Source organism: Paracoccus onchidii, from assembly GCF_028294535.1.
Lineage (GTDB): Bacteria > Pseudomonadota > Alphaproteobacteria > Rhodobacterales > Rhodobacteraceae > Paracoccus > Paracoccus onchidii.
In genome coordinates, this window is record NZ_JAQBIE010000025.1 from 1 (window position 1) to 53527 (window position 53527).

Annotated in this window: 59 protein-coding genes and 1 pseudogene; 45 read left to right on the plus strand and 15 right to left on the minus strand. The window is 63.4% G+C overall.

Features of this window, described 5'->3' with window-relative positions:
• Nucleotides 1–306 precede the first annotated feature (306 nt).
• Nucleotides 307–747, minus strand: coding sequence for a MerR family transcriptional regulator (locus PAF17_RS16140; RefSeq protein WP_101459769.1), 441 nt, complete (start codon nucleotides 745–747; stop codon nucleotides 307–309).
• Nucleotides 748–835: 88 nt separating this feature from the next.
• On the opposite strand from PAF17_RS16140, the gene PAF17_RS16145 reads away from it, so the two are divergent.
• Both PAF17_RS16145 and PAF17_RS16150 read left to right on the plus strand, forming a co-directional pair.
• On the plus strand, nucleotides 836–3103 hold the full coding sequence (locus tag PAF17_RS16145) for a heavy metal translocating P-type ATPase (protein ID WP_271890139.1): 2268 nt from the start codon (nucleotides 836–838) through the stop codon (nucleotides 3101–3103).
• Nucleotides 3104–3107: 4 nt separating this feature from the next.
• Nucleotides 3108–3716: a methyltransferase family protein gene (locus PAF17_RS16150; RefSeq protein ID WP_271890140.1), complete on the plus strand. Its 609-nt coding sequence runs from the start codon at nucleotides 3108–3110 to the stop codon at nucleotides 3714–3716.
• Nucleotides 3717–3780: 64 nt separating this feature from the next.
• Here the strand turns inward: PAF17_RS16150 and PAF17_RS16155 are convergent, their stop codons facing one another.
• Nucleotides 3781–6144, minus strand: a complete 2364-nt coding sequence (locus PAF17_RS16155) for a heavy metal translocating P-type ATPase (protein WP_271890141.1) — start codon at nucleotides 6142–6144, stop codon at nucleotides 3781–3783.
• Between the two features lie 100 nt (nucleotides 6145–6244).
• Between PAF17_RS16155 and PAF17_RS16160 the strand changes: the two genes are divergently transcribed.
• From PAF17_RS16160 to PAF17_RS16180, 5 genes are all read left to right on the plus strand, one after another.
• Nucleotides 6245–6526 (plus strand): metal-sensitive transcriptional regulator, encoded by a 282-nt coding sequence (locus tag PAF17_RS16160; protein WP_101459771.1) that lies wholly within the window; start codon nucleotides 6245–6247, stop codon nucleotides 6524–6526.
• Nucleotides 6526–6849, plus strand: coding sequence for a hypothetical protein (locus PAF17_RS16165; RefSeq protein ID WP_260278239.1), 324 nt, complete (start codon nucleotides 6526–6528; stop codon nucleotides 6847–6849). Before PAF17_RS16160 ends, PAF17_RS16165 begins: the two co-directional genes overlap by 1 nt.
• A 93-nt stretch (nucleotides 6850–6942) precedes the next feature.
• Nucleotides 6943–7422, plus strand: a complete 480-nt coding sequence (locus PAF17_RS16170) for a DUF411 domain-containing protein (protein WP_260278240.1) — start codon at nucleotides 6943–6945, stop codon at nucleotides 7420–7422.
• A 3-nt stretch (nucleotides 7423–7425) separates the two neighbouring features.
• On the plus strand, nucleotides 7426–7881 hold the full coding sequence (locus PAF17_RS16175; RefSeq protein WP_260278241.1) for a c-type cytochrome: 456 nt from the start codon (nucleotides 7426–7428) through the stop codon (nucleotides 7879–7881).
• Nucleotides 7882–7919: 38 nt separating this feature from the next.
• Nucleotides 7920–8192, plus strand: a complete 273-nt coding sequence (locus PAF17_RS16180) for a hypothetical protein (protein WP_271890142.1) — start codon at nucleotides 7920–7922, stop codon at nucleotides 8190–8192.
• 27 nt (nucleotides 8193–8219) lie between these two features.
• Here the strand turns inward: PAF17_RS16180 and PAF17_RS16185 are convergent, their stop codons facing one another.
• The 4 genes from PAF17_RS16185 to PAF17_RS16200 all read right to left on the minus strand — a co-directional run bounded on the left by PAF17_RS16185 (nucleotide 8220) and on the right by PAF17_RS16200 (nucleotide 11622).
• A complete protein-coding gene (locus PAF17_RS16185; protein ID WP_260278243.1) occupies nucleotides 8220–8870 on the minus strand; it encodes a L,D-transpeptidase in 651 nt (216 codons plus the stop codon).
• An 81-nt stretch (nucleotides 8871–8951) separates the two neighbouring features.
• Nucleotides 8952–9473 carry a DUF305 domain-containing protein gene (locus tag PAF17_RS16190; RefSeq protein ID WP_165455780.1) on the minus strand — a complete coding sequence of 174 codons (522 nt, stop codon included), beginning with the start codon at nucleotides 9471–9473 and terminating at the stop codon, nucleotides 8952–8954.
• Between the two features lie 24 nt (nucleotides 9474–9497).
• Nucleotides 9498–10112, minus strand: coding sequence for a DsbA family protein (locus PAF17_RS16195; protein WP_130991681.1), 615 nt, complete (start codon nucleotides 10110–10112; stop codon nucleotides 9498–9500).
• Between the two features lie 13 nt (nucleotides 10113–10125).
• On the minus strand, nucleotides 10126–11622 hold the full coding sequence (locus tag PAF17_RS16200) for a multicopper oxidase family protein (RefSeq protein WP_271890143.1): 1497 nt from the start codon (nucleotides 11620–11622) through the stop codon (nucleotides 10126–10128).
• A 656-nt stretch (nucleotides 11623–12278) separates the two neighbouring features.
• Between PAF17_RS16200 and PAF17_RS16205 the strand changes: the two genes are divergently transcribed.
• Nucleotides 12279–13550: a tyrosine-type recombinase/integrase gene (locus PAF17_RS16205; RefSeq protein ID WP_271890144.1), complete on the plus strand. Its 1272-nt coding sequence runs from the start codon at nucleotides 12279–12281 to the stop codon at nucleotides 13548–13550.
• 27 nt (nucleotides 13551–13577) lie between these two features.
• Here the strand turns inward: PAF17_RS16205 and PAF17_RS16210 are convergent, their stop codons facing one another.
• Nucleotides 13578–14174: a hypothetical protein gene (locus PAF17_RS16210; RefSeq protein WP_101459780.1), complete on the minus strand. Its 597-nt coding sequence runs from the start codon at nucleotides 14172–14174 to the stop codon at nucleotides 13578–13580.
• A gap of 471 nt (nucleotides 14175–14645) precedes the next feature.
• On the opposite strand from PAF17_RS16210, the gene PAF17_RS16215 reads away from it, so the two are divergent.
• From PAF17_RS16215 to PAF17_RS16250, 8 genes and pseudogenes are all read left to right on the plus strand, one after another.
• Nucleotides 14646–14906, plus strand: coding sequence for a helix-turn-helix transcriptional regulator (locus tag PAF17_RS16215; RefSeq protein WP_101461915.1), 261 nt, complete (start codon nucleotides 14646–14648; stop codon nucleotides 14904–14906).
• A gap of 5 nt (nucleotides 14907–14911) precedes the next feature.
• A complete protein-coding gene (locus PAF17_RS16220) occupies nucleotides 14912–15172 on the plus strand; it encodes a hypothetical protein (protein ID WP_216034472.1) in 261 nt (86 codons plus the stop codon).
• Nucleotides 15169–15567, plus strand: a complete 399-nt coding sequence (locus tag PAF17_RS16225) for a VRR-NUC domain-containing protein (protein ID WP_101459782.1) — start codon at nucleotides 15169–15171, stop codon at nucleotides 15565–15567. The genes PAF17_RS16220 and PAF17_RS16225 overlap by 4 nt, the downstream gene beginning before the upstream one ends.
• Nucleotides 15564–16529, plus strand: coding sequence for a helix-turn-helix domain-containing protein (locus PAF17_RS16230; RefSeq protein ID WP_271890145.1), 966 nt, complete (start codon nucleotides 15564–15566; stop codon nucleotides 16527–16529). The genes PAF17_RS16225 and PAF17_RS16230 overlap by 4 nt, the downstream gene beginning before the upstream one ends.
• Nucleotides 16526–17227: a hypothetical protein gene (locus PAF17_RS16235; RefSeq protein ID WP_271890146.1), complete on the plus strand. Its 702-nt coding sequence runs from the start codon at nucleotides 16526–16528 to the stop codon at nucleotides 17225–17227. Before PAF17_RS16230 ends, PAF17_RS16235 begins: the two co-directional genes overlap by 4 nt.
• A 385-nt stretch (nucleotides 17228–17612) precedes the next feature.
• Nucleotides 17613–18866, plus strand: coding sequence for a site-specific DNA-methyltransferase (locus PAF17_RS16240; RefSeq protein ID WP_271890147.1), 1254 nt, complete (start codon nucleotides 17613–17615; stop codon nucleotides 18864–18866).
• Nucleotides 18867–18870: 4 nt separating this feature from the next.
• Nucleotides 18871–19377 (plus strand): annotated as a pseudogene (locus PAF17_RS16245) (DNA cytosine methyltransferase); the annotation flags it as partial.
• A 205-nt stretch (nucleotides 19378–19582) separates the two neighbouring features.
• Nucleotides 19583–19981 carry a hypothetical protein gene (locus tag PAF17_RS16250; protein ID WP_271890185.1) on the plus strand — a complete coding sequence of 133 codons (399 nt, stop codon included), beginning with the start codon at nucleotides 19583–19585 and terminating at the stop codon, nucleotides 19979–19981.
• 363 nt (nucleotides 19982–20344) lie between these two features.
• Here the strand turns inward: PAF17_RS16250 and PAF17_RS16255 are convergent, their stop codons facing one another.
• On the minus strand, nucleotides 20345–21277 hold the full coding sequence (locus PAF17_RS16255) for an alpha/beta fold hydrolase (RefSeq protein ID WP_271890148.1): 933 nt from the start codon (nucleotides 21275–21277) through the stop codon (nucleotides 20345–20347).
• 192 nt (nucleotides 21278–21469) lie between these two features.
• Here PAF17_RS16255 and PAF17_RS16260 point away from each other — a divergent pair, with 192 nt between their 5' ends.
• Nucleotides 21470–22522, plus strand: a complete 1053-nt coding sequence (locus PAF17_RS16260; RefSeq protein WP_271890149.1) for an AfsR/SARP family transcriptional regulator — start codon at nucleotides 21470–21472, stop codon at nucleotides 22520–22522.
• A 61-nt stretch (nucleotides 22523–22583) separates the two neighbouring features.
• Nucleotides 22584–23057 (plus strand): hypothetical protein, encoded by a 474-nt coding sequence (locus tag PAF17_RS16265; RefSeq protein WP_271890150.1) that lies wholly within the window; start codon nucleotides 22584–22586, stop codon nucleotides 23055–23057.
• A 133-nt stretch (nucleotides 23058–23190) separates the two neighbouring features.
• Here the strand turns inward: PAF17_RS16265 and PAF17_RS16270 are convergent, their stop codons facing one another.
• Both PAF17_RS16270 and PAF17_RS16275 read right to left on the minus strand, forming a co-directional pair.
• Nucleotides 23191–23739, minus strand: a complete 549-nt coding sequence (locus PAF17_RS16270; RefSeq protein WP_271890151.1) for a DUF3489 domain-containing protein — start codon at nucleotides 23737–23739, stop codon at nucleotides 23191–23193.
• A gap of 95 nt (nucleotides 23740–23834) precedes the next feature.
• Nucleotides 23835–24062: a hypothetical protein gene (locus PAF17_RS16275; RefSeq protein WP_271890152.1), complete on the minus strand. Its 228-nt coding sequence runs from the start codon at nucleotides 24060–24062 to the stop codon at nucleotides 23835–23837.
• Between the two features lie 124 nt (nucleotides 24063–24186).
• On the opposite strand from PAF17_RS16275, the gene PAF17_RS16280 reads away from it, so the two are divergent.
• The 9 genes from PAF17_RS16280 to PAF17_RS16320 all read left to right on the plus strand — a co-directional run bounded on the left by PAF17_RS16280 (nucleotide 24187) and on the right by PAF17_RS16320 (nucleotide 32315).
• Complete coding sequence (locus PAF17_RS16280; RefSeq protein WP_271890153.1) at nucleotides 24187–24780, plus strand: hypothetical protein; 594 nt, start codon at nucleotides 24187–24189, stop codon at nucleotides 24778–24780.
• On the plus strand, nucleotides 24728–26773 hold the full coding sequence (locus PAF17_RS16285; protein WP_271890154.1) for a phage terminase large subunit family protein: 2046 nt from the start codon (nucleotides 24728–24730) through the stop codon (nucleotides 26771–26773). The genes PAF17_RS16280 and PAF17_RS16285 overlap by 53 nt, the downstream gene beginning before the upstream one ends.
• Before the next feature lie 3 nt (nucleotides 26774–26776).
• Complete coding sequence (locus tag PAF17_RS16290) at nucleotides 26777–26989, plus strand: phage head-tail joining protein (protein ID WP_271890155.1); 213 nt, start codon at nucleotides 26777–26779, stop codon at nucleotides 26987–26989.
• A gap of 3 nt (nucleotides 26990–26992) precedes the next feature.
• Nucleotides 26993–28495, plus strand: coding sequence for a phage portal protein (locus tag PAF17_RS16295; protein ID WP_271890156.1), 1503 nt, complete (start codon nucleotides 26993–26995; stop codon nucleotides 28493–28495).
• Nucleotides 28495–29871, plus strand: a complete 1377-nt coding sequence (locus PAF17_RS16300; RefSeq protein ID WP_271890157.1) for a S49 family peptidase — start codon at nucleotides 28495–28497, stop codon at nucleotides 29869–29871. Before PAF17_RS16295 ends, PAF17_RS16300 begins: the two co-directional genes overlap by 1 nt.
• Nucleotides 29872–29897: 26 nt before the next feature.
• Nucleotides 29898–30278, plus strand: a complete 381-nt coding sequence (locus tag PAF17_RS16305; protein WP_271890158.1) for a head decoration protein — start codon at nucleotides 29898–29900, stop codon at nucleotides 30276–30278.
• Between the two features lie 64 nt (nucleotides 30279–30342).
• Nucleotides 30343–31365: a major capsid protein gene (locus PAF17_RS16310; protein ID WP_271890159.1), complete on the plus strand. Its 1023-nt coding sequence runs from the start codon at nucleotides 30343–30345 to the stop codon at nucleotides 31363–31365.
• Between the two features lie 6 nt (nucleotides 31366–31371).
• On the plus strand, nucleotides 31372–31686 hold the full coding sequence (locus PAF17_RS16315; RefSeq protein WP_271890160.1) for a head-tail joining protein: 315 nt from the start codon (nucleotides 31372–31374) through the stop codon (nucleotides 31684–31686).
• Nucleotides 31683–32315 (plus strand): DUF6441 family protein, encoded by a 633-nt coding sequence (locus PAF17_RS16320; protein WP_271890161.1) that lies wholly within the window; start codon nucleotides 31683–31685, stop codon nucleotides 32313–32315. The genes PAF17_RS16315 and PAF17_RS16320 overlap by 4 nt, the downstream gene beginning before the upstream one ends.
• A gap of 36 nt (nucleotides 32316–32351) precedes the next feature.
• Here PAF17_RS16320 and PAF17_RS16325 read toward each other — a convergent pair whose 3' ends face one another.
• Nucleotides 32352–33224: a GIY-YIG nuclease family protein gene (locus PAF17_RS16325; protein WP_271890162.1), complete on the minus strand. Its 873-nt coding sequence runs from the start codon at nucleotides 33222–33224 to the stop codon at nucleotides 32352–32354.
• A gap of 75 nt (nucleotides 33225–33299) precedes the next feature.
• On the opposite strand from PAF17_RS16325, the gene PAF17_RS16330 reads away from it, so the two are divergent.
• Genes PAF17_RS16330 through PAF17_RS16350 form a run of 5 tightly spaced genes read left to right on the plus strand, consistent with a single transcriptional unit; the run spans nucleotide 33300 to nucleotide 36291 of the window.
• Complete coding sequence (locus PAF17_RS16330) at nucleotides 33300–33719, plus strand: acyl-CoA transferase (RefSeq protein ID WP_271890163.1); 420 nt, start codon at nucleotides 33300–33302, stop codon at nucleotides 33717–33719.
• Nucleotides 33720–33744: 25 nt separating this feature from the next.
• Nucleotides 33745–34683: a phage tail tube protein gene (locus tag PAF17_RS16335; RefSeq protein ID WP_271890164.1), complete on the plus strand. Its 939-nt coding sequence runs from the start codon at nucleotides 33745–33747 to the stop codon at nucleotides 34681–34683.
• Entirely contained in the window at nucleotides 34683–35132 is a 450-nt protein-coding gene (locus PAF17_RS16340; protein ID WP_271890165.1) for a hypothetical protein, read from the plus strand. Before PAF17_RS16335 ends, PAF17_RS16340 begins: the two co-directional genes overlap by 1 nt.
• A gap of 56 nt (nucleotides 35133–35188) precedes the next feature.
• Nucleotides 35189–35347, plus strand: coding sequence for a DUF7697 family protein (locus PAF17_RS16345; protein ID WP_271890166.1), 159 nt, complete (start codon nucleotides 35189–35191; stop codon nucleotides 35345–35347).
• 47 nt (nucleotides 35348–35394) lie between these two features.
• A complete protein-coding gene (locus PAF17_RS16350) occupies nucleotides 35395–36291 on the plus strand; it encodes a hypothetical protein (RefSeq protein ID WP_271890167.1) in 897 nt (298 codons plus the stop codon).
• Nucleotides 36292–36322: 31 nt separating this feature from the next.
• Here the strand turns inward: PAF17_RS16350 and PAF17_RS16355 are convergent, their stop codons facing one another.
• Both PAF17_RS16355 and PAF17_RS16360 read right to left on the minus strand, forming a co-directional pair.
• Complete coding sequence (locus tag PAF17_RS16355) at nucleotides 36323–36703, minus strand: type II toxin-antitoxin system VapC family toxin (RefSeq protein ID WP_271890168.1); 381 nt, start codon at nucleotides 36701–36703, stop codon at nucleotides 36323–36325.
• The gene (locus PAF17_RS16360; protein ID WP_271890169.1) at nucleotides 36704–36916 is read right to left on the minus strand and encodes an AbrB/MazE/SpoVT family DNA-binding domain-containing protein; all 213 of its coding nucleotides are present in this window, start codon (nucleotides 36914–36916) and stop codon (nucleotides 36704–36706) included. It lies immediately after the preceding gene.
• Nucleotides 36917–36985: 69 nt separating this feature from the next.
• Here PAF17_RS16360 and PAF17_RS16365 point away from each other — a divergent pair, with 69 nt between their 5' ends.
• The 10 genes from PAF17_RS16365 to PAF17_RS16410 all read left to right on the plus strand — a co-directional run bounded on the left by PAF17_RS16365 (nucleotide 36986) and on the right by PAF17_RS16410 (nucleotide 47668).
• A complete protein-coding gene (locus tag PAF17_RS16365) occupies nucleotides 36986–39166 on the plus strand; it encodes a phage tail tape measure C-terminal domain-containing protein (RefSeq protein WP_271890170.1) in 2181 nt (726 codons plus the stop codon).
• 18 nt (nucleotides 39167–39184) lie between these two features.
• The gene (locus tag PAF17_RS16370; RefSeq protein WP_271890171.1) at nucleotides 39185–39811 is read left to right on the plus strand and encodes a DUF2460 domain-containing protein; all 627 of its coding nucleotides are present in this window, start codon (nucleotides 39185–39187) and stop codon (nucleotides 39809–39811) included.
• Entirely contained in the window at nucleotides 39808–40692 is an 885-nt protein-coding gene (locus tag PAF17_RS16375; RefSeq protein ID WP_271890172.1) for a DUF2163 domain-containing protein, read from the plus strand. The genes PAF17_RS16370 and PAF17_RS16375 overlap by 4 nt, the downstream gene beginning before the upstream one ends.
• Nucleotides 40689–41135, plus strand: coding sequence for an NlpC/P60 family protein (locus PAF17_RS16380; protein ID WP_271890173.1), 447 nt, complete (start codon nucleotides 40689–40691; stop codon nucleotides 41133–41135). The genes PAF17_RS16375 and PAF17_RS16380 overlap by 4 nt, the downstream gene beginning before the upstream one ends.
• A gap of 12 nt (nucleotides 41136–41147) precedes the next feature.
• Nucleotides 41148–45113: a baseplate multidomain protein megatron gene (locus tag PAF17_RS16385; protein WP_271890174.1), complete on the plus strand. Its 3966-nt coding sequence runs from the start codon at nucleotides 41148–41150 to the stop codon at nucleotides 45111–45113.
• Nucleotides 45114–45132: 19 nt separating this feature from the next.
• Nucleotides 45133–46209: a DUF2793 domain-containing protein gene (locus tag PAF17_RS16390; protein WP_271890175.1), complete on the plus strand. Its 1077-nt coding sequence runs from the start codon at nucleotides 45133–45135 to the stop codon at nucleotides 46207–46209.
• Nucleotides 46206–46493, plus strand: coding sequence for a DUF6127 family protein (locus tag PAF17_RS16395; protein ID WP_271890176.1), 288 nt, complete (start codon nucleotides 46206–46208; stop codon nucleotides 46491–46493). The genes PAF17_RS16390 and PAF17_RS16395 overlap by 4 nt, the downstream gene beginning before the upstream one ends.
• 89 nt (nucleotides 46494–46582) lie before the next feature.
• Complete coding sequence (locus tag PAF17_RS16400; RefSeq protein ID WP_271890177.1) at nucleotides 46583–47257, plus strand: YcbK family protein; 675 nt, start codon at nucleotides 46583–46585, stop codon at nucleotides 47255–47257.
• 8 nt (nucleotides 47258–47265) lie between these two features.
• Nucleotides 47266–47508 carry a hypothetical protein gene (locus PAF17_RS16405; RefSeq protein ID WP_334223670.1) on the plus strand — a complete coding sequence of 81 codons (243 nt, stop codon included), beginning with the start codon at nucleotides 47266–47268 and terminating at the stop codon, nucleotides 47506–47508.
• A complete protein-coding gene (locus PAF17_RS16410; protein ID WP_271890179.1) occupies nucleotides 47471–47668 on the plus strand; it encodes a hypothetical protein in 198 nt (65 codons plus the stop codon). Before PAF17_RS16405 ends, PAF17_RS16410 begins: the two co-directional genes overlap by 38 nt.
• 9 nt (nucleotides 47669–47677) lie before the next feature.
• On the opposite strand, the gene PAF17_RS16415 is transcribed toward PAF17_RS16410, so the two are convergent.
• The gene (locus PAF17_RS16415) at nucleotides 47678–48640 is read right to left on the minus strand and encodes an SOS response-associated peptidase (RefSeq protein ID WP_271890180.1); all 963 of its coding nucleotides are present in this window, start codon (nucleotides 48638–48640) and stop codon (nucleotides 47678–47680) included.
• A gap of 195 nt (nucleotides 48641–48835) precedes the next feature.
• Here PAF17_RS16415 and PAF17_RS16420 point away from each other — a divergent pair, with 195 nt between their 5' ends.
• The 3 genes from PAF17_RS16420 (at nucleotide 48836) to PAF17_RS16430 (ending at nucleotide 52559) form a co-directional block, all read left to right on the plus strand.
• Nucleotides 48836–50086: a hypothetical protein gene (locus tag PAF17_RS16420; RefSeq protein ID WP_271890181.1), complete on the plus strand. Its 1251-nt coding sequence runs from the start codon at nucleotides 48836–48838 to the stop codon at nucleotides 50084–50086.
• The gene (locus PAF17_RS16425; protein ID WP_271890182.1) at nucleotides 50083–51192 is read left to right on the plus strand and encodes a hypothetical protein; all 1110 of its coding nucleotides are present in this window, start codon (nucleotides 50083–50085) and stop codon (nucleotides 51190–51192) included. The genes PAF17_RS16420 and PAF17_RS16425 overlap by 4 nt, the downstream gene beginning before the upstream one ends.
• Nucleotides 51193–51395: 203 nt before the next feature.
• Nucleotides 51396–52559, plus strand: a complete 1164-nt coding sequence (locus PAF17_RS16430) for a DNA cytosine methyltransferase (RefSeq protein ID WP_271890183.1) — start codon at nucleotides 51396–51398, stop codon at nucleotides 52557–52559.
• On the opposite strand, the gene PAF17_RS16435 is transcribed toward PAF17_RS16430, so the two are convergent.
• The gene (locus tag PAF17_RS16435) at nucleotides 52556–53446 is read right to left on the minus strand and encodes a GIY-YIG nuclease family protein (RefSeq protein ID WP_271890184.1); all 891 of its coding nucleotides are present in this window, start codon (nucleotides 53444–53446) and stop codon (nucleotides 52556–52558) included. The two genes, PAF17_RS16430 and PAF17_RS16435, sit on opposite strands and share 4 nt — an antisense overlap.
• Nucleotides 53447–53527 lie beyond the last annotated feature (81 nt).

The window sequence follows — 53527 nt, forward strand, 5'->3', positions numbered from 1 at the left end:
GACCTTCAGGTTATGAGCCGATCAGAAGGGAACATCGGAAACCTAACGAATTCAGCATCTTACGAAGTAACCGTTTGATTTTTCGCGATTTCCATTCCGGCGTTCGACCGCATTGAGCGGCTTTTGACAGCACAACCTGCACGAAAACTGCAGCCAAAGGTTGATGTGGCGTTGAGGTGAGCAATTTTCAGTACCATCCATTTCGCTATATGATCACGCAGAACGTGATCCCGCACGAACGCAGCGACGAAAGTGCAAGTTTGACTTGACAGAATTTTGTCCGGCTCTCCATCGATTTGGCTAAGATCAGATTGTCGCCCCGAGGTCAGGGTAACGATGATCGGTCGCGCAAAGCGAATGGTCGCCCAATGCTTCGATGACGCGGCAGTTCGCTATTTTGCCTCCCGCGCATTGCGTCAGAATACGTTGCAGTTCGACCTTGAGCGCGCCCAGCCGCGCAAGACGACTTTCAACCTCGGCCAGTTGCGCGATGACGATGGCGTCGGCCGCCGCGCAGGGCTGGTCAGGCTGGTCCGACAGGCTGAGCAGGTCACGGATTGCCTCCAGCGTGAAACCCAGATCGCGCGCGTGGCGGATGAAGGCCAGCCGTTCCAGCGCCTTTTGACTGTAAAGCCGCTGGTTTCCCGCACTGCGTTCAGCCTCGGGCAAAAGACCGATCTGCTCGTAATAACGGATCGTCGGCACCTTCACACCGGCAGACGCACCCAACTTTCCAATCGTCAACATGAGATTCCCCTTGAAGCTCTAGTTACTAGAGACATTAGGTTCTCGAATCGATGAAGGCAACTTCCCGATCCGGGGCGAGGATAACGACATGACAACTACAGATCCCAACAGCGGAACAGCCTGCGACTGGACAGTCTCGGGCATGGATTGTGGATCCTGTGCGACCAAGATCAAGGATGCCGTGACACGCCTGCCGGGCGTCAGCGGCGTTGAAATTGGCATCATGACGGAACGGCTTCGCCTGACGCTGGACGAAACACAGACCGATCGCGACAAGGTCGAAAAGGTGGTGAAATCGCTTGGTTATGGAATCGCGCCGCGCGCGGCAGGGGCGAAGAAGGACTTTGTCATGCCCGCCATGAGCGATGCGCCGGCAGATGGCCATGACCATGACCATGATCGGAATGATGCCGCCGCAGCGGCGCGTGACGACAGCGGTCATGGCAGCCCTGGCCATGTGCATGACGACCCTGCCGACCGCGGCAAGCGATGGTATCAGACCCGCAAGGGTAAGCTGGTAATCTTTACCGCGATCCTTCTGGGTGTCGCTTGGATCATCGAATTGCTGGCGCCGCAGGTCGGCAAATGGGCTTTCGTCGCGGCCTGTCTGATCGGCGTGGCGCCGGTTGCGAAACGCGCCTTTGCAGCTCTGCGTCTGGGTCAGCCCTTTACAATCGAAAGCCTGATGGCGGTCGCGGCCATTGGCGCCTTGTTCATCGATGCTGCGGAAGAGGCGGCATTGGTAGTGTTCCTGTTCGCGGTTGGCGAAGTGCTGGAGGGTGTGGCAGCCGGCAAGGCGCGCGATGGCATCCGCGCGCTTGCCGATCTGGTTCCCAAGACAGCGCTGCTGTTGGTAAACGGGACAACGCAGGAAGTCCCGGCATCAAGCCTTGCTGTCGGGCAAATGGTGCTTGTCCGTCCGGGCGACCGCATCCCCGCAGATGGCGAGATTGCCGAGGGCACCTCGGGCGTAGATGACAGCCCCGTTACCGGCGAAAGTGTTCCTGTCACCAAGGGGCCGGGCGACCCGGTCTTCGCCGGCTCGATCAATACCGAGGCCGCGCTACGCGTGACCGTCACCAAAGCTGCAGAGGATAACACAATCGCCCGCATCATCCGGCTGGTGGAAGAGGCTGAGGTCGCGCGCGCGCCGACTGAACGCTTCATCGACCGCTTCAGCCGCTGGTACATGCCCGCTATCGTTACTGTCGCGGCGCTGGTTGTTCTGGTGCCGCCGCTGGCATTTGGCCAACCTTGGGACACCTGGATCTATCGCGGTCTGGCGCTGCTGCTGATCGGCTGCCCCTGCGCGCTGGTCATCTCGGTTCCGGCCTCAATCGCCTCGGCGCTGTCCACGGGCGCACGGCGCGGGATGCTGATGAAGGGCGGTGCGGTGATCGAGGCGGCGGCCAATGTATCCCGTGTCGCCTTCGACAAGACCGGCACCCTGACTCATGGGCGTCCGGTGGTGACGGATGTTGTCGCTTTCGGCGCGACGACCGAGGCCGAGTTGCTGGCAGTGGCGGCGGGGGTCGAAACCGGCTCCAGCCACCCGCTGGCCGTCGCCATCCTGACCAAGGCCGATGAGGCGGGCATCGAAGCGCTGCCGTCACGCGATGCGAAAGCACTGTTGGGCAAAGGGGTGATCGCCACGGTCGGCGACGCCTCCGCTTGGGTCACCTCGCCGCGGTATGCGCTGGAAAATGGCGGGATCGACCAGTCTGACCTGCAGCTTGCCACGGCATTTGAGGAAGATGGCAAGACCGCTGTCGCCGTCTTCCGCGAAAAGACCCCGCTCGGCCTGATCGCCATGCGCGATGAGCCAAGACAGGACGCAGCCGAAGCGATTCGTCAACTGACAGAGATGGGCGTGACCTCCGTCATCCTGACCGGGGACAATCCGCGCACGGCGGCCGCGATCGCCGGCGGGCTGGGCATGGAGTTTCGGGCCGACATGATGCCTGAAGACAAGCTAACCGCGATCCGTGAAATGGGCGAGCAAGTCGGCGTGATGATGATCGGGGACGGCATCAACGACGCGCCGGCCCTGAAACAGGCAAGCATCGGCGTGGCCATGGGATCAGGCACGGATGTGGCGCTGGAAACCGCAGATGCCGCGATCCTTCGCGACCGGGTCACGGACATCCCCGCGCAGATCCGGCTTGCCCGCACGGCCATGGGAAATATCTGCCAGAACATCACCATCGCGCTGGGGCTTAAGGCGGTGTTTCTTGTGACCTCGGTTCTGGGGATCACCGGGCTGTGGATCGCGATCATGGCCGATACCGGGGCGACGGTTCTGGTTACGCTGAACGCGCTACGGCTGTTGCGCTTCGATCCTGAACGCGAGGCATGACGCCGTGATTTCCGCTTTCGGTTGGGCGGTGCTTGCCCTGCTTGCCGCTTACCTCATGCTTTTCTTTTTCGGCAATGCCATGGCGGCGCGAGCCGCCGGGCGGCCGGTCTGGCTGTTCTCGCGGGCGAAACGGCGCGACTGGTGGGCGGCGCTGGGCTTTCGGGCGGCCTTCGCTTTGGCGCTTCTGGGGCCACTGCTGTGGGGTGCCTTTCCCACGCTGCATAACCTTGACCCCTTCTGGATCGAAGGACAGGCGCAGGCGCTTGGCGGGGTCGGTGTGTTTCTGGCCGGCATCGGCGCGATGGTTGCCTTTGCTGCGCAGATGTCGATGGGCGCTTCATGGCGGGTGGGTGTCGCTGAAGGTGCCACGGGTGCGCTTGTCTCGGGCGGGCTCTATCGGTTCAGCCGCAACCCGGCCTTTTTCGGGCAGTTCATCCTGCTTCTTGGCACAGCCCTTGCCATCCCTTCGCTGCCGACACTTCTCGCGCCGCTGCTGTTTCTGTGGTCGGCCACGGCGCAGGTCCGGTCCGAGGAGGACGTCCTTCGGCAAGCCCTGGGGGCAGAGTATGAGGCATACGCGGCATCTGTTCCGCGCTGGATCGGGCTACCATAATCTCTTCTCGACCAATTACCTGAATCACACGATCAATTATGCCACTTGCGAATGTCCGGACGGATCACAGCTCGACCCGTTTCAGCCGCAGCGCATTGGCGATGACAGAAACCGAGGACAGCGACATGGCCGCTGCAGCGATCATCGGCGACAGCAGCAGGCCAAAGATCGGATAGAGCAGCCCCGCCGCAACCGGGATGCCGGCGGCATTGTAGGCGAATGCGAAGAACAGGTTCTGGCGGATATTGCGCATGGTGGCCACGGCGAGCTTGCGGGCGCGGACAATGCCGGTCAGGTCGCCGCCCAGCAGGGTCAGCCCTGCGCTATCGACCGCCACATCGGCGCCGGTGCCCATGGCGATACCGACATCCGCCGCAGCCAGCGCTGGTGCGTCGTTTACCCCGTCCCCCGCCATGGCGACCTTGTTCCCCTTACCGCGCAGCCCGTCGATCAGATCCTTCTTTCCCTCGGGCAACATCCCGGCGCGGACCTCGTCGATGCCCAAGCGGCTTGCCACGGCCAGCGCCGTGCGCTCATTGTCGCCGGTTGCCATGATCACCTTGATGCCCAGATCGTGCAGGTCACGTATTGCCGCCTTGGCGGTGGATTTGATCGGGTCGGCCACGGCGACCAGACCGGCCAGCCCGCCATCCAGCGCCACGAACATGGCGGTCTTGCCCTCGCCGCGCAGGCGATCGGCGGTCTTCTCGCCCGTGTCGCAGTCGATGCCGAGCGATGTCATCAGCGCATTATTGCCAAGCGCCACATCCCGGCCATCGACCTTGCCGATCACCCCCTTGCCGGTGATGGCCTCGAACTCCTCGCCATTGCCAAGGCTCAACCCACGCGATTTCGCGCCTTCGACAATCGCCTCAGCCAGCGGGTGTTCGGAGGCGCGTTCCAGCGCAGCGGCAGCAGCCAGCAACTCATCCTCGGGCACGTCGCCGAAGCTGGTCACATCGGTCAGGGCCGGCTTGCCTTCGGTCAGCGTGCCGGTCTTGTCGACGATCAGCGTGTCCACATCTGCCATCAGTTCCAGCGCCTCGGCATTCTTGACGAGCACGCCGGCCTGCGCGCCGCGCCCCGCCGCCGTGGTGATGGAAATCGGCGTCGCCAGCCCAAGCGCACAGGGACAAGCGATGATCAGCACCGAAACCGCCGAGGCAATGGCGAATACATAGGACGGGCTGGGGCCGAAGATCAGCCAGAGGATGAAGGCCAGCACCGCGATCACCACCACCGTCGGCACGAAGATCGCTGACACCCGGTCGGCCAGCCCCTGAATCGGCGCCTTGGACCGCCGCGCCCCGGCCACCATCTGGACGATCTGCGACAGCACCGTATCGGCGCCGACATCGGTGGCGCGGATCGCCAGCGTGCCGTTCTTGTTGATCGTGCCGCCGGTCACGCGGTCGCCCTGCACCTTCTCGACCGGCACCGGCTCGCCGGTGATCATGCTTTCGTCGAGGGAAGACCGCCCCTCGACCACCTCGCCATCGACCGGCACGCTATCGCCGGGCCGCACGCGCAAGAGGTCCCCGGCCGTGATGTTTTCCAGCGGCGCGTCATATTCCGTGCCATCGGGCAGGATGCGCCGCGCCGTCTTGGGTGCCAGATCCATGAGTGCCCGGATCGCATCACCGGTGCGTTCCCGCGCCCTGAGTTCCAGCACCTGCCCGACAAAGACCAGGGCGACGATGACGACGGCAGCCTCGTAGTAGGTGCCGACCATGCCGCCCATCCGGTATTCTTCAGGAAAGATACCCGGCAGGAAAGTCGCGAACAGCGAATAGAGATAGGCCGCGCCGACACCCAGTGAGATCAGCGTCCACATGTTCGGTGAGCGGTTTTTGAAGGAATCCAGCCCTCGCTGAAAGAACGGGCGCGCCGCCCAGAGCACGATAGGTGTGGCCAGCAGAAACTCCAGCCAGACGGCGGTGCGGTGTCCGATCCAGTCGCGGACCGGAATGCCCACCATCTCGCCCATCGTCAGGATCAGCAGCGGCACAGCGGCGGCCACGCTGACCCAGAGCCTGCGGGTGAAGTCGGTCAGTTCGTGGCTGGGTTCGTCCGAGGGAATCATTGGCTCCAAGGCCATGCCGCAGATCGGACAGGCGCCGGGTTCGTCGCGGACGATTTCGGGATGCATCGGGCAGGTCCATTGCGTGCCGGCCGGGGCGGATTTTTCAATCTTGGCCGCTGCGCCCGAGGCGTAGAACCACGGATCGCCATCGAATTTCGACTGGCAGCCATCCGAGCAGAAATAGAAGGTCTGTCCCTCATATTCGCGCTGACGTGCCTCTGGCTTGATTGTCACCTGCATGCCACAAACCGGATCGATGGCCTTGCCGGAATCAGCCTGTGCCTGTGCGCCACCGTGTGTCCCGTGATCGTGATGCCCATGCGAATGATCGTGCTTGTGGTCCATGACTCTCTCCCGGCAGATACCTATAGGGGGTATATCAGGCTTGCTCTATACCCCTTGAGGGTATAGCACAAGCCGCGGATGTTGAAGATCGGAGCCCTCCTTGGCGCATGACAAGCAGAACCGAGACGCGATCCTGAAGCGGCTTTCCCGCCTGAACGGTCAGGTGCAGGGCGTCTCGCGCATGGTCGAGGATGGGCGCTATTGCGTCGACATCCTGAACCAGACCGCCGCCATCCGGTCTGCCCTGCGCGGCGTCGAACGCTTGCTGATCGAGGATCACGCGCGAAGCTGCATGGAAGACGCGATCCAATCCGGCGATCAGGACCGTCAGCGGGTGATGTTCCGCGAGGTCGTCGAACTGATGGAAAAGGTGCGCGACTGATGCGGTTCCTGCTGTCGGCACTGCTTGTCGTCATGCTGGCGGTGACGATGCCACTGGCCCTGACCGGCGCCGCCTCGGCGGAGGCATCGTCGATGGCCTCGACGGCCGAAACATCCGCGTCGCCAGTCGCGCATGAATGCTGCACCACGCAGCCGGATTCTCCACATGGCGACTGTGCGGCCTGTGCCGACATCGGCAATGCCGAAATCACGTCCAACGCGGCCCGCTTGTCACGCCGAATCCGACACTTTCCCCCGCTGCAAGATATGAAAACCGCCAGGCCGCGCTTGCCGCGGCCCCCTCCGCGATCCGCTGCTCTCTGACGCCACATGGCCCGAGGGGCCACAAGCCGATCAACTGCGCGACGAGAGGGGCGAATGACCCTACGGCGCGTAATATCCTGAAGGACATCAGAAATGAGCAATCCCAATTTCTCGCGTCGCGGGGCGATCCTTGCGGTCGCAGCGATGCTGTCGACAACCTCTACACTTGCCTTTGCCACCATCGGTTCGGACGAAAAGCCGAACCTGCTGAGCATCACCAAGGACCCCGGCTGCGGCTGCTGCGGCGCCTGGGCCGATCTGGCCATCGAGGCGGGGTTCGAGGTCGAGACGACCGAAACCAGCGATTATGTCGGCATGAAGCGCGACGCCGCTGTGCCCGAAAACCTGTGGTCCTGCCACACGACCCGGATCAGCGGCTATATCGTCGAGGGCCATGTGCCCTTCGCGGCCATAAGGCAGCTTCTGGAAAAGCGCCCCGACATCACCGGGATCGCCGTGCCGGGGATGCCCGCCGGATCGCCGGGAATGGGCGGCGGGGTCGAGGCCACCGCCGAGGTCATCGCCTGGGGCGGCATTGCCGGCGATGGGCGCGCCTTTCCGCTGGACGGGTAGCAGATGACGCGCAACGCACTCATCCTCATCGCAGCGGTCGGGCTGGCCGCTGCGATCCTGATCCTCTGGCGCGGCAGCGCGGCGACTGAGACAGCCGCGCAGGATCAGGCCGTGATCGCGCTTGGCCAGCGGCTCTACGCCGAAAACTGCGCCAGTTGCCACGGCGCCGATCTGGAAGGCCAGCCGGACTGGCAGACCCCGCTGGAAAATGGCCGCTATCCGGCGCCCCCGCATGACGAGACCGGCCACACATGGCATCACGCCGACCCGCTGCTGGAACGGATCATTCGCGACGGCACGGCCGCCGTGGTCGGCGATGGGTATGAAAGCGACATGCCCGGTTTCGGCGATGTCATGAGTGACGCCGAAATCGCCGCAGTTTTGGCCTATATCAAATCGACCTGGCCCGAACGGGAGCGCGCAATCCAGAGCCGCATGACCAGCAACAGCGCGCCTTGACAACCCGGCGTGTCACCAAGATAGCCAAGGAGTTTCCCATGCAGAAAAGAACCGCCGCCATATCCTTGACGCTTCTGGTCCTCGCCGGATGCGCGGCTCAGGCGCCCGACGTCGGAGCCGAGGCCGCGTCCCCCTATCCGATCCCGGACGAAGTCGTCGCCGTCGCCGGCCCCAATCAGGACCTGACGACGGCACGGCTTGACCCGGCGGACGATTGCTACTGGTATTATCACGCCGGGCCGGTCGAAACGACGCTGGTGCCGCTGCGCGCCGCGAACGGCAACCAGATCTGCAACGTGCGCGCGTCCTGACGCCAGGCATTACCGGAAGGCACGCGACTAGCTGACGGCCGACACGCTGCCTACCGGCGAATAGAGATATGCGGTCGCGCCGATCTGGACCCGCGGATACAGTTCGTTGATGTGGGCCATGACCATGCGGACGCAGCCGGAACTGGCGCGGCTGCCGATCGAGGTTGGAAACGGCGTGCCGTGAATGCGCAGATAGGTATCGCGGTCGCCGAGATAGAGATACAGCGCACGCGAACCCAGAGCGTTCCGAGGGCCGGGTTCCATGCCGTCCTCATATTGCGCATAGACCTCGGGTTCGCGCTCGATCATGTTGCGCGTCGGGGTCCAATGCGGCCATTCGGCCTTGCGTTTGATCGTATAGGTGCCCGGCTCGTAAAGATCGCCCCTGCCGATGGCCACGCCGTAACGCATCGCCGTGCCGCCCTCTTCGATGTGATAAAGGTATCGGGCCACCGCATCGACATGAATGTCGCCCGGCACCAGCCCTGCGTTCGCAGTGACTCGCTGCGGCAGGTAACGCGCGTGCAGTCCCCAGGGATTGGGACCACCGGCCTCGACCTCGGCATCCCAAGCGGCCTTTTGCGCCGTGTCGGGCCAGGTTGAGGCCATGACCGGCGTGGCGGCGGCCGCCGAAAACAGCGCCGTCGTCGTGCGGATGAAATGTCTGCGTGTCAGCATGTGATTGCTCCTTGTCCTTTCCTTGTATCTTCAGATGGAAGCGGCAAGCGCAGCGACTTCTGCGATTGCCGTGCCGAATCTTCAGCGCCCATCGACCTCTGGCGTCGCCGCTGGCCCGCCTTCCAGATCGGCGATCAGCGCCTTCATCTCCGCGATTTCCAGAGTCTGCGCCTCGATGATGCTGTCCGCCAGCGCCCGGACGCGAGGATCCGAGATATCCGCACGGGTGGATGTCAGGATCGCAATGGAATGATGCGGAATCATCGCCTTCATCCAGGCGGTATCATCGACCGTTGCCTGACTGCGGACCAGAAACAGGCCAAGCGCAAATGCCAGAATCGAAACGCCCGCGACGATCAAATTGGCACGCGGACTGCGATACATCCCCAGCATGAAGGCCAACATGATCAGCGCCATGGCACCGCCCATGTAGAGCGCCATCCACATCCGGGTCTGGCTGAAAAAGACGTGATCGATCGCCCAGGTGTTCAGATACATCAACCCGAACATGATGACCGTCGAGGTGACGATCATCGCCGCAAAACGGCCATAGCTTCCGCCGCTCAGGCTTCCGTGGCTGTTGTGTTGATCAGAATGATCCATGACGTTGTCCTTTCGTGAAATATGTCAGTTGCGCCGCGCGGCCGCGACAAGTTCGGCCAGTTTCGCTGACGAAATGGCGCCAAAGCGCGAATCCGATCCGGCGATGAAGGTGGGTGTGCCGACAAGCCCCATCGCCTCGGCCAGCGCATTGGACTTCTGGATATGTTGGGCAATCTCCAGGCCGCCCATATCGCGCTGCAACTGCTGAGTGTCTAAACCCATGGATCGCGCGACACGCAGGACGCTGGCCCTTTCGGCCCGGGGTTTCTGACTCAACAGGACGCGATGAAAGTCGGCGTAGCGGCCCTGCTTGCGTGACGCCAGCGCCGCGCGGGCCGCGAAAACCGAACCCTCGCCAAAGACCGGCCATTCCCGCATCACCATCCGCAAGCCGGGATCGGCTCCTAACACGGCATCCACCACTGGCATCATCGCACGGCAGAACTGGCAGTTATAGTCGAAGAACTCGATCAGAGTCGCATCGCCGTCAGGATTGCCGAAGATCGGCGCATTCGCGTCATGTTCAAGCTGCCTGCGGAATTCGGGTGGAAGCGAATGACCAGCCCAAGATAGGCGCGGTGCGATGGCCATCGCCGGGGCGGTAAGGGCCAGGGTCAGGATCATGCGTCGCTGAAACATCATGTCACTCCCGTCACGCCGAGACCGCGAACGTCGTCATCATGCCGCTGGCAAGATGCGGCATGTGGTGACAATGCAGCATCCATTCCGCCGCCTCGCCCGCATCCAGCGCCACCGTGACCATCGACATGGGCGGCACATAGACCGTGTCGCGCAATGCACCGGAAAACCGTCTGCCATTGATCGCGACAACTTGGAAATGATGGCCATGCAGATGCATGGGATGGCCCATCATCGACATGTTGTGGAACATGATCTCGACCCGCTGGCCTGTTTTGGCCGTAACCGGAATCCGATCCTCGAACACGCTGTCGTTGATGGTCCAGCGATAGGGCTGCATCTGCCCGCCCAGCATCACCATGGGTGATGCATCGGCAACTCGTTCCGTCAGCGGAGCAACGGCCCGCAAGGCGGCTTCCTGTGCAAGGTCGATATCGAATGCAGGTGCGGCCTCGTCTGCCATTCCAAGCATGACCGGCACCTTGGCGCCAGCGGTCGCAAGGATAAGGCCGGTGCGCTCCTGCGCGCCTTCGCGCAGAGCAAGGATCGGCCATGCGCCGCCTCCGGTGGGCAGGTCAAGCTCGATATCCAGGCGCTGCCCCATGGCCAGACCAAAGCGCGTTCCTGGCAAGGGCTGCACCGGCTGGCCATCCACCGCAACAAGCCGACCCGGAACCTCGCCGCTGTCGAGCCAGAATACCGTGGCCGCAGCCCCGTTGATGACCCGCAGCAGGACCCGGCCACCCTTTTCTACCCGCACAACTTCCGGGTCGCTCAAGGTGCGGTCATTCACCAGATAGGCATCGAAATCGAAGTCGTTCAGATCCATCTGCATCCCGGTCATGCCGGGCATGGACATGCCGCTCATTTCCGACATCACATTCATGGCCATGCCGCCCCCCATGTCATGACCGGCATGGGGATCGGCTGGTTGCGACATTTCGGCTTCGGCGGCCTCGTCATGCCCCTTTCCCGAGCGGATTTCGTCCAGCACCTCTTCCGGCGGGCGGAAGGAAAAGTCATGCAGGAACATGGTGACCTCTTGCCGATCAGCTCGCAGATCCTCGGGGCGGCGGACGATCAGGGGTGCGGCCAGCAACTGCATCTCCTGAATGGGCACATGGCTGTGCATCCAGTGCGTGCCTGCTGCGGCCTCAAAATCATAGGCACGCGTCTCTCTTGGCTGCAGCAGCGGCATCGGCATATCGGGAACGCCGTCCTGTGCGTTCGGCGGGATCTGTCCATGCCAATGAATGATCGTCGGCTCGGCCAGATCATTGGTCAGATCCAGCAAGAAACGCTGGCCGGGGTCCAGTGTCAGCCCGGGCGTTCCGTTGCCGTTGATCAGCCCGAAAACCGTGGCGGCGCGGCCATCGATGTCAAGCGTGCGCGTCGTTGCCTGCAATGCCAGCGCGGCTGGCTGCGCAAAGCCCGTGCGCGGGACGGCAAAAGCTGCGGCCATGGCAGCGGATGCGGTCAGAAAGCCGCGGCGATTCAGCGTGCATGTCATATGAGTAATCCATCAAACCCCGTGGGGCGAACAATGTTCGGCACCTTGAACAGGTGCGGCAAATCAGGTGTTCAGATGGATTTCGGAGGGCGGTATCCGGGGCCGACCAGACGGCCCTCACGTGTCACCGCTATAGAGTGCCATTTCAGCGAATGCTCGGTCTCAACAGGCGCAAGTTGCGCGGCAGCAAGCCAGGGCGTAGGTGTGCCGACACATACAATCGCACAGGCATCGGTCATATCGTGCCGAGAAGGCTCTCCCGAATAACCGTGCTCATGCCCGGCTGTGTCGCCGGGATGGCTGATCGAAGCGACAACTTGATCGGTCGGCAGTCCGGCTGGGCCAGCACTTTGCCCATGCTGCGTCGCGCCCGCCAACACGAGCAGAACAACAAGCAGAGAACATATCGCGCGGCACATCATGTGGTTGAGTTGGAACCTATGAAACTAGCTTGACAATAAGCAGGACAGGCTCTCGTTGCAATTCACGGAGTAATCAACAGAGGGTGTAGGTTTTTCCCTTCTGAGCCATTGACCGGCAGCCCTCCCCCTAGGTTCTGCCACCTTCCGCCTCCCTGCCGGTCCTGGCGCTGATGTATGACTTGCCATACGCGCGAGGCTGAGCCTCATGTGGGATGCAAGAAGGAGGCGCTTGGCATGGTGAAGCGATTGAGGTTAAACGAGAAAACGGTGCGGGAGGCGGCACCGGAACCGGGCCGGGACTATCAGATTTTTGACAGCGAGGTGCGGGGGTTTGCCATCTGCATCTACCGTTCCGGCAACCGGGCCTTCACGCTGGATTACCGCCATGCCGGACGCCAGCGGCGGATGACGTTGGGGCGCTGGCCGGAATGGTCGACGGCTGCCGCGCGGGAACGGGCCAAGGAGTTGCGCCGCGATATCGATGCCGGGGGCGATCCGCTGGGCGCGAAGAAAGACGGGCGTGAGGCGCCCCGGTTCAAGGATCTGGTTGACCGCTATACCGAGGTGCATCTGCCCAATCTTGCGAAGACCAATGCGTCCGATCAGCGCTCCATGCTGACCAAGCTGGTCGGGCCGGACTGGAACAACAGGCTCGTCACGGAAATCACGCCCTATGATGTCGAAAAGCTGCTGAACCGGATCGCCGAGGGCCGGTGTCGTCCCCATAAGGCAAAGCCGAACAACCGGGCAAGGAAGCTGCAGGGCGCAAAGCCGACGCCGGTGCGCGCCAACCGCGTCGGTGAGGTGCTTCGAAAGATGTTCACCTATGCGCAGGGCTGGGGCTGGCGGGAGGATAACCCGGCCTCTGGCTTCCGCCGCCGGATCGAGAACCCGCGCGAGCGGTTTCTGTCGCAGGACGAAATCCGGAAGCTTGCTACCGCGCTGGACGCGGCCGAGGATCGGCGCGCGGCGGATATCATCCGGCTCTGCATGCTGACCGGCGCGCGGGTCGGCGAGGTCCGGCAGGCGCGGTTCGAGCATTTCAACCTTGAACATCTGAGCTGGTCAAAGCCCGCCAGCATGACCAAGCAGCGCAGGATTCACCGGCTGCCGATCTCGGACGAAGCCGCAGCCATTGTTCGCCAAAGGCAACTGCTGGTGCCGCGCGGCTGCTCATACCTGTTTCCGGGCGATGTGCCCGGCCAGCCTGTGAAGGAAATCCGCCGCTTCTGGCATCAGATCCAGAAGCAGGTGAACATTCCCGATGTCCGCATTCACGACTTGCGCCACACCTTCGCCTCGCTACTGGTCAGTGGCGGTGCGTCACTGGAAATGATCGGAAAGCTCTTGGGTCACAGCCAGACGCAGACCACTGCGCGCTATGCCCATCTGATGGACTCGCCGCTGCGCGCCGGGGTCGATGCCGTGGCCAGCGCCTTCCGGCCAAAGCCGGTGCTGGTGCATGATGCCGGGGCGCAAGATGATCAGGCGCGCAAAAGCGCCTGACCAAACGTCGGCCTCTCGCAACGGGCGCTATGGGGTTTCCCGCAGCGCCCGCCAGATCGGGGTCAGTCGCCTTCGGATCGTACTCTCATCAGGTATCTCGCGACCCGGAGAGGTCTTTGCGAACCAGTCCTGAACTTCCGCAACCCATTCACCCTGCGTTGCAGGCAGGCCATCCTCGTGCAGACGGACCATCTGCGAGATATAAAGACCTTCCCAGTCATAGCGGGATGGCGCACCGCCCGGATCTGCCGCACGCTTGGCGAGACCGTGGGCAATCTCGAACTCGTAAACCTCACTCGCGAGGATCAGCAGGTCGGAGGGTTCGACGGTGATGTGATTTTCGGGATCCGCGATCATCACCCAGTCCTTCTGGCCAATTGGTCGAACCCGCCGGATCACGCGGCGTTGCGGCCCGCTGGCCCAGCGCCGGAACATGCTGAGGATATCGACCACGGGCACCACGACCAGCCCTGACAGAATCGTCCCGTTCTGCTGGATCGGCTCGATCGCCATGACGACCTCGGGCTTTCCGTTGATGGCCCAACCCGCCAGATCGTCGAGGCTGCAATCCCATCTGATCGCAACTTCCTGAACCGTGAAAAACGTGCGTTGCGGCAATCCCATCTTCTTTCGTCTCCCTGCTCGTAGGCGCTGGGCTGCCCTTCTTCCGATCCCAAAGCGCCTTGCCTCAATCCTCTCGCGCGCAGACACAGCTTTCCCGATCACGGGCCTTGCAAAGGCTCGCGTCGCTCGACCGCATCCGGCGTGATTGGCCGACTTCTTCACCACCAGAACGAGACTTGTCCAGACGATTTCACTGGGGACAACCGACTCTTTGTTCTTGACATGTTCCAGCCCGAACAAAGGCTGAATCTGACACCGGCGACCGGCAGAAGGGGTTCTGCCGGTCGCCGGATTTTGCCTCTTGACAGCCTGTCTCGCAGTGCATGCGCATCGCCAAACCCAGCAAAACATGGGGTGGCATAACCTCCGGGAGGTTACGCCACCTTCCGCCTCCCTGCCGGGCCTTTTTATGTGATTGTTCTTCTCCCCGTCAGCGGCCCGGTCCGGGCGATGCAAGATGGAGGCAAGAGCATGACACAACCCATGAGTGCGGAACCGACGGTTGAACCGCGCCTGCTGCGCGGCTGGATCAGCCGCTACGATCTGGCGCAGGAGCTTGGCCTCACGGTCGATACGCTGGGGCGCTGGGAGCGGCGGCGGAAGGGTCCGGCCTGTGTCCGCGCCGGTCGCAAGATCTTTTACCGGATGAGCGTGGTGCAGGACTGGCTGCAGTCGCAGGAGATGCCGCGGGTCACCGACGCGAAACCCGGCAAGGCGCGGGGGCGGAAATGAACGCTATGTCCCAGATTCCCGATGCCGCTATCGATCATAGCTCTACGACCGATACTGCCTGCCCGCCGGACTGGCCCGCCCAGCGCCTCTCTGAGGCCCGGGGCATTGTCGCCGATTTCGTCCATCACCCGGACAGCCTGATCATCCTGGCCTGCCGCGCCATCGCCGCGCACAGCCCCGAAGATCAGGAACGCCGCGAGGCCTTGGCCCTTGCCGGTCTGCTGATCGCCGTGTCGAACCGCAAAGCGAAAGGTGGTGACGCATGACCCGTCGAACACCCGAGGCCGATATCCAACGCGCCATTGTCCACACATTGCGGATCGTCCTGCCCCGCGATGCCATCATCCACCATTCCGCCAATGAGGTCGGGTCGGGTGGCAAGGCCGCACGGCAGCGCCAGGCGATCCTGACCGGCATGGGCGTGTTTCCGGGCTTTGCCGATCTGGTCGTCCTGACTGGCGGGCAGGTGTTGTTTCTGGAGGTCAAAAGCCCGTCCGGCCGCCTCAGTCCGGCCCAGAGAGCGTTCCGCGACATGGTGAAGGCCCAAGGGTTCGGCTGGGCGCTGGTCCGCTCCGTCGAGGACGCGCTGGGCGCGCTCGCCGATCACGGCATCACGACGCGCGCCCAAGCGCTAAACCCGCGACGGAGGGCCTGCGCATGAGCCACTACGCGACCAACTGGGCCATCCAGCAGCGCGGGCTGAAGCCCGCCACCAAGATCGTGCTCTGGCATCTCTGCGACCGTCACAATCCTGACTTCGGCTGTTTTCCGACCCAGGTGCGATTGGCCGCCGATTGCGAGATGTCGGTGTCATCCCTGAATGACCATCTCCGGGCGCTGGAAGAGGCGCGGCTGATCCACCGCGTCCGGTGCCAGGATCCGCAGACGCATCGACGCCAGGCAACCCGCTACATCCTCGGCTTCGAGGATCGATTTCCCGATCCGTCCGGCGGGGACGACGAGGACGATTCTGGCCCTGACGACGGCGATGACAGCGACGATCCATGTCCGGATTCCGGAGATGGAGCCATCTCCGAAAAATCCCCGAAGCCATCTCCGAATTTGGCCGGGTTCCATCTCCGAAATTCGGAGAATAACCCTGTAAGAGAACCATTAAGGGAACCAGTAAAGGAGGAGGAGGGCTCGCGAGCGCGCGATGATCGATTTGAAGAGTTTTTTGGCGCGCTGCTCGACGCCCTCGGTTTTGACACCAACGCCGGTCTTCCGGGCTGGTGGCAGGGCTGGCCGCCCCGCGAACATGTCCGTCGCTGGATTACCGATCTCGGCCTGACCGAGGACCGGATCGTCGCGGTGGCCCGCGACAGCCGCAGCACGCATCCCAATCCGCCGGACGGCCCGAGAGCACTGGACAGGGCCATGGAACGGGCGGCACGGAGCGCCGAGGCGAGGAAGCCCGCTGACGGCGACAAGCGGAGCAAGCGCGGCAACAAGCCTGCCGACGCGCGACGTGCCAGCATGGACGAGATCGCGGATTTCTATGCCGGGCTGGTGAACGGGGATGGCTATCTGCCCTCCAATGCCATCTCGAACACCGTGCGCAATGCCATGCTGGAACGCGGCCTGGTCACGACCGAGCGGCTGCGAGAACGGGGCGTGGCATGAGCATCCATTCCCGCTTCCCGAACCGCAGCACCACAGGCACCCGAACCAAACGCGCGCTGGGCGTCCAGCAGGTGCTGGAATGGGCCTTTCGCATGGAGAAGGCCCGGCTGGAACTGCCCGGGCCGCCCGACCCCGAACGCAGCGAAGGTCTCGGCTTCGGCCTCGAATACATGCTGATGCAACGCGCCGCGCTGGGCTGCCGCATCGATGGCGGAAGGTACAAGCCAGACAGTTCCACCCACCAGGACGCCGAAGTCATCGCGGCTTGTGTCGCCGGACTGCCAACCTCACTCGGTGGCTTGCGCATGGCGATCCGCATCGCCGAACTGGCCCGGGCCGGCATGACACCGGATTGGATGCCCGGCGCTGTACCACGCTGCGTGCCAATCGAGATGAAGCGCAATCAGCACGGCGAACGCGCGATCACCATCCCGGTGGGCACGACCCGTGTGCTGTCGCGCGGCAAGTGGCGGACGGTCGAACTCCGCGCCTGCCCGGTGACCTTCTCGCCGCATCCGGACCAGATCGCCGCCGCACGTCGCCACTACGAACATTGGTGGCTGGCGCTGGGCTGGGTGCGTGATGGGCTGATCGCGGGCGGCATGCTGCGGAGCATCGAGGTGACGGAGGTAATACCGAGGCGCGAGCCATGGGCGAGCCCGTCGAGCCGCGAACAGATCGGCAACAAAACAGTTTGACATTCGTGCCCCTGTTGACTCATAACCCAAACATCGAAGACGAGCGCCCGGAGAACAGGCGCTCTTCCGGTCAGACCCTCCATCCCTACCCCCTTGCCATGGTTCCTCCTGGGCCGCGTCCGTATTCGGGGGGGCGCAGCGCGGAAGTTTGCCAGCGTCATGCGATTTCACCGGGGAATCCACCCGGAATCCACTTGGCCAGCTTGAGGCCATTTTCAACCAATAATACACGGCTTTGAGCGTGGCTCCTGGGTGGATTCCTGCTGGATTCCGAGGTGGATTCCAGAATCCACTTCGCGGAAGCCAGGGCCGGAATCCAGCGAGGCGGAAGCCACCGTAATCCACCTGCTGAGAAGCCACCCAAACCACAGGACCACCCTGCCCCATGGACCTCGCCTTTGCGCCGCGCCAGATCGAGTTCTGGCCGATCGAGCGGCTGCGCCCCTATGCCCGGAACGCCAAGATGCACGGGGCCGATCAGGTGGCGCGGATCGCCGCCAGCATGGCCCGCTTCGGCTGGACCGTGCCCTGCATGGTCGGTGACGATGGTGAGTTGATCGCGGGTCATGGCCGCGTGCTCGCGGCGACCGAGCTGGGGCTTCACGAGGTGCCGGTGATCCGGCTCGGCCATCTCGACGAGGCCGAGCGGCGGGCCTACCGGATCGCCGACAACAAGCTGACGGAACTCGGCGACTGGGACGAGGCGCTGCTGCGTGACGAGGTGGCCGGGCTGCTGGCCGATGATTTCGACCTCTCGCTACTGGGCTTTGCCGAGGACGAATTGGAAGCCCTGCTGCAGGATCCTGCTCTGGCAGAGGACGGCGCCGCCGAGGGCGAAGACGAAGTGCCCGAACCGCCCGCCGATCCGGTCTCGGTACCCGGCGATCTGTGGCGGCTCGGGTCGCACCGGCTGATCTGCGGCGACAGCACCAGCGCCGATGTGGTCGCAAGGCTGCTGGGCGATGTCCGGCCGCTGCTGATGGTCACCGACCCGCCCTATGGCGTCGAATACGATCCGGCATGGCGGAATGCGACCGGCGCGGCCAAGACGAAACGTACCGGCAAGGTGTTGAATGACGACCGGGCAGACTGGCGCGAGGCCTGGGCACTGTTTCCGGGCGATGTCGCCTATGTCTGGCATGGCGCGCTGCACGCGACCACTGTCGCCGACAGCCTGATCGCGGCGGGCTTCGACATCCGGTCGCAGATCATCTGGGCCAAGGACCGGCTGGTGCTGAGCCGCGGCGATTACCACTGGCAGCATGAGCCCTGCTGGTATGCGGTGAAGAAGCGCGGCAAGGGCCATTGGGCCGGGGACCGGAAGCAGACCACGCTCTGGCAGATCGCCAACAAGGATCAGGATGCGGAAACGGTTCACGGCACCCAGAAGCCGGTCGAATGCATGCGCCGCCCGATCCTGAACAATTCCAGCCCCGGGCAGGCCATATACGAACCCTTCATGGGTTCCGGCACGACCCTGATCGCGGCCGAGACCACCCGCCGGGTCTGCTACGGCATCGAGCTAAACCCCGCCTATGTCGATGTCGCCATCGCCCGCTGGCAGAACCTGACCGGCCAAGCGGCCGTGCTGGACGGCACCGACCAGACCTTCGACGACCTGACAACCTCCCGACGCTGAGACCATGAATGACCTGGCTTTACCTGCCCCCGGACGCGATTCCGGGGCCGATGACACCTGCCTCTTCGGCCTCTCCCTCTGCTCCGGCGCGGGCGGGATCGATCTCGGCCTCACCCTCGCCCTGCCCGGATATCGAACTGTGGGCCATGTCGAGCGGGAGACCTACGCTGCGGCCACTCTCGTGGCGCGGATGGCGGACAAGGCCCTGGATCAGGCTGTTGTCTGGGACGACATTGCCACATTCGACGGCAGACCTTGGCGCGGCGCGGTGGATATCGTCTCTGCGGGCTATCCGTGCCAGCCGTTCAGCGTGGCGGGCAAACGAAGGGGTGCGGACGACCCGCGCCACCTCTGGCCGCATGTCGCCCGCATCATCGGCGAAATCAAACCGCCCTTCGTCTTCCTCGAAAATGTCGCCCATCATCTCCGCCTCGGCTTCCCCGAAGTCGCCAGCGGACTGGTCGGCATGGGCTACAGGCTTGCGGCAGGATTGTTTACGGCGGCGGAAGTCGGCGCGCCCCACCGCCGGGAACGCCTGTTCATCCTCGCCCTCCGCGAAGGGGACAAACTGGCCGACCCCGCGCGCCTGCTCCGGTACCCGGTCGAGCGGCGGGAACCGGACGGAACTCCTGCGCCTCTGGCCGACGCCCCGGGCCAGTGCCAACGAGAACCGGCAGACGAAACCGACGCCATCGCAGGCGGCAGGCAGGCACGGGATGAACCTTGCCACGACAGCCGCGCAATGGCCGACGCCGCTGGCGACGGATGGCAACAAACCGAGCGCGGGCAAGCGCAAAACGGCCGATCTGACCCATGCGGCGGGCATGTGGATGACGCCCACGGCGCGGGATCACAAGGATGGGGCGACGACCTTGGCGAATACGCCAGTGAACGGCCTCCTTGGCCGCCAGGTCCTCACGACGCCGATGGCTGGCAGCGATACCTGCGATCAGCGCCGGACGCTGAACCCGCTGTTCGTCGAGGCGCTGATGGGCTGGCCTGCAGGGTGGACCGGCTCCGCCTCTGTGGCAACGGCGTGGTCCCACTGGTTGCCGCGCATGCGCTCCGAACTCTGGCGTATCAGTTGCTGGAAGATGGATGATGCGGTCGGCTAACAAGCTCAAAGGCAGCTTCGAGCCCACTTTGACTGACGCTGCGCGGCGCTTGAACGGGCGCGAACAGCGCAATCCTGTCATCGGCCATGGCAAACCTCGGCCCTCACCAAACCTTTGCTACTGAACAAAATGTCGCGGCGCGGCCCGCTGAACCTCCCATTCGCCGCTGGCGCTAAAGTGGGCACTTGCTGACGTCATGCGATGCGGGATGTTGCTACCGATCGGCATATAACGATGAACGGCCTGAGGGTCCGAAGAATTCTTGGCATGTGAAACAGTCCGGCACAGCCCACAGATGCACTGGCTGGCAGGCGATTCTTCAGAATATGACTGCGCGCCAGGCACGTTGAACTGCCAGTTTCTTCATCCCGCATCAGGCTCTTCGGCCCTGCCTGCACTCGGTTCGTGATTCAGCGAGCGAAACCAGATTATCAGATTCGTGAATCGGTCGGGGCGCTTGTAGGGGCCGTCATGCGTAACACCGTCCATGCGGACGAGCATCGAGTTTCCGGAACATTCCGCGACCCGCTCCGACATCATTGCCCATTGTACCAGCGTGTCGGTCCCAAGGACCACCAGCGTCGGCACACTGATTTGCGCCAGATTATCGCAAGTCAGCGGCGCGCCCGGCGCCATGCCGCCATAAAACGGCAGGGTGCGGCCATTTTCCTTCCAGTATGTGGGGAATGGTTCCGGCTCTTCGCCCGCTGTGCCCTCTGGCATCCGGAACACCGACTCGATGATGCGCAACGCGGCGGACTCGGCGTCACCAGCCTCCAGCGCTGCGATCATCGGGCCAACCGTCGCACCAAACTGCGCGCGCGCCGCGTCAGCGCCCGGAAGCCCATCGATCAGCCTGTCTACGTCTGGTTCGAAATGAACCATTGAGCGGAATAGATCGGGCCGCTGTAGTGCAGCATAGGTGGCAATCTCGCCGCTATAAGACCACGTAACGAGATCGACCGGACCGGCATCCAGCCCCTCGATGAAGGCGATCAGATCGGCGATATGGGTGTCGCGCGTGAAACTGGAACCGTCGTCCGGCCAGTCCGCGGTGCCGAAATAGCGCTGGGTGTAGGCGACGAACCGACCTTCCTCGGATATCCGGTCGGCATAGCCTTCCCAAACGCGCGCATCCGAGATCGCCCCATGGACGAAGACGATGGGCGGACCCTCGCCCTGCTCGATAAAGGTCAGTTCGGCTCCGTCCACTTGCATGGTTCCGGTCTCAACCGCCTGGGCAGCCGTCAACCCCATCGCCATTGTGGCGGCAACTGTGAATGTGACTTTCTTCATAACTCCGTCTCCCTTGTCTGATTCGGCAAATTAGGTCCTCAGTTCGACCAGTCTCGGACGGGGGGCGTCACGACAGCGTCACGCAACCCGTCACGCGACCGCGTCCGAGGTAATTTTCTGGCTTTTCTTCATGATTTTTCGAGGTCTGCCCGTTCTTGTGCTAGAATATTGCCCAAGGGGGTTGCCGGGACGATGCCGATCCTTCGCTTATCATTTCTGGGCGAACCACGTCTTCAAGCCCAAGACGGCCAGGTGCTGGCTACGCCGGGACCGAAAGGGTTGGGACTGCTCGGCTGTCTCGCGACAGCACCCGAATTACGCATGTGGCGCACGACGCTAGTCGAACTGCTTTGGGCCGACGCATCCTCCACACCCGCCGCTCGGCACGCCCTGCGTCAATGCCTCGTCCGGCTAAAATCGCAGCTTGGCGATGCCGCAGGGGCGCTGGTCGCCAATGATGACGCCGTCTGGCTGAACCCGGATCTCGTCTCAATCGACCTCGCCGAGATCCGAACAGCGCTGCAAACCGGCGCGCGCGGGGCGATCCCGGAACTGTCGCTGGTGGTTCGGGGTCGGTTTTGCGCCGGCCTGGAAGTCGAACTTGCCGAGTTCGAGACATGGCTGCGCGACCGGCAACGGGAATACGATCAGCTATGCGCCGACTTGCATGCCAAGGCGGCAGCAATCCTCGCCGAGCGCGGCGAAGGTCCAGCAGCCATTGCAGCCGCGCGTCGACGGCTCGAATGCGAGCCGTTTCAAGATGATGCCCATGCGGCCTTGATCGCCCTTTGTATTGCATTTGGACGCCGGCAAGAGGCCGCGACCGCACATAAGGACTGCCACGATCTTTTTGCGAAGGAACTTGGCGTCGCGCCGGCGTCACAGGTGGACCGGGCGCTTAGGACGTCGGTGCCTGCCTGCCACGTCCCGTTGTCCGTGCCGTTGCAGGTCGCACCAATTGCACGCCGTTCGGTGCTTGGCGCCTTCTCAGCCGGCCTGGCTGGGGCCGCCGCCTTGTTTCAGGTTCTCGGCCCATGGGGAAGTAGCCAGCCACCCGAGCCGGATCAGAAGCAGATGTCAATCTGGGTCAGTCCAGCGTCGGCCGCGTCCATTCAAGAAACCAGATTCACCGGATCATTCGCCAATTTGCCAGAGGAAAATCTAGATGCATCAAGTCAGACCGCCATACAGAGAATGCTCGAAGGGGATACCGACTATGCGATGCTCTATCCCGCAGGCTGCTAAGCGCCGCCGGCGCGGTGTTGCAACGCTCGGGCTTGCAATTATCCTCACCATATCGCCGTACTTGCCGGCCAACGCGCAATCCGTTGCGGGCGAGGGCACCTTCGCGGCGAATTTCGTGGGCTATGCCGCGAATGAGGTTGAACCGCTGCAGATCGGCACCGACCGTTTCTACGGACTGGTCGATTCGACCCTCACCGCAATGAATGCCGACAACGCCGCCTTCCTGCATAACCAGACCGGCAGATGTCTGGGCAGCTGGACCGTGGACGAAACGGCCAAGACCTTTGAAGAACTGGTGAACTGCACCTACACCGATGCGGACGGCGACCAGATATTCGAAAGCGCGACCTTCGACCGGCAGTCGCTGGACGCACCCCATGTCGGCACCGGACGTTGGCTGGGCGGCACCGGCAAGTACGAAGGGCTGACCGGACTTTTCGAGATACGCACCCGCACCCTGCGATCCGCACGGGAAGGTCTGGTTCAATATGTCGGAACCAAGCAGGGGCAGTATAGCCTTGCAGCGCGGGAATAAAGAAACAATGGGCCGGTAGATTTCCGCCCAACCTACGGGGTGCTGTCGTCTCGATTGTGCCGACACCTGCCGTTGGGGCGGTCGCAGCGAACGCTCGCTTCGTCCCGCTTTGCCGCCATTTGACGGGCTGATCCTATCGGATCGCAGGGTCAACATTCCCGGCAAGTCGATAGACCCGCCCGCGCCCATCGACTTTTTCGGAGGTGACCTCCAGCCCCAACTTCTTCTTCAGCGAGCCGGAAATCGCACCCCTGATGCTATGCGCCTGCCATCCCGTCGCCTCGGCGATCTCTGCAATGGTTACGCCCTCCGGCGCCTGTAGCATCGCGATCAGCTGCGCCTGTTTCGTACCGGGGCGCTGGGCGGCAGCGATGGCCTCGGGCTTGGCATCGCGCAGTGCCGCCATGGTCCTGACCACCACCGGCTCGATGCCGATGGCGTCCAGCCCGGCCCCGGTGGCGATCAGCGTGGTGCCGTGCCCGTCGCCGGTTTCGCGCCAGAGCGGTTCGTTGCGCCGAAGATTGGCCTCGACCTCCTCGATAAGGCCGAGTTTTACCATCCGTCCGATGGCCATCTTCGCGGCGGCACCGTGCAGGCCATCGGGCAGCGGAAGGGCGAGATTGCCCGGTCTTGCGCTGGCACGGGTCAGGATCAGGGTCTGCGTTTCGGTGAGTTTCGTCATTGTAGGCTCCGTTCATCGTCACCGCAGGCTGCGGTCGGCTTCTACGGAGCCGGGCCCCGTTATCCGGGGCGTGGCGGGCGCCAGTTGCCAGCCGGTCAGGCGGCGTGTTCGCCCGCGCCGAATGTAAAATCGCTGATCTGCTTCAGCAGATGGGCCTGATATTCGAGGCTGCCAACGTCGGCCCAGTTCAACCGTTCGGGGTCCGCCCCGAAATGGTCCTCGCTGAAGGCTTGCAACCGGGCCAACATCGCGTCGATTTCGGCCTTTTTCGCGATGAAGGCAGCGAGGGCGGCGTCGTTGGTTCGGGCGGGCTTGCGGGTCATGTCGGTCTCCGGTGCATCCTGTCGTTGATGCAGCATCGCTCCGGGGCGTCCTGAAGTGTAGAGAATTCGGAGCAATAACAGTGCTTTATGATGCACATCACCATCATCTTCGGATGTGCCTGCCATGCAGGGCATGAGCGAACGCGCCTATGCGGCCCATGCGGGGGTGTCGCGCGGGGCGATCCAGAAGGCGCGGAAAAGCGGTCGGCTGGTCCTCTTCGCCGATGGCTCCATCGACGCAGCCGCGTCCGACGCCCGCCGCGCGGCGACGACCGATCCGGATCAGCAGAACCGGGCGAAGGGCGGCACAGCGCGGCAAACGCCGCCACCGGAACGGGCCTCGCGCCCCGCCGACAACCTCGCCGCGCCCTCAATCTCCGGCCCGGGCGACAGTTCCTCCTATCTGAAGGCCCGGACGGCGCTGACGGTCTATCAGGCGCAGGAGCGTCAGATCGCCATCCAGAAGAAGAAGGGCGTGCTGGTCGACCGGGCGCGGGCCGAGACGCTGGTCTTTCGCCTCGCGCGTCAGGAACGCGATGCCTGGGTGACATGGCCCGCCCGCGTCGCCGCGATCATGGCGGCGGAACTCTCGGCCGAGATGGAAAAGACCACCGGGGAAGCAATGAGCATCGGCACCGGGGTGCTGCAGAGGGTGCTGGAAGCCCATGTCCGAGACCAGCTTGCCGCCCTCGCCGATCTCAAGGTTTCTCTTGAATGATGAGGATGGGACCGACGATGACGGGATCAACGGGCACGCACCCGACCTGAGTTTCGACGGCGCCGAGGACATGTTGCGCGCTTGGTCGCGCGGGATCCGGCCCGATCCGGATCTGACGGTGTCCGAATGGGCCGACAAGCATCGCTGGTTGTCCTCTCGCGCCGCCGCCGAACCCGGACGCTATCGCACCGCGCGCACGCCCTATCTGCGCGACATCATGGATGCGCTCTCGCCCGGGCATCCGGCGCAGCGGATCAGCTTCATGAAAGCCGCGCAGGTCGGCGCGACCGAAGCGGGCAATAACTGGATCGGCTTCGTCATCCATCACGCCCCGGGCCCGATGCTGGCGGTGCTGCCGACGGTCGAGATGGCCAAGCGCGCCTCCCGCGGGCGGCTCGATCCGCTGATTGCGGATTCGCCTGCGCTCCGGGAACGGGTCAGCCCGGCCCGATCCCGCGATGCCGGGAATTCGATGCTGTCCAAGGAATTCCCGGGCGGCATTCTGGTGCTGACAGGGGCGAACAGCGCGACCGGGCTGCGGTCGATGCCCGCGCGCTATCTGTTTCTGGACGAGATCGACGCCTATCCGCCCTCCGCCGACGAAGAGGGCGATCCGGTGACACTGGCCGAGGCCCGCAGCACCACCTTCGCCCACCGTCGAAAGGTGTTTCTGGTCTCGACGCCCACGATCCGGGGGCTCAGTCGGATCGAGCAGGAATTCGAGGCCAGCGATCAGCGGCGCTTCTTTGTCCCCTGCCCGCATTGCGGGGCGATGCAATGGCTGGAATTCGAACGGCTGCGCTGGGAGAAGGGTCGGCCGGAGACCGCCGCCTATGCCTGCAATGCCTGCGATACCCTAGTCGCCGAGCATCACAAGACCGCCATGCTGGAGGCGGGCGAATGGCGCGCGACGGCGGTTTCGGCTGACCCCGCCCATGTCGGCTATCACCTCTCCGCCCTTTATTCCCCCATCGGCTGGAAGAGCTGGGAGCAGATCGCGCGGGAATGGCTGGCCGCGCAGGGCAATGACGAGATGCTGCGCGCGGCGCGCAATACGCTGCTGGGCGAGACCTGGGTCGAACGCGGCGAAGCGCCGGAATGGCAGCGGTTGGCGGATCGCCGTGAAGTTTTTGGTGGCCAGATCCCCGAAGGCGGGCTGTTCCTGACGGCAGGGGCCGATATCCAGAAGGACCGCATCGAGGTCGATATCTGGGCCTGGGGGCGCGGGCTGCAGAGCTGGCTCGTCGATCACATCGCTATCCCGGGCGGGCCGGACAGTCCGGCGGCATGGGCGGAACTGACAAAACTGCTCGGCCGCACATGGCAGCATGCAAATGGCGCGGTCATGCCGATTGCAAAGCTCGCCATCGATACCGGCTATGAGGCGGCGGCGGTCTATGCCTGGGCGCGGGCGCAGGGGTTCGAGCAGGTCGCGCCGGTGAAAGGGCTGGAAGGCTTCAACCGGGCAACGCCGGTGTCGGGGCCAACCTTCGTCGATGCGACGGTGGGCGGCAAGCGCCTGCGGCGCGGCGCCCGGCTCTGGTCGGTCGCCACGGCCACCTTCAAGATCGAAACCTATCGCTTCCTGCGGTTGGAACGGCCCGAAGAAGATCAGCCAGATCCGCCGGGGATGATCCATCTGCCGGACTGGGCCGACAGCGAATGGCTGAAGCAGCTGGTGGCCGAACAACTGGTCACGGTCCGCAACAAGCGCGGCTATGCCCGCCAGGAATGGCAGAAGCTGCGGGAACGCAACGAGGCGCTGGACACCCGGGTCTATGCCCGCGCTGCCGCCTGGATCATGGGCGCAGATCGCTGGGACGAGCGGATGTGGCGGCAGCTGGAGGATCAGGCCGGGGTCGCCACCCGTGCCGACGCGACTGACACCGATGCGGCTGAACCGATGGCGGACCCGCCTGCCCGACAGGCGGGCGCGCCGCCAACCACGCCACGCCGCAAGCGGCAGACTTACACACCGCGTTTCATGAGGTGAGAGATGGAAATCGACCGGATGCGGGCGCTGCTCGGCGCACTGCAGGAGGCCCGCTTCAGCGGGCTGCGCAGCGTCAGCTACGACGGCAAAACCCTGACCTATGGTTCCGATGCCGAACTGGCAACCGCCATCGCCGATCTGGAAGCGCGGATTGGACGGGCATCCGGGACAACCCGTCGTCGGCGCTGGGGCACCATCGCCACGAAAGGGCTCTGAACCATGGCATTCGACGGCATCCGCGCGCGTCTCGGTGCAATTATCGGCGGGTTCGACGCGGCGCAGTCCCATCGTCGCTTGCGCGGTTTCCGGGCCAGCCGCGCCCATGTGAACACGCTGATCGCAAGCGCAGGCGAGACCATCACGGCGCGGGCTCGTTGGCTGGCGCGGAACAATGGTTATGCGTCCGGGGCCGTGGAAGCTTTCGCCAGCAATGTCGTCGGCGACGGCATCAAGCCCTCATCGTCGATTGCGAATGCGGCGCAGAAGGAGGCACTGCAGAAACTCTGGCTCGCCTGGACGGACGAGGCCGATGCCGAAGGTCTGACGGACTTTTATGGCCTGCAGCGCCGCGCCGCCCGCGAGCTGTTTCTGGCGGGCGAGGTGTTTCTGCGGTTGCGCCCGCGACGGCCCGAGGACGGGCTTTCGGTGCCGCTGCAGCTGCAGATGCTGCCCTCGGAAATGCTGCCGATGGACCTGAACCGCGAACTGCCCGGCGGCGGGACCATCCGTCAGGGCATCGAATTCGACGGCATCGGGCGCCGCGTCGCCTATCACCTGCTGCGCCGACATCCGGGCGACATGACCGATCCGGGGCTGGTGGGCGAAACGGTGCGCGTTCCCGCCTCGGAGATCATCCATGCGCTGGACCCGGTCGAGGCCGGTCAGCTGCGCGGGGTGTCGCGCTTTGCCCCGGCCATCGTCAAACTCTTCACCCTCGATCTCTATGACGATGCGGAACTGGAGCGGAAGAAGACCGCGGCAATGTTCGCCATGTTCATCACCTCGCCCGCCCTGGAAACGCCGCTGGAACCGGCCGAGGAGGATCTGGAGGTCGAGCCCGGTCAGGTCGTCCGCCTCGATCCGGGCGAGGATGTCTCGACACCCGCAACGCCAGACTCGGGGTCCACCTATGAGCCCTTCCAGTACCGGACCTTGCTGCAGATCGCCGCCGCGCTGGGTATTCCCTATCCGTATCTGACCGGAGATGCCGCGCGCGGCAATTTCTCGAACACCCGCGTGGCGCTGCTCGATTTCCGCCGCCGGGTCTCTTCTATCCAGCACAGTGTGATTATCCATCAGCTCTGCCGCCCGGTCTGGCAGCGCTGGATGGACCTCGCGGTGCTGTCCGGCGCCATCGATCTGCCCGGCTATGACCGCCTTCGCTGCGCATACCAGTCCGTCAGCTGGCTTCCGACGCGCTGGGACTGGGTCGATCCGATGAAGGATGCCTCGGCCGAGATCCTGCAGATCGAAGCGGGCCTCAAATCCCGCAGCCAGGCCATTTCCGAACGCGGCTATGACGCCGAACAGGTCGACCGCGAGATCGCGGCGGAACGCAAACGCGAGGCGGCGCTGGGCCTCGATTTCCGCCGCCCCGGCTCGCCCGCGCAGGGGCCGAAGGGCGAGGCCGGGTCCGAGGCAAGCGATGCGACCGGTGATCGCGACGACGATCCGGACGCGGACAGCAGTGACAACGATGCCAAACCCGTGGAGGACCGCTGATGCATCATGCCCAGATCGCCCAGCGCGCTTTCGACACGCCGCTGATGATCGCCCCGGCCAAGGCACTGGCCTTTCTCAGCGGCCTTGGACCCCGCATCACCGGGCGGGAGATCAGCTTTGACGGCGCGTTGCTCGCCGAACCCGACCTGACGGCGGCGCGGCAGACGGCCCACGCGTCGCTGATCGGCGGCGACCTCGCCCAGCGCCATGGTGACGATATCAATGCGCCGTTCACCATCATCGACGGTGTGGCGGTGATCGCCATTGCCGGAACGCTGGTGCATCGCGGCGCCTGGATCGGCCAGAGTTCGGGCCTCACCTCCTATGAGGGGCTTGCCGCCCAGATCGATGCGGCAGTTTCTGACAAGGCCATTCGCGGCATCGCGCTGGAAATCGACAGCTTTGGCGGCGAGGTGGCCGGGGCCTTCGATCTCGCCGACCGGATCCGTGCCGCGCGCGATGCAAAGCCGGTTCACGCCTTTCTCGCCGAACATGCGCTCTCGGCCGGTTACGCGCTGGCCTCGCAGGCGACCCGCATCACCCTGCCCCGCACCGGGGCGGCGGGCAGTATCGGTGTCATAACCATGCATACCGACATGTCCGGGATGCTGGCGCAGAAGGGCGTCGCGGTGACGCTGATCCATGCTGGGGCTCGGAAAGCCGACGGCAATCCCTATGCGGCGCTGCCCGAGGGCATCCGCGACCGGCTGCAGGCCGAGCTTGAGGATCTGCGGAGCCTCTTCGCCGAGACGGTCGCCGCCGGGCGCGGTGCCAGGATGACCAAGGACGCGGCGCTCGCCACCGAGGCCGCGATCTTCCGGGGCCCGGCAGCCGTCGGGGCCGGTCTGGCCGATGCCGTGGCCGATCCCCGCGCCGCCTTCCGCGCCTTTGCCGACAGTCTCGGCCGCCCGGTTCCGCCGGTCGGACGGGCACCACAACGCCAGACCCTTTCAAACCCCAAACAGGAGATGATCATGAGTGATAAGACGGATGAAGATGCCCGGACGCCGGACCAGCAAGACCCGAAAGCAGCTGCGACCACGGCGCCGTCGGCACAGGAACCGGCGGCAGAGCCTCCCGCGCCCGGCGCCGCAACGACTGCCACCCCGGTCAATGCCACCGCCGATGCCATCCGCGCCGAAGCTGCCGAAGTGGCCTCGATCTGCGCGCAGGCGGCAAAGCTGGGCATCACCCTGGACGCCGCCGATGCGGTCCGGCGCGGTGTAAGCCCCGACGCATTGCGCGGCCAGATCCTCGACAGTCTTGCGGCCAGAAGCGACGCGAGCGGCATTCTGGCCAGCGCGCCCGCGCCGACCAACAAGCCGAGCCCGCTCGTCGCTGCCGCCCGCAAATCCGCCGACAGCGCCCAGCGCTGATGCTCTGACAGATTCCGGAGACCCACATGCCCGTCCTGACCCAGCCGCCCTCCATGGGCGATGCGCTCAAATATGAGCTGAACCCCAACTATACCCGCGAGACCGTCACCCTCGCCGCAGGCACCGAATACCCGGCAGGCGCGGTTCTGGGCCGTATCTCCGTCAGCGGCCAGTACACCTTCGCCAGCCATGGTGGCAGCGATGGCGCGGAAACCGCCGTCGGCATCCTGCTCTATCCGGTCGATACGCGGCTGGCGGAAGCCACCGGCATTCTTCTGGCGCGTGGACCGGCGATCCTGTCGCGGGACGCCCTCTTCTACGATGGCAGCGTCGATGATGCCGCCAAGATCGCCCTGAAGCACGCAGAACTGACCGGGCTGGGCATCGTCATCCGCGACAGCGCCTGACCGGCGGCTGCCGTTGCAGCTGCGGCGCTTTCTTTCTTATCCTTCTTCCCGACAAGGTTTCCCCATGACCATCATCCGCAATCCCTTCGATGCCGGCGGCTATTCGCTGGCCGAGATGACGCAGGCCATCAATATCCTGCCGAACCTCTATACCCGCCTCGGCGAACTAGGCCTCTTCCGCTTCGAGGGGGTCAGCCAGCGCAGCGTCATCATCGAACAGATCGAGGGCGTGCTGAACCTACTGCCCTCGGTAACGCTGGGCGGTCCCGCCACCGTCGGATCGCGCGAGGGCCGCGCCATGCGCAGCTTCGCGCTGCCCTGGATCCCGCATGACGATGTGATCCTGCCCGCCGATATTCAGGGGGTTCCGGCCATCGGTGCAGGGGACGAGGCCGATCCGCTGGTCGCGGTCATGACCCGCAAGCTGACCCTGATGCGTCGCAAGCATGCCCAGACCCGCGAATATATGGAGATGAACGCGCTGCGCGGCATCGTGAAGGATGGCGCGGGCACCACCCTCTACAACTACTTCACCGAATTCGGGATCGCCCAGATCTCGGTCGATTTCGTTCTCGGCACCGCCGGGACCAACATTCAGGGCAAGGTCCGCGAGGTGCTGCGCGCTGTCGAGGACAATCTGCTGGGCGAAAGCATGTCGGGCGTGCATGCCCTGGTCAGCCGCGAATTCTTCGACAAGCTGATCTCGCACCCCAAGACCGAAGAAGCCTATAAATTCTATGCCGCGACCGGCGCCCAGCCGCTGCGGCAGGATGTGCGCCGCAACTTCCCCTTCGCAGGCATTCTCTTCGAAGAATATGCGGGTGCGGTGACCCTGTCGACCAAGGCATCGGAACGGCTGGTTCCGGCAAACGAAGGCATCGCCTTCCCGACCGGCACCATGGACACGTTTACGACCTATGGCGGTCCGGCGAACCTGCTGGAAACCGCCAATACCATCGGGTTGCCGCTCTATGCCCGCCAGCATCTCGACCCCAAGGGTCGCTGGATCGACCTGATGACCGAGGCCTCGATCCTGCCGGTCAACAAGCGGCCGCGTCTGGCGATCCGGCTGCACAGCTCGAACTGACCGGCCATGAACGCCTTCAGCGCCGCCATGGACCGCATCTTCGGCCATCCCGACATGGCAACCTCCGCCGTCTGGATCGCGGGAGGCACATCGGAGGAACGCCAGATCCGCCTCATCCGCCGCGCGCCGGACCGGATCACCGAATTCGGATCGGCGCGGATCCTGTCGGAGACGCTGACCGCCGATATCCGTGTCAGCGATCTCCCCGATCCCCGGCCGGGCGATCTGATCGTCATCGGTGCCGACAGTTTTTCCGTCCAGGGCGAGCCGATCCGTGACCGGGACCGGCTGATCTGGACGGTAGAACTGATACCTGCATGAGGCTGAAGCTGGATATCGATCCAGATCTCGTCGCCATGATGCAGGCCGAGATCAGGGCAGGCGAAAAGGCCGTGACCGGCGCCATGCGCGAGGCGGGCGTGGGCCTGAAGACCGCATGGCGCGGACAGATCACTGGGGCGGGACTGGGGCGACGGCTGGCGAATTCGATCCGCAACGCCACCTATCCGAAGGCGGGCGACAGCCTGAACGCCACCGCGCTGGTCTGGTCCAAAGCACCGGTGATCGTCGGCGCCCATAATGCCGGGCCGCTGATCCGCTCCCGCGACGGGTTCTGGCTGGCGATCCCCACGGAAGCCGCAGGAAAATCCCTGCGTGGCGGGCGCATCACCCCGGGCGAATGGGAGCGTCGCACCGGGTTGCGGCTGCGCTTTGTCTATCGCAGACGCGGGGCGAGCCTGCTGGTTGCAGAGGGGCGGCTGAACACCAAGGGGCGAGCGGTGGCATCGCGCTCCAAAACCGGGCGCGGGCGCACCACCGTGCCGATCTTCCTGCTGGTGCCGCAGGTCAGGCTGCCGAAAAGGCTGGATCTGGCAAGGGATGCGGAGCGGGCGGCGGCTGGGGTGCCGGGGAGGATCGTGGGGAGATGGGCGGAGGGGAAAATGAAATAGTGGCCCTCATGCCTGAGTATATCTGCGTCAGCACGATTATTGTCGAAAAGTCGCAAGCTTCGTCAGCACGAGGAGGGGATCAAGGTCATGAAACACTTCGTTGTTATTTGGTTCTGAGCGATGTTTAGCAAACACCTGTCCAAGGTACTGCTCTGCTTCAATCGCATCCAATACAGAGCCGATAGGTTGATCAGTATGTAGTGTCCACTGTGGCTCAGAGGACAGCCGATACTTGTTGAGGTCGTCCACACGCTGTTTTGCGTTCTGAGCATGCCCGATTTTGAGGACCCGACCGGCCTTACCCAACGTGGCGATATAGATGCTATTGATCGCATCGGCATTTGGTTCAACAGCATAGCCATTTAGGGCAAACGGGTGTTTTTGCCGCAATCTCTGCACACGGCTTGCCAATGTCTGATATCGCGGCGTCATAACCTCGAGTTCGGTCCCGCTCTCTTGAAGGAGTTGCCTCAGCGTTTGGGACAGGTCATCTCCGAGCTCTTGCAGAGTGGTAATAGCCTGCTGAGTATGCGTCTTGGCGGTGTAACCAGCCAAATATTTGAACTCTGGCGCGTTCCCGATGGACCATGCCCGAATAGGCTGAAGCGCAAATGGCCAGCGATAGCCACCATCGTCCAGTACGTCCCATGTATTTACTGCCTCAATCCCGAAAGCTGCAGTCGCGGCCGTGCTATGACTAATCTGCCACGCGCTTATGACCCGTCCTTTTATTTCTTCCGGGATCTGAACTGCAGGATCGCCCGGGTTTCGGCTCACAACACCGAAAACCAAATCACCTTCTTTGGTATTTTTGATAGCAAGGGTCCGGTTAGCCTTGCTGGTAAAGGTGATAGGCCCGCCGCGCTTGCCGGTGCTGCCCCAGACATATGTGTAAAACACGCCGGTCACTGAAACCTCTGTCCACTACCAGTTTCCATATATGCTAGCCGAAATGGTCATCTTCACAACATATCAGGCGGCGGCATGCCCACTCTTCGCGAAACCATCCTCACCACGCTGCACGCGCGGCTTCTGGAGCTGTCCGCCACCGCCCTGCGCAGCGACGTCCTGCCCGAACGCGTGCCGCCTGACGGCCTGCTGATCCTGCGCGATGGCGAACCAGGCGAGCCTGAGGTGACGCTGTCGCCGATTGCCTATCACTATCAGCACCGTGCCGAGATTGAGGCAGTCGTTCAGGGCGCCGACCGTGATGCGACCTTCGACACCGTCTGCGCCAGCGTCGGCGCGGTGCTCGCCGCCGACCGGACGCTGGGCGGTCTCTGCGACTGGGTCGAAGCTGAAGCGCCGCGTCCGGTCGATCTTCCCGTCGAGGGCGCGGCGAGCCTGAAGGCGGCAGTGATCCCGGTCATCCTGCATTACACGACCGCCGACCCGCTCGGCTGAACCACCCAAAATCGAGGAGAACACGATGGCACGAGCCCAGGGGGCGCGGGCGCAGATGGCGCTGGCGTTCGAGACCGTCTATGGCACGCCGCCGGTGGGCGGCTTCACGAAGATGCCCTTCGCCAGCACTACGCTCGGGGCAGAACAGCCGCTCCTGAACTCCGAACTGCTGGGCTATGGCCGCGATCCACTGGCACCGATCAAGGATGCGGTGACGGCCGATGGCGATGTCGTCGTGCCCATCGATGCCGAGGCGTTTGGCTTCTGGCTCAAGGCAGCCTTCGGAGACCCGGTCACCTCGGGCACCGGACCCTGGACGCATGAATTCCGCTCGGGGGCCTGGACGCTGCCCAGCCTCTCGATCGAGACCGGCATGCCCGAGGTGCCGCGCTATGCGATCTATTCCGGCTGCGTGCTGGACCAGCTCAGCTGGCAGATGCAGCGGTCCGGGCTGCTGACCGCGACCGCCCGTCTGGTCGCGCAGGGTGAGACTGTCGCCACCGTCAGCGCCGCAGGCACGCCCGCCCCCATCGATCTGAAGCGCTTCGGCCATTTCAACGGATCGATCACCCGCAATGGCGCGGCGCTGGGCAATGTCGTCTCGGCCCAGATCGCCTATGCCAACAATCTCGACCGGATCGAGACCATCCGCGCCGATGGCCGCATCGATGGCGCCGACCCGTCGATTGCCGCGCTGACCGGGTCCATCGAGGTCCGGTTCTCGGACAGCACGCTGGTGACGCAAGCCTTGGATGGCGAAGCCTGCGCTCTGGAATTTTCCTATGCCCTGCCCTCGGGTGAGAGCTTCACCTTCACCGTCCATGCCGTCTACCTGCCGCGCCCCCGGATCGAGATTTCCGGACCGCAGGGCGTGCAGGCCACATTCGACTGGCAGGCGGCAAGGGACAGCGCGCTGGGCCGCATGTGCACCGCCACCCTGATCAATGACCGCGAGGAATACTGATGCTGACACTCGACCTGAGCAATGAACCCCGCTGGCACGATCTTGCCCCCGGCGTCCGGGTGCAGCTGCGTCCGCTGACCACCGCGCTGATGGTCGCCACCCGCAGCGATCCGGATGTCGAAGCGGTTCCGGACGCGACCAGCGATGAGGCACGGGCGCTGATCTTCGCCAAGGCACTGGCCCGCCGCGCGGTGCTGGCCTGGGAAGGCGTTGGCGATACCGAGGGCAATGTCATCGCCCCAAACCCGAGAGCCATCGACGCTCTGCTGGACATCTGGCCGATCTTCGAAGCCTTTCAGCTGGCCTATGTCTCCAAGGGTCTGCTGCTGGAGCAGGAAAAAAACGTCTCCGCGCCCTCGCCGAGTGGTCCTTCGGTGGGGGCGACAGCTACTGCGCGGCCTGTGCGCAAAGCTGCCCGGACTGCCCGGGCCGCGCAAACCAGCCGCTGACATTCGAGGGCTGGCAGGTCTGGGATCTGGTCGGGCGTCTTGGCGGGCAGCTGCGGGTGCTGCCGGGCGCGGCGATCGGCTGGGATCTGAACGCCGCGCTGGGATTGGCCGCAGCGCTGGGCGTCCCGGCCCCTGCGGCGGCAGAACTGCTGCCCATCATCGAGGCCATATTTGTCAGGCAGGTCAATGCGAACACTGGCGAAAAGCATGACTGATCCCTACAAACGCCCCAAGTAATATGCGCAAACTGCGGCGGTGATAGATGATTGATTGGACCGAGATACCTAACGGCGACAGTTGGGAGCTATTCGCCCGTGACTTTCTCGCTGAGTTGGGCTTTGTGATTGACATTGGCCCGGGTCGGGGCGCCGATGCCGGTCGCGACCTAGTTGTCAGCGAACAGCTGCGCGGACGACTTCGCACCAAAAAGTTCACATGGTTGGTGAGCTGCAAGAATTTCGCGGTCAGCGATAAGTCAGTGGGTCCAGACCAAGAGAACAACATCACGGATCGCCTCAAACAGCACGATGCAGATGGATTTATAGGGTTCTATTCGACGGTACCTAGCAGCGGGCTAGTCGAGAGGCTGCAGCGCCTTGAGAAATCCGGAGACATCGCAGCCTTCGAGATATTTGACCGTAAGAAAATAGAAGGGCACTTTATTGACACCGGCATGTCGAAGCTGGCGCTCAGGTATTTTCCAACAAGCTATGCAAGAATGCGCCCGATACAAAAGTTCTTTGGAAAATATGAAGAGATCCTATGTGATGTCTGTGGAACGGACGCTCTCGCAAAAAGCGTCAGAACACCTTATTACTCAAACCTCGTATTGGCTTCACCGATCAACAATCATCGCCGATATGAAAGCCTTCATGTTGTCTGTAAAGGTGATTGCGATCAAAAGCTGCAGGCCCTTCTTTACAAGAAGGGGTTTATCACTCAGTGGGAAGACATTGGAGACTTGGTGAACCCAATACTTTTTCTAAAAAACATGCTGACGTACATGAATATTTTACACGACAGAGAAAAAGAGTTCAGCGACGAAGCCCATCAACGAATGAAGAATATTTACGTTTCCCTAGCGCAACGTACGTTGCGGGAGGTGAACAAAGAGGACGAAAAAAGGCTGGTAGATCTGGGAGAGGTGGAAGGCCTTTGATATATCTAGGTAGCTTTATGCTGAAAGTTTCCTAGTCTTTGACCTTGGGAACCAGCGTGACGCCCGGCAGCCCGCCGAAATGCGCGTCACAGGTCAGAAGTTGCGCGGCATGCGCCTGCGCGGTGGCGAAGATGATGGCGTCGGCCGTGGCCAGTTTATGGGCGCGGCAGGCCTCAGCAGCCGCCAGCGCGGTTTCGGTATCGAGCGGCACGACCTGACAGATCTGGGTGAAGGCGATGACCTGATCGGCCTTGTCCTCGCCGATCTCGCGGGTCAGCCATTTGGCAAGCTCCAGTTGCACCATGGTCGGCACCAGCCAGTCGGCCTGATCCGGCAGATGATCGGCCAGCTTGTCGCCGGTCGGCGAGGCGATCAGCCATTCGATCCAGGCAGAGGTATCGACGAGGATCATTCAGTGGCGGTCCTTGCGGTCGCGATAGCTTTCGGCATTGGCACCTTTCGCCAGCCCACGCAGCGCCTCTCGCGTCGGCACCGGCACCAGCAGTACCCCCGTGCCTTTCGGGATGAAGGCAAAGGTCAGCCCGGCCTCCCAGTGCTGGGCGGCACGGATCGCCTTGGGGATGGAGATCTGGAATTTCGTGGACAGGGTCGCAGTCTCGGCCATTCTCATACCCATCATTGATCGATGCGCAGAATGTAAGACGCGTATCGGTGAAGATCAAGGAATCCCTTCATGGCAGAAAAACGTGTCAGCGTCCGCCTCGCGGCGGTGGGCGGGCGGCAGGTGCGCGCCGAGCTGGAAGGCGTCGGCGAGGCGGGATCGCGCAGTTTCGGGCGGCTCTCGCGCGAGATGGAGGCCGCGAATGCCCGCATGGCCGGGTTTACGCGCAAGGTCGGTGTCGCGGCAGCCGCAGCGGTGGCCGCCGCCACGGCAGCGGGCATCGCCATGGTGCGATCCGGGCTCCAGACGGTGGATGCGCAGGCCAAGCTCGCCCAATCGCTCGGCACCACGGTTGCTTCTATCCAGACGCTGGAACGCGCGGGCGAGCTGGCCGGTGTGTCGATGTCCGGCATCGAACAGGCGACCAAGGATCTGACCAGGCGGCTCAGTCAGGCGGCGGCGGGTGGTGGTCCGGCGGCGGATGCGCTGGAACGATTAGGACTTACAGCAGGTGAGTTGCTGGCCCTGCCCTTGGATCAGCGGGTCGGCGCGATCAATGCCGCCATCGCCGAATTCGTGCCAGTTGCCCAGCGCGCGGCCGTCGCCGGGCAACTCTTCGGCGAAGAAGGCTCGATTGCCATGTCGCGCATCGACACCGCCACCTTGCGCCAGGCGACCGAGGATGTCCGCGCCTTTGGCGTCGTGGTCTCCGAACAGGATGCTGACAGGATCGAGCGGACGAATGACGCCATCTCGCGGCTGGGACTGGTCTGGCGCGGGCTCTCGAACCAGCTGGCGGTGGCTGCCGCGCCTGCGCTGGAAGCCGTGGCCGATGCCATGGCGGCGCTGGCCAGCCGGACCGGACCGCTGGGGATGGCGATCAGTGGGCTTTTCGACCAGATCGGACGTCTGTCCACCTATGCGGCCAGCTTCGCGGGTTTCATGGCTGGGCGATGGGTCGCGGGGCTCGCGTCGGCGGCACTCTCCGTTCGCGGTCTCGCCACGGCGCTGGTGGTTCTGCGCGGCGCGCTGATCCGCACCGGCATCGGTGCGCTGATCGTCGGTGCGGGCGAGCTGGTCTATCAGTTCACGAAGCTGGTCAAGGGCGCGGGCGGTTTCGGCAATGCCATGGCCCTGATGGGCGATGTGGCGAAGGCGGTCTGGGAGGGCATCAAGGTAACGGCCATGTCCTTCGCCGACGATTTCCGGGCCATGCAATCGGAGATCGAGGCGATCTGGACCAGGCTGATGGCATTCCTCGCCGGGAAATGGGCGGATTTTCTGGGGATGATCGCACCCACCTTCAACAAGGTCGCCGAGGAAATCGGCACGGATACCCGCATCGATGTGTTCGAAGCGCTGGGCCGAGCATCGATGCTGGAACATTCGGCCAGCAATTCGGCCCATATGGCAGGCCGTTATCGCGACCGGGCCAGTTCAAGCCGGGCTTCCGCCTTCGATGGCGTCGGACCGGCCATGGATGCCCTGCGCGCCGCGATGTCGGGCGGCGATGATGTCGACACCGAGGCATTGGACGTGGCGACCGAAGCCGCCGGGCGCTACGAGGATGCGCTGGGCGAGGTCGAAACGGCCGCAACCGGCGCGGGTGTTGCCGCAAAGGAGGCTGGAGCCGCAGGGAAGGCGGCGGCGGAAGAGGCCAGACCCGCGACCGAGGCCACGGCCACCGGCTGGAAAGCCGTGACCGAGGCACTGTCGGACTATGCGAAGAAGGCGAAAGATATCGGTGCCGATATCGGCCAGGCGCTGGTCAGCGCCTTCCAGAGCGCCGAGAATGCGGTCGGGGAATTCGTGAAGACCGGCAAGCTCGATTTCCGCGATCTGATCACCTCGCTGCTGGCCGATCTGTCGAAGCTGGCCGCGCGACGCTTTCTTCTGGGTCCGATTGCCAATGCGCTTTCGGGCGCGCTGGGCGGCGCAGGCGGGATTTTCGCCAGCATCATGCACACGGGCGGCATGGTTGGCGCCACGGGTCCAGGCCGCATGGTCCCGGCACTGGCCTTTGCGGGGGCATCGCGCATGCATTCGGGTGGCATGGTCGGTCTGCGCCATGACGAGGTGCCCGCGATCCTCCAGCGTGGCGAACGGGTGCTGTCGCGCCGCGAGGCGCAGGATTACGGCCAAGGCGTCACGGTCAACATCAACGCCCGCGACGCCGAGAGTTTTCGGCAATCCCGTACGCAGATCGCCGCCGATATCGCCCGCGCCGTCTCGCTCGGCCGACGTGGCCTCTGACACAAGGATTCCTGTAGCATGGCATTTCACGAGGTCCGGTTTCCGGACACGATCAGCCGCGGCGCGCGTGGCGGGCCAGAGCGACGCACGCAGATCGTCGAACTGGCCTCCGGCGACGAAGAACGCAATGCCAGCTGGGCAAACAGCCGAAGGCGCTATGATGTCAGCTATGGCATCCGCCGCGCCGACGATCTGGCGGCGGTGGTGGCCTTCTTCGAGGCCCGGAACGGGCGGCTTTACGGCTTTCGGTTCAAGGACTGGGCCGATCATCGGTCCTGCCTGCCCTCGCAGACACCGTCGCCGATGGATCATCAAATCGGGGCCGGCGACGGTGTGACGACCAGTTTTCAACTGGTCAAACGCTATGCCTCAGGCGGACAAAGCTGGGCACGGGCCATCACCAAGCCGGTCGCAGGCACGGTCCAGATCGCGCTGAATGGCGTGTCGCAAGGCTCCGGCTGGTCGGTCGATCACAAGACCGGCCTCGTCAGCTTCGGCACTGCGCCCTCCGATGGCGTTGCAATCACGGCCGGGTTCGAATTCGACGTTCCGGTCCGCTTCGATAGCGATGCGCTGGACGTGACGCTGGACATCGAACGCCTCGGATCCATCACCTCCATTCCTTTGCTGGAGATCCGGCGATGAAGACAATCCCGCCCGCGCTGCAGTCCCATCTCGATTCTGGCACCACAACCTTGGCCTGGTGCTGGCGCATCATCCGCGCCGATGGCACTGCCTTCGGATTCACCGACCATGACCGGGTGCTGGTGTTCGACAGCACGGAGTTCGAGCCGGAAAGCGGGTTGACTGCCAGCGAGATCCGCTCCGGCGCCGATCTCTCGGTCGATGCCCAGGACGCCGCTGGCGCGCTGCGTTCCGACCGGATCACCGAGGCCGATATTCTGGACGGGCGCTGGGACAATGCTGAAGTTGAGCTCTGGCGGGTGAACTGGGCCAGCCCTGTGCAGCGGGTGCTGATGCGGCGCGGCGCCATCGGCCAGATCAGGCGCGGGCGCCATGCCTTCGTGGCCGAGATCCGCTCGATGTCGCATCTCCTCGGCCAGACGGTCGGGCGGAGTTTTCAGGCCAGCTGCGACGCCGCGCTGGGCGGTGCCCGCTGCGGCGTCGATCTGGAGGATCCGGCCTATCGGGGCACCGGCACCGTGATCGACAGGTTGCGCGAGCGCGCCTTCACCGCCTCCGGGCTCGGCGGTTTTACTCCCGGCTGGTTCCGCTTCGGCACGCTGTACTGGACATCCGGACCCAATGCCGGTCGCCGCGCGGAAGTGCTGGCCCATGATCGCAGCGATGGCATTGCCGCCCTGACGCTGCTGGAAGCCCCGATCCGGGCGATTGGCGCGGGCGATGGTTTCATCGTCCGTGCGGGCTGCGACAAGCGCATCGCCACCTGCGGCGCAAAATTCGGCAATGTGGTGAACTTCCGGGGCTTTCCGCATATCCCCGGCCAGGACACCATTCTGCGCTATGCCTCATCGGAAGGTGGTCATGATGGCGGTGTGCTGTGACCCGGCTGCAGACCGCTGCCGATCCGGACCGCGTCATCGCCGCAGCCCGTGACTGGCTTGGAACACCCTATCACGATCAGGCCAGCCTGAAGGGCGCCGGATGCGACTGCCTCGGGTTGGCGCGCGGCGTCTGGCGCAAGGTCGTGGGCGATGAGCCTTTCCCGATCCCGCCCTATAGCCGCGACTGGGGCGAGACGGGCGCGCACGAAGTGCTGGCAGACGGCGCGCGGCGGATGATGATCCAGATTAAGCCTTGCGAAGCCGGACCAGGCACCCTCGTCCTGTTCCGTATGCGCACGGGCGCCATCGCCAAACATGTCGGGATTCTCACCGCGCCTGACCGCTTCATCCACGCCTATGAGCGGCTGGGCGTGATCGAAGAGCCGCTGACACCCGCCTGGCGCCGTCGCATCGGTTTCGCCTTCTTCTTCCCCAGTATCTGAGACTTTTTCACCATGGCAACACTGGTATTGGCCTCGGTCGGCGCCACGATTGGCGGCGGCTTCGGCGGCGGGATCCTCGGCTTTTCCGGTGCCGCCATCGGCGGCATGATCGGCTCCACCATCGGCGCGGCCGTCGACAGCTGGATCGTCTCCTCGCTCGCCCCGGCCCAGCGCATCGAAGGCGCAAGGCTCGACAATCTGCGCATCACCGCCTCGACCGAGGGCGCCGTCATTCCGCAGGTCTTCGGCCGCATGCGCATGGGTGGCAATATCGTCTGGGCCACGGATTTCCGCGAGGAGACCCGCACCAGCCGTCAGGGCGGCGGCAAGGGCGGCGGGCCGAAGGTCGAGACCACCGAATATCTCTATTATGCCTCCTTCGCAGTTGCGCTTTGTGAAGGCGAGATCACCGGCATCGGCCGTATCTGGGCCGATGGCAAACCGCTCGACACCTCGGGCATTACCTGGCGCTGGTATCCCGGCAGCGAGACGCAGGAACCGGACCCGTTCATCGCCGCCACCATGGGTGCGGATGCAACGCCCGCGTATCGCGGCACCGCCTATGTCGTCTTCGAGGATCTGCCGCTGAGTGATTATGGCAACCGCCTGCCACAGCTTTCGTTTGAGGTGTTCCGGCCGCTGGCCGATCCCGACACGGCCGAGGGTCTGACCCGTGCCGTGACGCTGATCCCTGCCTCGGGCGAGTTCACCTATGCGACCGAAGCCGTGCGCAAGGGCGACAATGGCGAGACCTCGGCCGAGAACCTGAATGCCGCACCGGGCAGCCCGGACATGATCGTGGCGCTGGACCGGTTGCAGGCCATGGCGCCGAAGGTCGAGAGCGTCAGCCTCGTCGTGGCCTGGTTCGGCAATGACCTGCGCTGCGGGCATTGCGCCGTCCGGCCCGGCGTCGAGGTGGCCGAGAAGGCGAGCAGCCCACGCCTCTGGTCGGTCAGCGGCATGAGCCGCGATGAGGCGCATCTGGTCAGTCGTGACCAGGAAGACCGCCCGGTCTATGGCGGCACGCCCGCGGATTTCGCGGTGGTGCAGGCGATCCGGGAGATGAAGGCGCGCGGGCTGCGCGTCACCTTCTATCCCTTCATCCTGATGGATGTGCCGCCGGGGAACACGCTGCCGGACCCCTATTCGGATCATGCGGCCAGTGCTGGCCAGCCTGCCCTCCCCTGGCGCGGACGGATCACCTGTTCGCCTGCGGCTGGGCAGTCCGGGAGTGTCGACAAGACGGCGGCTGCGGCTGATCAGGTTGATGCCTTCTTCGGTGCTGCCAGCGCGGGCGATTTCACCATCACGGATGAAGAGGTCCGCTGGACCGGCGATCCGGGTGACCATGGCTTGCGGCGTATGGTGCTGCATTACGCCCATCTCTGCGCGGCAGCGGGCGGTGTCGATGCCTTCCTGATCGGCTCCGAGATGCGCGGGCTGACCACGATCCGGGCAAGCGGGAACAGCTACCCGGCGATCGCAGCCTTCCGCGCGCTGGCCGCCGATGTGCGCACGATCCTTGGGCCGGGCACGAAGATCAGCTATGCCGCCGACTGGTCGGAATATTTCGGGCATCAGCCAGGCGATGGCAGCGGCGATGTGTTCTTTCACCTCGATCCGCTCTGGGCGGATGAAAGCATCGATTTTGTCGGCATCGACAATTACCTGCCGCTCTCCGACTGGCGCGACGGCTTCGATCATCTGGACGCGCAAGCTGGTTGGCCCGCCATTCATGATCTGGCCTATTTGCAGTCCAACATCGCAGGCGGCGAAGGGTTCGACTGGTTCTATGCCACGGAGGCAGATCGGGCCGCGCAGACCCGCAGCCCGATCACCGACGGTGCCCACGGCAAGCCCTGGGTGTTTCGACCCAAAGACCTTCGCTCATGGTGGTCGAACCGGCATTTCGACCGTCCGGGCGGCGTGGAATCCGCGACACCGACGGCATGGGTGCCGCAGTCCAAGCCGATCCGCTTCACCGAACTCGGCTGCCCGGCCATCGACCGTGGCACCAACCAGCCCAACGTATTCTACGATCCCAAATCCTCGGAAAGCTTCGTGCCCTATTTTTCCCGCGGCTGGCGCGACGATGCGATCCAGCGCGCCTATCTGGAAGCCACCTATCTCTTCTGGGGCACGGCAACAAACAACCCGGTCTCAACGGAATATGTCGGCCGCATGGTCGATGTCGGCGAATGCGCTGCCTGGACCTGGGATGCCCGGCCCTATCCCTTCTTTCCGGCGCTGGGCGATGTCTGGACCGATGGCGCCAACTGGCGGCTGGGCCACTGGCTGACCGGACGGCTGGGCGCGGTGTCCCTTGCCGCGCTCGTCCGTCATCTCTGCCTCCGCGCCGGGCTGCCGGAAAGCCGCATCGATGTCACGGGCCTTTGGGGCGCCGCCGAGGGCTATGCCATCACCGCTCTGGAAAGCCCGCGTGCCTCGATCACCACGCTGGCGCGGCATTTCGGGTTTGACGCGGTCGAGAGCGAAGGCCTGATCCGCTTTGTCATGCGTGGCCGGGCGCCGGTCAATACCATCGCCCATGACGATCTGGTCGCGGGTAACACGGATGGCGAGGCGATCGAGCTGACCCGAGCGCAAGAGACCGAACTGCCGCAAGCGCTCAAATGGCAGGTGGCCCGGGCCGATGAGGATTATGATGCCGCGCTGGTCGCGGCATCGCGCATCACCGTGGACACCAGCCGCATCGCTTCCGAGAGCTTTCCGATGGCGGTGCCACCCGAAGAGGCCGAGCGCCGCTGCCGCCGGGCATTGCAGGAAGCCTGGGCAGGACGCGAAAGCGCGGTTTTTCGTCTGCCGCCCTCACGGCTGGCGCTGGATCCTACCGATGTCATCGCGCTGGGCCATGACGGACGCCAGCAGCAATTCCGTCTGACCGCCATTGCCGATGCGGAAGCGCGTGGCATCGAGGCGGTACGGCAGGACCGGGAAGCCTATGATCTGCCGCCCGGCGCCGAGCGACCCGCCACCCTGCCCCGCGCGGTGACATTCGGGCCGCCGGAAGTCGTCATTCTCGATCTGCCGCAGCTCCGCGACGATAGTCCCGCCCATCAGCCAATGATCGCGGCCACGGCGAAACCATGGCCTGGCGCGCTGGCCGTGTATCGCAGCCCCGGCAGCGACGGGTTCGAACTGCTGACCATGGTGCGACGCCGGGCCAATCTCGGTCGTCTCGCCGCCGATCTCTGGCCCGGTCCCACCTCGCGCTTCGATCTGGGCAATATCCTGATTCTCGATCTCGCAAGCGGGCAGCTGGACAGCGTCAGCGATCTGGCCCTGTTCGGTGGCGCCAATGCACTGGCGGTGGAAACGACACCGGGGCGCTGGGAGATCGTCCAGGCGGCGCATGCAGAACTGATCGCGCCGGGGCGATACCGCCTGACCCGGCTCCTGCGCGGCCAGCGCGGCACCGAGCATGCCATGGGCAACCCGACGCCGGCCGGGGTGCGGGTGGTGCTGTTGAACGAGGCCCTGACCCCGCTGCCGATCCCGGAAGCCGATCTCGATATTCCCGTCAACTGGCGCATCGGTCCCGCGCGCCATCCGGTCAGCAGCGACACCTTCACGGCCATGAGCTTCACGCCCGAGGGCGAGGGGCTGCGACCGTTCTCGCCGGTCCATATCGACCAGCCATGGCGCCGCCCGCATGTGCCCGGTGATCTCACCCTCCGCTGGACGCGGCGGTCCCGCACCCTCGCCGCCGACAGCTGGCAGGGGATGGAGGTGCCCCTGGGCGAAGAACACGAAAGCTATGAGGTCCGGATCATGGACGGCGCGGCCGTGAAGCGGACCCTGTCCAGCAATGCGCCCGCGATCACCTACACCGCTGCCCAGCAGACCGCCGATTGGGGCGCAGAACTGGAACCGGGTGATCGTCTGACCATTCGCATCTGCCAGCTTTCGACCCGCGTGGGGCGCGGCACACCCATCACCACCACCCTCTATCTCTGAAGACCGGGAAGCCCAAAAAATGTCCGACAGCACGACGAACCTGCTGCTGCCATATCTGATGGCGGCGCAGGCGCAGAAACATGTCACCCATAACGACGCCCTGCGTTTGCTGGACGGGCTGGTCCAACTCTCGGTCAAAAGCCGTGGTCTGACCGCACCACCGGCTGACCCGTCTGACGGTGATCGCTATATCGTTGCCTCCGGGGCGACGGGCGGCTGGGCGGGCTGGGATCTGAACGTCGCCCTCCGGACCGACGGCGCCTGGTTGCGCCTGCCGCCCCGCGAAGGATGGCGGGCATGGATCGAGGACGAGGCGGCGCTGCTGGTCCGGAACGGCGCGGGCTGGGAACCGGTGATCCCGACCGCCCTCGACGACCTGTCCCGGCTCGGCATCGGCATGGTGGCCAGCGCTGGTGCCCCCTTCTCGGCCAAACTGAACAACGCGCTCTGGACAGCCCTTTATGCCGCCGATGGCGGCAGCGGCGATCTGACCCAGACGCTGAACCGGGAGACGGGCAGCGACGATGCCGGGCTGATCCTGCAGACCGGGTTTTCCACCCGGGCCCTGATCGGCATGTTCGGAACGGACCGGCTGCGGATTGCCGTCTCGCCCGACGGCAGCAGTTTCCGCGATGCACTGGGCGTCGATCCGGCCACCGGCATTGCCAGCCAGCCGAACCTGCCCCGCTTCAAGGCATACACAAATTACGACAACTATGTCGCCACCGACAGCTGGACCACCATTGGCATCAATGTGGCCGAATACAATGATCAGGGCTGCTTTGACGCAGGCACCAACCGCTTCGTGGCGCCGGTCGCAGGCACGTATCTCTTCGGCGCATCCCTTCTCTACAAGATCAACGCCAATACCAGCGCGCGGATGCGCGGACGGCTGGTGCTGAACGGATCAACAGAGATCCGCGGCTCGTTTGGCGAGATTTCCGGGGCGCATGTCTCCGGGGCCACCGCACTCTGGCTGCAGACCATGGTGCCGCTGGACGCAGGCGATACCGTCGCACTGCAGGGCACGTTTCGGGCCGCAGATGGATATTTCGCGGCGGATCACACCACTTTCTGGGGAGCGAAGATCGGATGACCCCCAAACGTCTCGACGACATGCTGCAGATGAGCGAGAGCGAATTCGAGGAACTGCTCGCCAGGGCCGCGCAGGAAGGCGCAAGGCGTGCCCTTGTGGATGCCGGGCTCGATGGCAGGGAAGCCGCGCTCGACATCCGCGACCTGCGGGCGCTCCTGGAAGGCATTCGCCTCATGCGCCGCACCGCCGCCCAGACCGTTATCCGCATGCTGACCGCCGGGTTGATCCTGACCCTGCTGGCCGGGATTGCGCTGAAGCTGAAACTCTTCGGCGAAGGCGGCTGACGCGCCGAGCGGCAATCGCCGCTTCCCACAGACCCATCACCCCACAGCCCGCCCTCCCGGCGGGCTTTTTTCGTATCCGGAGGATCCTCATGACCACCCGTTTCTACCGCCATTGGCGCGACGTGCCGAAAGAAACATGGCGCTGGCCCAACTTCTCGCCCGCCGAGATTGCCTGTCGCGGCACCGGATCGATTCTGATCCATGAGGCGGCCCTCGACCGGCTGCAGGCGCTGCGCAGCCGTCTCGGCAAGCCGCTGATCGTGAATTCCGCCTATCGCAGCCCGGAGCACAATGCCCGGGTGCGTGGGGCAAAGCACTCCAAACATCTGGAAGGCACGGCCTTTGACATCTCCATGGCCAATCACGATCCGGCGGCCTTCGAGAAAGCCGCGCGGGCGGAAGGGTTTCTGGGTTTTGGTACTTATCCCCGCTCGGGCTTCATGCATATCGATCTCGGCCCCGCCCGGCGCTGGGGCGAGCCGTTTCCGCCGCGCGCCATCCCCTTCGCCGAAGACCAACCGCCGGTACGGGAACATCTGGCGGACAGCCGGACCATGAAAGGCAGTGGGGCGGCCGGTTTGGCGACCGTTGGCGCGGCGGGGATCGAAATCGCCCAGGACACGCTAGGCGATGCGCAATCGGCGATACAGCCGCTGATCCCCTATCTCGACACGTTGCGCTGGGCCTTCATCGCCCTGGCGCTGGCCGGGATCGGCCTGACAATCTGGGCCCGGCTGGATGACTGGAACCGGGGGCGGCGATGATGGGCGCCATGTCCGCGCTGCTGGCGTCGCGCTGGGCGCGGCGTCTGGCCATCGGGATCGCGCTGATCGGCGCGGTCCTGCTTTTCCTCCTCAACCTGCGCAGCGCTGGCGAAACCGCCGGTCGCCATGCCGAGCGCCTGAACCAGATGGAGCGACAGAATGATATTCAACGCCGCATGCTGGAGGCTGCCAGCACCCGCCCTAGTGATCGCGATGATCTCGCTGACCGCCTGCGCGACGGCCAGTTCTGATCCGGGCGGCGCGGTCTGCCCGCCGGTCGTCGCTTACGGGCAGGCCGCGCGGGACCGGGCGGCGGCGGAGCTGGAGGCGCTGCCCGAGGATGCCGCGCTGGTCGGGATGATGGCAGACTATGCGGTGATGCGGGCGCAGGCGCGGGCGTGTGCGGGCTGATCGCCGATGTCAGGACGCCTCGGGCGGGGCGTCCACCAGCGCCAATGCGCCATCCGGCAGAGGACTTTGCAGCTTGCTGGCGATTTCGATCGGCGCCGAAAGCCAGGTCTCCCAATCCCCTGGATCGGTCAGAATAACGGGCATGGCTTTCGGATGCACCGACTTCACCTCGGCATTGGGCGCGCAGGTCAGAAAGGCATAGAGATCGTCGCTGGTCTCGCCATCCTTCACCTTACGGACCGAAGTCCAGCCCCGAACCTCGATCCCGGCGAAGAACATCGGCGTCTCTGCTTCGGCTGGGGCAAACCACTGATTGCCGCCCTTGATCGGTTCGGCAAAGGCCGTGACCGGCACCAGGCAGCGATGTGCCGGACCCAACCAGCGCCGCCAGTGTGGCGAGGTCAGGTTGCGGACATTGGTGACGCCCGGATCCCGCTGGGTCTTCAGGACCGATGGCGGCGATGGCATCCCCCACCGCGCCTTCACCAATTCCAGCGCACCACCATCATGGCGGATGATCGGCGCCAGCTGATCGGGATAAACCTTGCCCGGTGCGACATTGCCCGCGCGGTCGGTCATGCTCACCCCCTTGAAAAGCTGGCGCATCGCTTCCTGCGTGGTGGTCTGATTGTAAAGGTTGCACACGGTATCGTCGTCCTCGGGGCGGCCAAAGGGCAGATAGGGTGAACTGTAGCCCGGCAGGCATGTTCCGTCAGCCAGTTCCAGATCCGGAAAGGCAGTCAGGCAGGCGCTGGCCGCATCCGGTTCACGGAAATAAAGTGCGATCCGGTCCCGCGTACCACCGCGCCCGCCACCATGCCAGGCATAGTTGCCGCGGCCGATCCGCGTCGCCAGCCACTCATGCAGCGCATCGGACCGACGGCCAAACCCCATCTCCGGCACGCAGATCAGAACGCGGACCGGGAAGGCCGAATCGTCGATCTTGGCTTGAGGTGTGCTGCGGCGCGTCATGATCAAGAACAAATGCAGAACATTCTGTGTCAGGCAAGATCACGTCGTTCGAGTATTCTAACGACGTCCTAATCGGCAGTTTCGACACGCGCTTCGAAAGCGCACTTCCAAGTCGCTCCAGCACAAAGCCCTTGTTCATCGTCATCAGATCGAATCTAGTACCTAACGCGATCAAATTTTTGAAAGTTCAACGTCTTGCCCATCAAGTTGACCAAGAGTGTTCAGGGTGCATGGTTGCTCCATCATGATCAAAAGCTCTTGAACGCGAAAACAACCGAGTTTGAGAGTATCGTCGCAGCCGGGCGCTCCTCTAGGCTGCTTTCAGTGATTTCAAGGGAACTCGAAAACACTGTGTCGAAAGAACGTGTCGACGAGCTGGCACGCGGTATCGGTGTCAGGCGAATCGAAGCGAACGGTTTTCTAGCGGAGCTCCAGAATCATGGGTTGATTGATGTCTCTTCGGCAGGCGTTGCGGTATTAGGTGTATCGCAGGCAAGCCTACTGGACCATGCCTCGGATATCTTTGAGACACAGTCACCCTCAGGCGCTGATCGGGCCGTGCTGGCCCTGTCTGAAATCGCAAGCGGTTCGCCCGTGCGGCGCTCAGATTGCGAGGAGGAGCTCTCCGATGAATATAGGCTGTCGAGGGCAGAGATTGATGATGTTTTTTCTCAAAGCGAACATATTGGCTTTATCGACTATGAGGCAAATGGGCACGATAGGCTCTACTTCAACGGCTCTTTATTTAAGAGAGATTCAGCGGCAAAATCAAAGCTGATACTCGAAAACTTGTCAGATGAGGAGAAACAAAAGCTCCTTCAGGTCGAATCCATGCTAAATGGTCGTGGATGCCTTCTGGCAGAAGAAATACGCCAGCTTCTTGGAGAAAAACTCTGGAGCAAGCTTCATCAGATTGGCTTCTTTGAGGTGAGCGCTGTTGTTAACGAGAAAGGTGTAACTGAGTTTGCTACTAAGCCCGAAGCGCTGGTGAAGTATATTCCTGGCGGATTAGCCGACATGCTTGACGACGCAAAGGCGCTTGCCAGCAGCCTGACGTATGGCATTATTAAGAGCCCAGATTATCGGGGCAGGATTAAGGATCCTTCTGTCCTGATCAACGTTCTAATCGGTCGGGGCTACGTCGAGGGTAGAGCAGCCGCCATAAAGCAAGACTATCAGGTCCTCGAGCGGAGAGGCGTTGTTCAGGTCACTACGACTGATCGCGGCAACAGATTGACACTCCTTAAGAGCGAAATCGGTGAAATGGCGAAGGACCTTATCTTACGGGGTGACGCATCGGCGACAGCCGCCGAATTTGTCGCGTCTGGAATGGCCTCTAACTTTATTGGGCCAGAAAGCTCACGTGTGACAGAACGGAAAAAAGACGTTCCTGAGGCAAAATCAGCTGCACTTCGCTCTCTAAATATCCTCAGGAAAAGCAAATGACACCCAAAAAGGAAACCACTGAAGTAGATAAAGGCGGTCTGGCGGAGGAGTGTCTGGCTCAGTACTTTCGCGAACTGGGTTCATTTGTAGTGAGAGGTGTCCCAGTTAGGGAAGGCACGGACGAAGTTACGGATATTGATCTCTGGATTTATACTCGGCTCAGCGCCCATGCCCGCCACGTATCAATTGTAGACATCAAAAACAAGCGAAGAGGAAAAGCATTTGAACGTGCGATTTGGGTGAAGGGGCTTCAAGTCGCTCTTGGCGCAGATGAAGCCATAATTGCATCTCAAGGGGTGAAAGACTCTGCGCAAAAATTTTCAGATCGCGTGAAAGTTAGAGTTATACCTCGACCTCTATTCGATGCCATAATTAAAAGATACGCAGGAACAGACAATCGAATATCCAATGAGGAATTTGAATCGCAACTCTCTAAAGTAACCTTAGATAAGGTTAACCTTAAGAAAAAAATAGCGAATCTCAAATCAGAAATATCTAACGGTATTGACTTTCGAACGTTGAACATCTGGCTTGATGAAGCGGCCGAACTATTGCGGCACGCCACTGAACGCGAGCCAAATGGCGGGCCAATTACTAGGGCAGCATATTTGTGCTGTTCTCTTATCTCTATTGCGGCTGACTTCTTGGGAAAGGAACATTCCTTGTCGGAAACAGCCACGCGTCAGGATTTCTTTCGACAGGGACTTCTTTTCGGAAGAACCGACTTCGATGCCAAATCAGCATACCTCGCTTTTGCTGAGAATTTGGTCACTGAATTCCTTGATCCGACTGGTTCCTCAGCCTCCCAAATACGCTCCGGATTCGAAAAGGCTGTGGACACCATGCCAATTCAGGGTCTCGCCGAGTTCTTCGCTCGACCTCATGCAAGCTCTGATCTGCTGCGAGCGGCGGTTTCGCTTGACGGAGCGGCCTATTCAGAAAAGATTGATGCGCCGAGGAGCCTTCAGAGCGTGGAAGCCAAAATGATAATCGGGCTGGTCAGCGACTATGCTGGTCTGCGTCGTAAGGACGTACTTGGAAACAAGCCCGACACTGATCAAAGGCAAGCTCTAGAACTGCCACAGGGACAAGGCAAGCTGCTATAGCCTCAAATCAAGCGGAACCGCACTGCCGCCGACGCCACTCACACCAAACTGGACTTTTGGGCGCCGAAATTGGAAAACAATCGCAAACGGGACGAGGCCAACCTCGCTCGGCTTCGAGATCTCGGCTGGCAGACCCTCGTCATTTGGGAGTGCGAAACCGGGGATCTCGTGGCAGTTGAGGCTAGGATCGAGGAGTTCCTGAGATGATGAAATCGGTTGAGCTCTTTGTCGGCGCCGGAGGCCTGGGCATCGGCGTAAGCCAGGCCGGCTTCACGCCCGCAGCGGTAATGGATTGGGATCGCTGGGCATGTGACACGCTTCGCGAGAACAAGGAGCGCGGCCTGGACCTTGTCCGGGACTGGCCTCTGCATGAATGTGATGTCCGCGAATTCGACTTCGGGGCGGTGGAAGGCGAAATCGATCTGGTGACCGGCGGCCCTCCCTGCCAGCCTTTCTCGATGGGCGGTCGGCATCGCGCGTTTCTGGACAGCAGGGATATGTTCCCGCAGGCGGTGCGGGCCGTGCGTGAACTTCGGCCACGGGCCTTCATTTTCGAGAACGTCAAAGGCCTGACCCGCTCGAGTTTCGCGAACTACCTCGAGTATATCCGGCTGCAATTGACCTATCCCGAGGTGACGGCGAAGAAGGACGAGGAATGGCTGGTCCACCTTGCCCGCCTAGAGGACTACCACACGCGCGGCCGCTACAATGGCCTGCGCTACAAGGTCATGCTACGCGTCCTGAATGCGGCGAACTTCGGCGTCCCACAGCGCAGGGAGCGCGTCTTCCTCGTCGGATTCCGTTCTGACACGAGTGTGGAATGGCATTTTCCCGCCCCAACTCACTCCAAGGAAGCTTTGCTCTGGGAGCAATGGCGCGAAGAGACCTATTGGGATCTGCATCGCGTGGCGAAGAAGGACCGACCGGATGGTGGCGCGGCCAAGGCACGCGCGATGAAGTTGGAGCGAAAGCCGAATGGTCTTCGCTGGCGAACCGTCCGGGACGCGATCTCTGATCTCCCCGATCCGGAGTTGGCGCCCGGTTCGGCCCGGAAATTCCACGATCACAGGTTCCAGCCAGGCGCCCGTTCCTATCCAGGCCACACGGGCAGCCCTCTGGACGAACCGGCAAAAACGCTGAAGGCGGGCGTGCACGGCGTTCCCGGTGGCGAAAACATGCTCCGTCGACCGGATGGATCGATCCGCTATTTCACCGTCCGTGAGAGCGCTCGTCTGCAAACCTTCCCCGACGACATGACCTTTCATGGGTCATGGACGGAAACCATGCGCCAGCTCGGCAACGCGGTGCCCTGCCAACTCGGCCGCATCGTCGCCGAGGAAGTGAAGGAAAAGCTGCTTCGGGCTTAAATCGGCATGCCGTGCGTATAGGCCCGGTTTTCCTTGTAGAGGATCAAGTGGCTGGCGAAGTAAGTCGCCTGCCAGCCATGCGGCAGCGCGCCCAGGACCAATTGCATTGCCTGACGCGCGGTGATCGGGCCGACAGGAACCGTCAGCGGAACGCCCGGCATGTCGGGGTGAGGACGGCTACGGAACGAATGGCTTCCCTTCGCGCCGGGCTCCAGCTCATAGCGCAGCGTATACGGCAAGCCCAGCTTCAGCTGCATCAGCAGGTCGTGCACCGTCGTCGGACCCGCGACCAGAAAATCGAGCGGCAGATCAATATTGATCGGAAACCGCGCATCGAATCCTTGAGGCGGTTTCGCCGTCGTTTCGCGTTGTCGGCCCGGATCGTTTGACCCGAAGCCGGAGCCATTCCAATCGGTGCGATAGTGATTGATCAGTTTCGACTCGATGTCCATCGCGGTCAGAACAAGGATCTGCGCTGCCTTGAACTGGACGTCGGCCGGAACGATGTTGTCGCGCTGTTCGAACTTGGCGACGTGACGGGTAAGCCGTGTTCGCAGGCCAGCTTCTGCATCGGTCTTGCCGACGTAGTGAACCTGCCCCTGGTGGATCAGAAGATATACGCCTTGCGCGTCGGGAAGAAGCTGGGCAGCCGCGCGCGTCAGTGGCTCGCCCTCCATCTTGTCGAGAATGGGAATCAACTGGTCAAGGACGGCACCCATCAGGTCCAGTTCGAATGCAATAAATCCGTCAGCCAAGCTCAACCCCGATTCCCCGTTTGCCATCAAACGAGTATCACGCTGGCCAGCATTGCACACCCGTCTCTTCAAACGTTGATGTGGCGTTGATGTAAAGCTGCGCTTCTGGTGCCTGACTATTTCAGTCTGCATCCAAGCGTTTGATTTATTTGGTAATTTTGGTTGCGGGGACAGGATTTGAACCTGTGACCTTCAGGTTATGAGCCGATCAGA

What these genes read in the sequence shown, in the direction of transcription:
- PAF17_RS16280 (WP_271890153.1), top strand. Translation starts at nt 24,187, where the DNA reads ATGCAGGGCATGAGCGAACGCGCCTATGCGGCCCATGCGGGGGTGTCG.
- PAF17_RS16195 (WP_130991681.1), bottom strand. Translation starts at nt 10,112, where the DNA reads ATGTTTCAGCGACGCATGATCCTGACCCTGGCCCTTACCGCCCCGGCG.
- PAF17_RS16300 (WP_271890157.1), top strand. Translation starts at nt 28,495, where the DNA reads ATGCATCATGCCCAGATCGCCCAGCGCGCTTTCGACACGCCGCTGATG.
- PAF17_RS16190 (WP_165455780.1), bottom strand. Translation starts at nt 9,473, where the DNA reads ATGGATCATTCTGATCAACACAACAGCCACGGAAGCCTGAGCGGCGGA.
- PAF17_RS16435 (WP_271890184.1), bottom strand. Translation starts at nt 53,446, where the DNA reads ATGCAGACTGAAATAGTCAGGCACCAGAAGCGCAGCTTTACATCAACG.
- PAF17_RS16215 (WP_101461915.1), top strand. Translation starts at nt 14,646, where the DNA reads ATGACACAACCCATGAGTGCGGAACCGACGGTTGAACCGCGCCTGCTG.
- PAF17_RS16395 (WP_271890176.1), top strand. Translation starts at nt 46,206, where the DNA reads ATGACCCCCAAACGTCTCGACGACATGCTGCAGATGAGCGAGAGCGAA.
- PAF17_RS16365 (WP_271890170.1), top strand. Translation starts at nt 36,986, where the DNA reads ATGGCAGAAAAACGTGTCAGCGTCCGCCTCGCGGCGGTGGGCGGGCGG.
- PAF17_RS16180 (WP_271890142.1), top strand. Translation starts at nt 7,920, where the DNA reads ATGCAGAAAAGAACCGCCGCCATATCCTTGACGCTTCTGGTCCTCGCC.
- PAF17_RS16255 (WP_271890148.1), bottom strand. Translation starts at nt 21,277, where the DNA reads ATGAAGAAAGTCACATTCACAGTTGCCGCCACAATGGCGATGGGGTTG.
- PAF17_RS16205 (WP_271890144.1), top strand. Translation starts at nt 12,279, where the DNA reads ATGGTGAAGCGATTGAGGTTAAACGAGAAAACGGTGCGGGAGGCGGCA.
- PAF17_RS16290 (WP_271890155.1), top strand. Translation starts at nt 26,777, where the DNA reads ATGGAAATCGACCGGATGCGGGCGCTGCTCGGCGCACTGCAGGAGGCC.
- PAF17_RS16370 (WP_271890171.1), top strand. Translation starts at nt 39,185, where the DNA reads ATGGCATTTCACGAGGTCCGGTTTCCGGACACGATCAGCCGCGGCGCG.
- PAF17_RS16320 (WP_271890161.1), top strand. Translation starts at nt 31,683, where the DNA reads ATGAGGCTGAAGCTGGATATCGATCCAGATCTCGTCGCCATGATGCAG.
- PAF17_RS16260 (WP_271890149.1), top strand. Translation starts at nt 21,470, where the DNA reads ATGCCGATCCTTCGCTTATCATTTCTGGGCGAACCACGTCTTCAAGCC.
- PAF17_RS16295 (WP_271890156.1), top strand. Translation starts at nt 26,993, where the DNA reads ATGGCATTCGACGGCATCCGCGCGCGTCTCGGTGCAATTATCGGCGGG.
- PAF17_RS16220 (WP_216034472.1), top strand. Translation starts at nt 14,912, where the DNA reads ATGTCCCAGATTCCCGATGCCGCTATCGATCATAGCTCTACGACCGAT.
- PAF17_RS16140 (WP_101459769.1), bottom strand. Translation starts at nt 747, where the DNA reads ATGTTGACGATTGGAAAGTTGGGTGCGTCTGCCGGTGTGAAGGTGCCG.
- PAF17_RS16330 (WP_271890163.1), top strand. Translation starts at nt 33,300, where the DNA reads ATGCCCACTCTTCGCGAAACCATCCTCACCACGCTGCACGCGCGGCTT.
- PAF17_RS16225 (WP_101459782.1), top strand. Translation starts at nt 15,169, where the DNA reads ATGACCCGTCGAACACCCGAGGCCGATATCCAACGCGCCATTGTCCAC.
- PAF17_RS16165 (WP_260278239.1), top strand. Translation starts at nt 6,526, where the DNA reads ATGCGGTTCCTGCTGTCGGCACTGCTTGTCGTCATGCTGGCGGTGACG.
- PAF17_RS16410 (WP_271890179.1), top strand. Translation starts at nt 47,471, where the DNA reads ATGATCTCGCTGACCGCCTGCGCGACGGCCAGTTCTGATCCGGGCGGC.
- PAF17_RS16270 (WP_271890151.1), bottom strand. Translation starts at nt 23,739, where the DNA reads ATGACGAAACTCACCGAAACGCAGACCCTGATCCTGACCCGTGCCAGC.
- PAF17_RS16340 (WP_271890165.1), top strand. Translation starts at nt 34,683, where the DNA reads ATGCTGACACTCGACCTGAGCAATGAACCCCGCTGGCACGATCTTGCC.
- PAF17_RS16185 (WP_260278243.1), bottom strand. Translation starts at nt 8,870, where the DNA reads ATGCTGACACGCAGACATTTCATCCGCACGACGACGGCGCTGTTTTCG.
- PAF17_RS16385 (WP_271890174.1), top strand. Translation starts at nt 41,148, where the DNA reads ATGGCAACACTGGTATTGGCCTCGGTCGGCGCCACGATTGGCGGCGGC.
- PAF17_RS16250 (WP_271890185.1), top strand. Translation starts at nt 19,583, where the DNA reads ATGAACCTTGCCACGACAGCCGCGCAATGGCCGACGCCGCTGGCGACG.
- PAF17_RS16235 (WP_271890146.1), top strand. Translation starts at nt 16,526, where the DNA reads ATGAGCATCCATTCCCGCTTCCCGAACCGCAGCACCACAGGCACCCGA.
- PAF17_RS16405 (WP_334223670.1), top strand. Translation starts at nt 47,266, where the DNA reads ATGTCCGCGCTGCTGGCGTCGCGCTGGGCGCGGCGTCTGGCCATCGGG.
- PAF17_RS16275 (WP_271890152.1), bottom strand. Translation starts at nt 24,062, where the DNA reads ATGACCCGCAAGCCCGCCCGAACCAACGACGCCGCCCTCGCTGCCTTC.
- PAF17_RS16200 (WP_271890143.1), bottom strand. Translation starts at nt 11,622, where the DNA reads ATGACATGCACGCTGAATCGCCGCGGCTTTCTGACCGCATCCGCTGCC.
- PAF17_RS16425 (WP_271890182.1), top strand. Translation starts at nt 50,083, where the DNA reads ATGACACCCAAAAAGGAAACCACTGAAGTAGATAAAGGCGGTCTGGCG.
- PAF17_RS16210 (WP_101459780.1), bottom strand. Translation starts at nt 14,174, where the DNA reads ATGGGATTGCCGCAACGCACGTTTTTCACGGTTCAGGAAGTTGCGATC.
- PAF17_RS16285 (WP_271890154.1), top strand. Translation starts at nt 24,728, where the DNA reads ATGTCCGAGACCAGCTTGCCGCCCTCGCCGATCTCAAGGTTTCTCTTG.
- PAF17_RS16155 (WP_271890141.1), bottom strand. Translation starts at nt 6,144, where the DNA reads ATGGACCACAAGCACGATCATTCGCATGGGCATCACGATCACGGGACA.
- PAF17_RS16175 (WP_260278241.1), top strand. Translation starts at nt 7,426, where the DNA reads ATGACGCGCAACGCACTCATCCTCATCGCAGCGGTCGGGCTGGCCGCT.
- PAF17_RS16400 (WP_271890177.1), top strand. Translation starts at nt 46,583, where the DNA reads ATGACCACCCGTTTCTACCGCCATTGGCGCGACGTGCCGAAAGAAACA.
- PAF17_RS16305 (WP_271890158.1), top strand. Translation starts at nt 29,898, where the DNA reads ATGCCCGTCCTGACCCAGCCGCCCTCCATGGGCGATGCGCTCAAATAT.
- PAF17_RS16240 (WP_271890147.1), top strand. Translation starts at nt 17,613, where the DNA reads ATGGACCTCGCCTTTGCGCCGCGCCAGATCGAGTTCTGGCCGATCGAG.
- PAF17_RS16415 (WP_271890180.1), bottom strand. Translation starts at nt 48,640, where the DNA reads ATGACGCGCCGCAGCACACCTCAAGCCAAGATCGACGATTCGGCCTTC.
- PAF17_RS16145 (WP_271890139.1), top strand. Translation starts at nt 836, where the DNA reads ATGACAACTACAGATCCCAACAGCGGAACAGCCTGCGACTGGACAGTC.
- PAF17_RS16355 (WP_271890168.1), bottom strand. Translation starts at nt 36,703, where the DNA reads ATGATCCTCGTCGATACCTCTGCCTGGATCGAATGGCTGATCGCCTCG.
- PAF17_RS16335 (WP_271890164.1), top strand. Translation starts at nt 33,745, where the DNA reads ATGGCACGAGCCCAGGGGGCGCGGGCGCAGATGGCGCTGGCGTTCGAG.
- PAF17_RS16350 (WP_271890167.1), top strand. Translation starts at nt 35,395, where the DNA reads ATGATTGATTGGACCGAGATACCTAACGGCGACAGTTGGGAGCTATTC.
- PAF17_RS16430 (WP_271890183.1), top strand. Translation starts at nt 51,396, where the DNA reads ATGATGAAATCGGTTGAGCTCTTTGTCGGCGCCGGAGGCCTGGGCATC.
- PAF17_RS16360 (WP_271890169.1), bottom strand. Translation starts at nt 36,916, where the DNA reads ATGGCCGAGACTGCGACCCTGTCCACGAAATTCCAGATCTCCATCCCC.
- PAF17_RS16170 (WP_260278240.1), top strand. Translation starts at nt 6,943, where the DNA reads ATGAGCAATCCCAATTTCTCGCGTCGCGGGGCGATCCTTGCGGTCGCA.
- PAF17_RS16315 (WP_271890160.1), top strand. Translation starts at nt 31,372, where the DNA reads ATGAACGCCTTCAGCGCCGCCATGGACCGCATCTTCGGCCATCCCGAC.
- PAF17_RS16390 (WP_271890175.1), top strand. Translation starts at nt 45,133, where the DNA reads ATGTCCGACAGCACGACGAACCTGCTGCTGCCATATCTGATGGCGGCG.
- PAF17_RS16230 (WP_271890145.1), top strand. Translation starts at nt 15,564, where the DNA reads ATGAGCCACTACGCGACCAACTGGGCCATCCAGCAGCGCGGGCTGAAG.
- PAF17_RS16310 (WP_271890159.1), top strand. Translation starts at nt 30,343, where the DNA reads ATGACCATCATCCGCAATCCCTTCGATGCCGGCGGCTATTCGCTGGCC.
- PAF17_RS16375 (WP_271890172.1), top strand. Translation starts at nt 39,808, where the DNA reads ATGAAGACAATCCCGCCCGCGCTGCAGTCCCATCTCGATTCTGGCACC.